Source organism: Mongoliimonas terrestris (assembly GCF_001927285.1).
In the GTDB taxonomy this organism is placed as follows: Bacteria; Pseudomonadota; Alphaproteobacteria; order Rhizobiales; family Pleomorphomonadaceae; genus Chthonobacter; species Chthonobacter terrestris.
Genome location: NZ_MSIG01000004.1, coordinates 1 through 54,469, shown reverse-complemented (window position 1 = coordinate 54,469; position 54,469 = coordinate 1). Strand labels below are relative to the sequence as shown.

53 protein-coding genes (1 of these 53 cut by a window edge) are annotated in these 54,469 nt (G+C 70.2%); 25 read left to right on the top strand and 28 right to left on the bottom strand.

What is annotated here, in order from left to right:
- The 5 genes from BUQ68_RS06740 to BUQ68_RS06720 all read left to right on the top strand — a co-directional run.
- Nucleotides 1–1,093, top strand: the 3' portion of a protein-coding gene (locus BUQ68_RS06740; RefSeq protein ID WP_075215194.1) for a sugar ABC transporter ATP-binding protein. Its footprint begins 440 nt before the window's first position; 1,093 of the gene's 1,533 nt are visible here — the last part of the coding sequence; its start codon lies beyond the left edge, outside the window; its stop codon occupies nt 1,091–1,093.
- Between the two features lie 10 nt (nt 1,094–1,103).
- The gene (locus tag BUQ68_RS06735) at nt 1,104–2,072 is read left to right on the top strand and encodes an ABC transporter permease (RefSeq protein WP_075215193.1); all 969 of its coding nucleotides are present in this window, start codon (nt 1,104–1,106) and stop codon (nt 2,070–2,072) included.
- Nucleotides 2,073–2,081: 9 nt separating this feature from the next.
- Nucleotides 2,082–2,990 (top strand): SMP-30/gluconolactonase/LRE family protein, encoded by a 909-nt coding sequence (locus tag BUQ68_RS06730; protein WP_075215192.1) that lies wholly within the window; start codon nt 2,082–2,084, stop codon nt 2,988–2,990.
- Nucleotides 2,991–3,143: 153 nt separating this feature from the next.
- The gene (locus tag BUQ68_RS06725; protein WP_075215191.1) at nt 3,144–3,935 is read left to right on the top strand and encodes an SDR family NAD(P)-dependent oxidoreductase; all 792 of its coding nucleotides are present in this window, start codon (nt 3,144–3,146) and stop codon (nt 3,933–3,935) included.
- Nucleotides 3,936–3,983: 48 nt separating this feature from the next.
- Nucleotides 3,984–4,886, top strand: coding sequence for an NAD-dependent epimerase/dehydratase family protein (locus tag BUQ68_RS06720; protein ID WP_075215190.1), 903 nt, complete (start codon nt 3,984–3,986; stop codon nt 4,884–4,886).
- A 6-nt stretch (nt 4,887–4,892) separates the two neighbouring features.
- Here BUQ68_RS06720 and BUQ68_RS06715 read toward each other — a convergent pair whose 3' ends face one another.
- Nucleotides 4,893–5,735 (bottom strand): SHOCT domain-containing protein, encoded by an 843-nt coding sequence (locus BUQ68_RS06715; RefSeq protein ID WP_075215189.1) that lies wholly within the window; start codon nt 5,733–5,735, stop codon nt 4,893–4,895.
- A 273-nt stretch (nt 5,736–6,008) separates the two neighbouring features.
- On the opposite strand from BUQ68_RS06715, the gene BUQ68_RS06710 reads away from it, so the two are divergent.
- Both BUQ68_RS06710 and BUQ68_RS06705 read left to right on the top strand, forming a co-directional pair.
- Nucleotides 6,009–6,644 (top strand): nucleoside triphosphate hydrolase, encoded by a 636-nt coding sequence (locus BUQ68_RS06710; protein WP_075215188.1) that lies wholly within the window; start codon nt 6,009–6,011, stop codon nt 6,642–6,644.
- A 194-nt stretch (nt 6,645–6,838) separates the two neighbouring features.
- Complete coding sequence (locus BUQ68_RS06705; protein ID WP_075215187.1) at nt 6,839–7,774, top strand: DMT family transporter; 936 nt, start codon at nt 6,839–6,841, stop codon at nt 7,772–7,774.
- Between the two features lie 28 nt (nt 7,775–7,802).
- On the opposite strand, the gene BUQ68_RS06700 is transcribed toward BUQ68_RS06705, so the two are convergent.
- The 5 genes from BUQ68_RS06700 to BUQ68_RS06680 form a co-directional block, all read right to left on the bottom strand.
- A complete protein-coding gene (locus tag BUQ68_RS06700) occupies nt 7,803–8,762 on the bottom strand; it encodes an ABC transporter permease (protein ID WP_075215186.1) in 960 nt (319 codons plus the stop codon).
- The gene (locus tag BUQ68_RS06695; protein ID WP_075215185.1) at nt 8,755–9,762 is read right to left on the bottom strand and encodes an ABC transporter permease; all 1,008 of its coding nucleotides are present in this window, start codon (nt 9,760–9,762) and stop codon (nt 8,755–8,757) included. Before BUQ68_RS06695 ends, BUQ68_RS06700 begins: the two co-directional genes overlap by 8 nt.
- 113 nt (nt 9,763–9,875) lie before the next feature.
- Nucleotides 9,876–11,576, bottom strand: coding sequence for a peptide ABC transporter substrate-binding protein (locus BUQ68_RS06690; RefSeq protein ID WP_075215184.1), 1,701 nt, complete (start codon nt 11,574–11,576; stop codon nt 9,876–9,878).
- 42 nt (nt 11,577–11,618) lie between these two features.
- On the bottom strand, nt 11,619–12,650 hold the full coding sequence (locus BUQ68_RS06685; protein ID WP_075215183.1) for an ABC transporter ATP-binding protein: 1,032 nt from the start codon (nt 12,648–12,650) through the stop codon (nt 11,619–11,621).
- Nucleotides 12,643–13,662, bottom strand: coding sequence for an ABC transporter ATP-binding protein (locus BUQ68_RS06680; protein ID WP_075215182.1), 1,020 nt, complete (start codon nt 13,660–13,662; stop codon nt 12,643–12,645). Before BUQ68_RS06680 ends, BUQ68_RS06685 begins: the two co-directional genes overlap by 8 nt.
- Nucleotides 13,663–14,182: 520 nt before the next feature.
- On the opposite strand from BUQ68_RS06680, the gene BUQ68_RS06675 reads away from it, so the two are divergent.
- On the top strand, nt 14,183–15,478 hold the full coding sequence (locus BUQ68_RS06675) for a vWA domain-containing protein (RefSeq protein WP_075215181.1): 1,296 nt from the start codon (nt 14,183–14,185) through the stop codon (nt 15,476–15,478).
- Nucleotides 15,479–15,551: 73 nt separating this feature from the next.
- On the opposite strand, the gene BUQ68_RS06670 is transcribed toward BUQ68_RS06675, so the two are convergent.
- The 5 genes from BUQ68_RS06670 to BUQ68_RS06650 all read right to left on the bottom strand — a co-directional run bounded on the left by BUQ68_RS06670 (nt 15,552) and on the right by BUQ68_RS06650 (nt 20,638).
- Complete coding sequence (locus tag BUQ68_RS06670) at nt 15,552–15,767, bottom strand: YMGG-like glycine zipper-containing protein (protein ID WP_075215180.1); 216 nt, start codon at nt 15,765–15,767, stop codon at nt 15,552–15,554.
- Between the two features lie 104 nt (nt 15,768–15,871).
- Nucleotides 15,872–16,246: a DUF1850 domain-containing protein gene (locus BUQ68_RS06665; protein ID WP_075215179.1), complete on the bottom strand. Its 375-nt coding sequence runs from the start codon at nt 16,244–16,246 to the stop codon at nt 15,872–15,874.
- Nucleotides 16,243–18,384, bottom strand: a complete 2,142-nt coding sequence (locus BUQ68_RS06660) for a TRAP transporter permease (protein WP_075215178.1) — start codon at nt 18,382–18,384, stop codon at nt 16,243–16,245. Before BUQ68_RS06660 ends, BUQ68_RS06665 begins: the two co-directional genes overlap by 4 nt.
- Nucleotides 18,385–18,492: 108 nt before the next feature.
- Complete coding sequence (locus tag BUQ68_RS06655; RefSeq protein WP_175577751.1) at nt 18,493–19,440, bottom strand: TAXI family TRAP transporter solute-binding subunit; 948 nt, start codon at nt 19,438–19,440, stop codon at nt 18,493–18,495.
- A gap of 64 nt (nt 19,441–19,504) precedes the next feature.
- Nucleotides 19,505–20,638, bottom strand: a complete 1,134-nt coding sequence (locus BUQ68_RS06650) for a LacI family DNA-binding transcriptional regulator (protein ID WP_083656352.1) — start codon at nt 20,636–20,638, stop codon at nt 19,505–19,507.
- Nucleotides 20,639–20,860: 222 nt separating this feature from the next.
- Here BUQ68_RS06650 and BUQ68_RS06645 point away from each other — a divergent pair, with 222 nt between their 5' ends.
- The 7 genes from BUQ68_RS06645 to BUQ68_RS06615 all read left to right on the top strand — a co-directional run bounded on the left by BUQ68_RS06645 (nt 20,861) and on the right by BUQ68_RS06615 (nt 28,577).
- The gene (locus BUQ68_RS06645) at nt 20,861–21,850 is read left to right on the top strand and encodes an autoinducer 2 ABC transporter substrate-binding protein (protein WP_075215177.1); all 990 of its coding nucleotides are present in this window, start codon (nt 20,861–20,863) and stop codon (nt 21,848–21,850) included.
- Between the two features lie 77 nt (nt 21,851–21,927).
- Entirely contained in the window at nt 21,928–23,442 is a 1,515-nt protein-coding gene (locus BUQ68_RS06640; RefSeq protein WP_075215176.1) for a sugar ABC transporter ATP-binding protein, read from the top strand.
- Nucleotides 23,435–24,436 (top strand): ABC transporter permease, encoded by a 1,002-nt coding sequence (locus tag BUQ68_RS06635; protein ID WP_075215175.1) that lies wholly within the window; start codon nt 23,435–23,437, stop codon nt 24,434–24,436. The genes BUQ68_RS06640 and BUQ68_RS06635 overlap by 8 nt, the downstream gene beginning before the upstream one ends.
- Nucleotides 24,433–25,452 (top strand): ABC transporter permease, encoded by a 1,020-nt coding sequence (locus BUQ68_RS06630; RefSeq protein WP_075215174.1) that lies wholly within the window; start codon nt 24,433–24,435, stop codon nt 25,450–25,452. Before BUQ68_RS06635 ends, BUQ68_RS06630 begins: the two co-directional genes overlap by 4 nt.
- Before the next feature lie 5 nt (nt 25,453–25,457).
- Nucleotides 25,458–26,306: a sugar phosphate isomerase/epimerase family protein gene (locus BUQ68_RS06625; RefSeq protein ID WP_075215173.1), complete on the top strand. Its 849-nt coding sequence runs from the start codon at nt 25,458–25,460 to the stop codon at nt 26,304–26,306.
- Nucleotides 26,307–26,388: 82 nt separating this feature from the next.
- A complete protein-coding gene (locus BUQ68_RS06620; protein ID WP_075215172.1) occupies nt 26,389–27,849 on the top strand; it encodes an FGGY family carbohydrate kinase in 1,461 nt (486 codons plus the stop codon).
- Between the two features lie 68 nt (nt 27,850–27,917).
- Complete coding sequence (locus BUQ68_RS06615) at nt 27,918–28,577, top strand: class II aldolase/adducin family protein (RefSeq protein ID WP_075215470.1); 660 nt, start codon at nt 27,918–27,920, stop codon at nt 28,575–28,577.
- Between the two features lie 20 nt (nt 28,578–28,597).
- Here the strand turns inward: BUQ68_RS06615 and BUQ68_RS06610 are convergent, their stop codons facing one another.
- The 3 genes from BUQ68_RS06610 to BUQ68_RS06600 form a co-directional block, all read right to left on the bottom strand.
- Nucleotides 28,598–29,134 carry a MarR family winged helix-turn-helix transcriptional regulator gene (locus BUQ68_RS06610; RefSeq protein ID WP_083656351.1) on the bottom strand — a complete coding sequence of 179 codons (537 nt, stop codon included), beginning with the start codon at nt 29,132–29,134 and terminating at the stop codon, nt 28,598–28,600.
- Entirely contained in the window at nt 29,131–30,282 is a 1,152-nt protein-coding gene (locus tag BUQ68_RS06605; RefSeq protein WP_075215468.1) for an Acg family FMN-binding oxidoreductase, read from the bottom strand. The genes BUQ68_RS06610 and BUQ68_RS06605 overlap by 4 nt, the downstream gene beginning before the upstream one ends.
- A 180-nt stretch (nt 30,283–30,462) precedes the next feature.
- Nucleotides 30,463–31,509: an aldo/keto reductase gene (locus tag BUQ68_RS06600; RefSeq protein WP_075215171.1), complete on the bottom strand. Its 1,047-nt coding sequence runs from the start codon at nt 31,507–31,509 to the stop codon at nt 30,463–30,465.
- A 285-nt stretch (nt 31,510–31,794) separates the two neighbouring features.
- Between BUQ68_RS06600 and BUQ68_RS06595 the strand changes: the two genes are divergently transcribed.
- Nucleotides 31,795–32,703 (top strand): AraC family transcriptional regulator, encoded by a 909-nt coding sequence (locus tag BUQ68_RS06595; protein ID WP_075215170.1) that lies wholly within the window; start codon nt 31,795–31,797, stop codon nt 32,701–32,703.
- A gap of 43 nt (nt 32,704–32,746) precedes the next feature.
- Here BUQ68_RS06595 and BUQ68_RS06590 read toward each other — a convergent pair whose 3' ends face one another.
- From BUQ68_RS06590 to BUQ68_RS06580, 3 genes are all read right to left on the bottom strand, one after another.
- On the bottom strand, nt 32,747–33,001 hold the full coding sequence (locus tag BUQ68_RS06590; protein WP_075215169.1) for a DUF2312 domain-containing protein: 255 nt from the start codon (nt 32,999–33,001) through the stop codon (nt 32,747–32,749).
- 282 nt (nt 33,002–33,283) lie between these two features.
- A complete protein-coding gene (locus tag BUQ68_RS06585; protein WP_075215168.1) occupies nt 33,284–33,589 on the bottom strand; it encodes a DUF1244 domain-containing protein in 306 nt (101 codons plus the stop codon).
- A complete protein-coding gene (locus BUQ68_RS06580; protein ID WP_083656395.1) occupies nt 33,586–34,386 on the bottom strand; it encodes an N-formylglutamate amidohydrolase in 801 nt (266 codons plus the stop codon). Before BUQ68_RS06580 ends, BUQ68_RS06585 begins: the two co-directional genes overlap by 4 nt.
- A gap of 179 nt (nt 34,387–34,565) precedes the next feature.
- On the opposite strand from BUQ68_RS06580, the gene BUQ68_RS06575 reads away from it, so the two are divergent.
- From BUQ68_RS06575 to pyk, 3 genes are all read left to right on the top strand, one after another.
- On the top strand, nt 34,566–35,456 hold the full coding sequence (locus BUQ68_RS06575) for a DMT family transporter (RefSeq protein ID WP_075215166.1): 891 nt from the start codon (nt 34,566–34,568) through the stop codon (nt 35,454–35,456).
- A 358-nt stretch (nt 35,457–35,814) separates the two neighbouring features.
- On the top strand, nt 35,815–36,237 hold the full coding sequence (locus tag BUQ68_RS06570) for a DUF1036 domain-containing protein (RefSeq protein ID WP_075215165.1): 423 nt from the start codon (nt 35,815–35,817) through the stop codon (nt 36,235–36,237).
- Entirely contained in the window at nt 36,234–37,670 is a 1,437-nt protein-coding gene (gene pyk, locus BUQ68_RS06565; protein ID WP_075215164.1) for a pyruvate kinase, read from the top strand. The genes BUQ68_RS06570 and pyk overlap by 4 nt, the downstream gene beginning before the upstream one ends.
- A gap of 144 nt (nt 37,671–37,814) precedes the next feature.
- Here pyk and BUQ68_RS06560 read toward each other — a convergent pair whose 3' ends face one another.
- Nucleotides 37,815–39,209 (bottom strand): aminotransferase-like domain-containing protein, encoded by a 1,395-nt coding sequence (locus BUQ68_RS06560; RefSeq protein ID WP_075215163.1) that lies wholly within the window; start codon nt 39,207–39,209, stop codon nt 37,815–37,817.
- An 84-nt stretch (nt 39,210–39,293) separates the two neighbouring features.
- On the opposite strand from BUQ68_RS06560, the gene BUQ68_RS06555 reads away from it, so the two are divergent.
- Nucleotides 39,294–40,157: a DMT family transporter gene (locus tag BUQ68_RS06555; protein WP_075215162.1), complete on the top strand. Its 864-nt coding sequence runs from the start codon at nt 39,294–39,296 to the stop codon at nt 40,155–40,157.
- 127 nt (nt 40,158–40,284) lie between these two features.
- Here BUQ68_RS06555 and BUQ68_RS06550 read toward each other — a convergent pair whose 3' ends face one another.
- The 5 genes from BUQ68_RS06550 to BUQ68_RS06530 all read right to left on the bottom strand — a co-directional run bounded on the left by BUQ68_RS06550 (nt 40,285) and on the right by BUQ68_RS06530 (nt 45,210).
- Nucleotides 40,285–41,247: an alpha/beta fold hydrolase gene (locus BUQ68_RS06550; protein WP_210215594.1), complete on the bottom strand. Its 963-nt coding sequence runs from the start codon at nt 41,245–41,247 to the stop codon at nt 40,285–40,287.
- Nucleotides 41,248–41,293: 46 nt separating this feature from the next.
- Nucleotides 41,294–42,016, bottom strand: coding sequence for a tetratricopeptide repeat protein (locus BUQ68_RS06545; RefSeq protein WP_075215161.1), 723 nt, complete (start codon nt 42,014–42,016; stop codon nt 41,294–41,296).
- Between the two features lie 92 nt (nt 42,017–42,108).
- A complete protein-coding gene (gene ykgO / locus BUQ68_RS06540) occupies nt 42,109–42,234 on the bottom strand; it encodes a type B 50S ribosomal protein L36 (protein ID WP_075215160.1) in 126 nt (41 codons plus the stop codon).
- Between the two features lie 328 nt (nt 42,235–42,562).
- Nucleotides 42,563–44,131, bottom strand: a complete 1,569-nt coding sequence (locus BUQ68_RS06535; RefSeq protein WP_175577750.1) for a methyl-accepting chemotaxis protein — start codon at nt 44,129–44,131, stop codon at nt 42,563–42,565.
- Between the two features lie 251 nt (nt 44,132–44,382).
- Complete coding sequence (locus BUQ68_RS06530) at nt 44,383–45,210, bottom strand: aldo/keto reductase (protein ID WP_075215158.1); 828 nt, start codon at nt 45,208–45,210, stop codon at nt 44,383–44,385.
- A 284-nt stretch (nt 45,211–45,494) separates the two neighbouring features.
- On the opposite strand from BUQ68_RS06530, the gene BUQ68_RS06525 reads away from it, so the two are divergent.
- Nucleotides 45,495–46,703 (top strand): hypothetical protein, encoded by a 1,209-nt coding sequence (locus tag BUQ68_RS06525; RefSeq protein WP_075215157.1) that lies wholly within the window; start codon nt 45,495–45,497, stop codon nt 46,701–46,703.
- Between the two features lie 51 nt (nt 46,704–46,754).
- Here the strand turns inward: BUQ68_RS06525 and BUQ68_RS06520 are convergent, their stop codons facing one another.
- Both BUQ68_RS06520 and BUQ68_RS06515 read right to left on the bottom strand, forming a co-directional pair.
- A complete protein-coding gene (locus BUQ68_RS06520) occupies nt 46,755–47,408 on the bottom strand; it encodes a helix-turn-helix transcriptional regulator (RefSeq protein ID WP_075215156.1) in 654 nt (217 codons plus the stop codon).
- 161 nt (nt 47,409–47,569) lie between these two features.
- The gene (locus tag BUQ68_RS06515) at nt 47,570–48,550 is read right to left on the bottom strand and encodes a PfkB family carbohydrate kinase (protein ID WP_245293182.1); all 981 of its coding nucleotides are present in this window, start codon (nt 48,548–48,550) and stop codon (nt 47,570–47,572) included.
- Nucleotides 48,551–48,587: 37 nt separating this feature from the next.
- Here BUQ68_RS06515 and BUQ68_RS06510 point away from each other — a divergent pair, with 37 nt between their 5' ends.
- Both BUQ68_RS06510 and BUQ68_RS06505 read left to right on the top strand, forming a co-directional pair.
- Nucleotides 48,588–49,472 carry a GntR family transcriptional regulator gene (locus BUQ68_RS06510; RefSeq protein WP_342586986.1) on the top strand — a complete coding sequence of 295 codons (885 nt, stop codon included), beginning with the start codon at nt 48,588–48,590 and terminating at the stop codon, nt 49,470–49,472.
- A 13-nt stretch (nt 49,473–49,485) separates the two neighbouring features.
- Nucleotides 49,486–49,929 carry a winged helix-turn-helix domain-containing protein gene (locus BUQ68_RS06505; protein ID WP_083656348.1) on the top strand — a complete coding sequence of 148 codons (444 nt, stop codon included), beginning with the start codon at nt 49,486–49,488 and terminating at the stop codon, nt 49,927–49,929.
- A gap of 64 nt (nt 49,930–49,993) precedes the next feature.
- Here BUQ68_RS06505 and modC read toward each other — a convergent pair whose 3' ends face one another.
- The gene (gene modC, locus BUQ68_RS06500; RefSeq protein WP_075215154.1) at nt 49,994–51,121 is read right to left on the bottom strand and encodes a molybdenum ABC transporter ATP-binding protein; all 1,128 of its coding nucleotides are present in this window, start codon (nt 51,119–51,121) and stop codon (nt 49,994–49,996) included.
- Nucleotides 51,118–51,816, bottom strand: a complete 699-nt coding sequence (modB, locus tag BUQ68_RS06495; RefSeq protein WP_075215153.1) for a molybdate ABC transporter permease subunit — start codon at nt 51,814–51,816, stop codon at nt 51,118–51,120. Before modB ends, modC begins: the two co-directional genes overlap by 4 nt.
- A gap of 327 nt (nt 51,817–52,143) precedes the next feature.
- Between modB and BUQ68_RS06490 the strand changes: the two genes are divergently transcribed.
- Nucleotides 52,144–52,731 carry a GNAT family N-acetyltransferase gene (locus BUQ68_RS06490; RefSeq protein WP_075215152.1) on the top strand — a complete coding sequence of 196 codons (588 nt, stop codon included), beginning with the start codon at nt 52,144–52,146 and terminating at the stop codon, nt 52,729–52,731.
- A 350-nt stretch (nt 52,732–53,081) separates the two neighbouring features.
- Nucleotides 53,082–53,780, top strand: coding sequence for a hypothetical protein (locus BUQ68_RS06485; protein WP_075215151.1), 699 nt, complete (start codon nt 53,082–53,084; stop codon nt 53,778–53,780).
- Nucleotides 53,781–53,913: 133 nt separating this feature from the next.
- Here BUQ68_RS06485 and BUQ68_RS06480 read toward each other — a convergent pair whose 3' ends face one another.
- A complete protein-coding gene (locus BUQ68_RS06480) occupies nt 53,914–54,063 on the bottom strand; it encodes a DUF1127 domain-containing protein (protein WP_139315166.1) in 150 nt (49 codons plus the stop codon).
- Nucleotides 54,064–54,469 lie beyond the last annotated feature (406 nt).

Here is a 54,469-nt window from a genome sequence, read left to right as displayed (position 1 = left end):
CTTCGACCTGCCGGCCCATGCGGTTCTCGGCGACCTCACCATCGGCCAGCAGCAGCTGATCGCCGCCGCCCGCGCGGCCACCCGCGGCACCCGCTTCCTGATCTTCGACGAGCCGACCGCCTACCTGACCCGGCGGGAGGCGGCGCAGCTGTTCGCGCTGATCCGCCGCCTGGAGGCGCAAGGGGTGACGATCGTCTACATCAGCCACCGCATGGAGGAGGTGTTCGAGCTTGCAAGCCGGGTCTCGATCCTGCGCGACGGCACCCTGGTCGGCACCCGCGCCATCGGCGAGACCGACGAGGCGGACCTGATCTCGCTGATGATCAACCGCTCGATCGAGCAGATCTACCACAAGGACCCCTACACCCCGGGCAAAACCATCCTGGAGACGCGCGGGCTCTCCGGGCCGGGCTTCGAAAACGTGTCGGTCACCGTGCGGGAGGGCGAGATCGTGGGCCTCTACGGCCTGATCGGCGCCGGGCGGAGCGAGTTCGTCACCACCGTGTTCGGCCGGCACAAGCGGACCGCCGGGACGGTGCTGTGGGACGGCCAGGAGGTGGACATCCGCAGCGAGCATCAGGCGATCGAGCTCGGCATCGCGCTCGCCCCGGAGAGCCGGCGCGACCAGGGGCTCTGCCTCAACCTGCCGGTCGGGTTCAACATCAACCTGCCGGTCTACGAGCGCCTGTCCGCGGGCGGGCTGATCAACGGCCGGCGCGAGGCCGAGATGGCGGACGCGCAGATCGCCGGCCTTCGGATCAAGACGCCGTCGCGCGGCACGCTCGCCTCCAGCCTCTCGGGCGGCAACCAGCAGAAGATCGTGATCGGCAAGTGGCTGAACCACGGGGCGCGGCTCTTCATCTTCGACGAGCCGACCGTGGGCGTCGACGTGGGCACCAAGGCGGAGATCTACCGCCTCTTCTCCGAACTCCTGTCGCGCGGGGCCGGGATCATCCTGATCTCCTCCTACCTGCCGGAGGTGTACGAGCTGGCCGACACGCTGCACGTGTTCCGCCGCGGGGCGCTCGTCTCCAGCCATGGCTACCGACAGGCGAGCCACGAAGACATCCTGACCCGAGCGATCGGCGTTTGAGGGACATGCCATGACCGACGTGACCACCAAGTCCCGCCTCCTGCCCCAGAGCCGGCTCAACTTCCTGTTCGGCCTGACGCTGCTCGCGCTGCTGCTGCTGCTCTGGGTCGTGCTCGGCTTCGCCACCCAGAGCTTCTGGACGGGCAACAACATCTCCAACCTGCTCCGGCAGGGCTCCATGATCGCCATCCTGGCGATCGGCCAGACCTTCGTGATCATCACCGGTGGCATCGACCTGTCGGTCGGCGCCATCGTGGGCTTCACGAGCGTGATCGTGTCGCTCTTCCTGCAATGGAACCTGCCGATCCCGGTGGCGGTGATCCTGACGCTCCTGATCGGCGTCGGCATCGGGCTTTTCCACGGCTTCGGCATCGTGCGCATGGGCCTGCCGCCCTTCATCATCACGCTGGCGACGCTGACGTCGCTGCGCGGCATCGGGCTCCTGATCACCAACGGGGCCACCATCTCGATCACCAACGACACCTTCACGGCCTTCTCGCGGGCGAACTTCCTCGGCATTCCGAGCCTGTTCTGGATGGTCATCCTGGTGGCCGTCCCGGCCTACATCCTGCTCAACCACTCGCGCTGGGGCCGCTACCTGTTCGCGGTCGGCTCCAACGCGGAGGCGGCGCGGCTGTCCGGCGTGAACGTGCGGCGGATCATCTACATGGCCTATGTGCTGTCGGCGCTGTTCGCCTCGTTCGTGGGCCTGCTCCTTGCCGCGCGCATCGGCATCGGCAACGCCACCCAGGCGGAGGGCTGGGAGCTGCAGGCGATCGCCTCGTCGGTGATCGGCGGCACGTCGCTGTTCGGCGCGGTCGGCTCGGTGCACGGGCCGCTCCTCGGCGCCTTCATCCTGGCGACCATCAACAACGGCGCGAACCTTCTCAACGTGAACTCGTTCTGGCAGCGGATCATCACCGGCGGGCTGATCATCGTGATCGTCTATTTCGACCAGCTGCGGCGTCGGCGGAGCTGAGGACCGGCCATGGACAGCCCCTATCTGGTGCTCGACGCGCGCTTCGAAGCGATGATCGACGGCGACGCGCGGCCGGAGCGGATCCACACCGGCGCGACCTGGACGGAGGGGCCGGTGTGGTTCGCCGACCTCGACATGCTGCTCTTCAACGACATCCCGAACCACACCACCTTCCGCTGGACGCCGACGGGCGGCGTGTCGGTGTTCCGGGCGGACAGCCGGTTCGCCAACGGCAACACCCGCGACCGGGAGGGCCGGCTGGTGACGTGCGAGCACAGCACCCGGTCGGTGGTGCGCACGGAGCCGGACGGGCGGCGGACCGTGCTCGCCGACCGGTTCGAGGGCCGGCGGCTGAACTCGCCGAACGACGTGGTGGTGAAGGCGGACGGGTCCGTGTGGTTCACCGATCCGACCTACGGCATCATGTCGGACCGGGAGGGCTTCCAGGCCGAGCCGGAGCAGCCGGTGCGCGGCGTCTACCGCATCGACGGGGCGAGCGGGGCGGTGACGCGCGTGGTGGACGACTTCCTGCAGCCGAACGGGCTCGCCTTCTCGCCGGACGAGACGACGCTCTACGTGGCCGACAGCGGGGCGAGCCACGTGGCGGACGCGCCCCGGCACATCCGCGCCTTCCGGGTGACGGACGACGGGCGGCTTGCCGACGGGCGGGTGTTCGCCGCCATCGACATGGGCCTGCCGGACGGCCTGCGGGTGGCGACGGACGGCACCGTGTGGACGAGCGCCGGCGACGGGGTGCATGCGCTTGCGCCGGACGGCACGCTGCTCGGCAAGATCCTGATCGAGGGGCCGGTCGCCAACCTGACGTTCGGCGGGCCGGAGCGCTCGACCCTGTTCGTGACGGCGAGCGCGTCGGTGTGGCGGGTGCCGGTGCGCGCGACGGGCGTTCTGCGGCCGTGAGGGCCGGCGTCTGCGCGTCGCGATGAGGCGATCGCCTCGGGGCCGGCAGATCATCGCGGCAACTGACGACTTGGCGCCCAGGCGGGAAGCGCCCTAGGTCTGGCGGCAGGCGGCCGCCGGACCGGACGGCCGCGCCTTCTCCGGAGAGCCTTGATGACCGCCCCATCCGACACCTGGCCGACGATCCCCGATCTCGCCGGCAAGGCGGTGCTGATCACCGGCGCCTCCACGGGCATCGGGGCGGCGCTCGCCTTCGCCTTCGCGGCGACCGGCGCGCGGGTGGGGCTGCACTACAACGCCAGCCGCGCGGCGGCCGAGGCGCTCGCCGGGCGGATCGCGGAGGCGGGCGGCACGGCGCACCTCGTCCAGGGCGACGCCAGCCGGTCCGGCGCCATGGCGGCGGTGGTGGAGGAGACGGCGGCGGCCTTCGGCGGGCTCGACGGGCTCGTCAACAACGCCGGCGGCATGGTGGCCCGGGTGCCCTATGCGGAGATGACGGACGCGCACTACGACGCGGTGATGGACCTCAACGCCCGGTCCGTGCTGTCGGCCTCGCGCGCGGCCATTCCGCATCTGAAGACGGCGGGAGGCGGCTTCATCATCAACACCACGTCGATCGCCGCCCGCAACGGGGCGAGCAACGGCGCCGGCGTCTACGGCTCGTCCAAGGCCTTCGTCGCAAACGTCACGCGCGGCATGGCCAAGGAGCTGATCCCGTTCGGCATCCGGGTGAACGCTGTGGCGCCGGGCGTGATCGAGACGCCCTTCCACGAACGCTATTCCACTCGGGCGCAGCTCGATGCGGCGCTCGCCACCATTCCGGCCGGGCGGCTCGGCACGGCGGAGGAGTGCGTCGGCGCCTACCTGTTCCTCGCCTCCGAACGCCTCTCCGCCTATGTGATCGGCCAGGTGATCGAGGTGAACGGCGGCCAGCTGATGCCCTGACCGGGGCCGATCGCTCGCCCGAGACGCTCCCATTGAAAGGACCATCCCATGACCAAACGCGTCGTGTTCACCGGCGGAAGCGGCAAGGCCGGCCGGCACGTGATCCCGGAGCTCCTGCGCTACGGCCACCAGGTGCTGAACCTCGACCGGGTGCCGCTCGACTGCCCGGGCGTCAACACGCTGATCACCGACGTGACCGACAGCGGGCAGGTGTTCAACGCGCTCTCCATGCACTTCGACACGCGCGAACTGGAGAGCGGCACCGGGCCGGCCAAGGTGGACGCGGTGGTGCACTTCGCCGCCGTGCCGCGCATCCTGATCCAGCCGGACAACGAGACCTTCAAGGCCAATGTGACGAGCACCTATGCGGTGATCGAGGCGGCGGTGAAGCTCGGCATCGCTAAGGTGATCATCGCCTCCAGCGAGACCACCTACGGCGTTTGCTTCGCCGAGGGCGACAAGGACTTCCACCATTTCCCGCTGGAGGAGGACTATGACGTCGACCCGATGGACAGCTACGGGCTCTCCAAGGTGGTGAACGAGAAGACCGCCCGCGCTTTCGCGATGCGGACGGGCGCGGACATCTATGCGCTCAGGATCGGCAACGTGATCGAACCGCACGAGTACGACCGCTTCCCGGCCTTCGTGGCGGACCCCATGTCGCGCAAGCGGAACGCCTGGAGCTACATCGACGCGCGCGACCTCGGCCAGATCGTGCACCTCTGCCTGATGAAGGACGGCCTCGGCTTCGAGGTGTTCAATGCGGTGAACGACACCATTACGGCCGACCTGCCGACCGAGGCCTTCCTGAAGACCTACCAGCCGGGCGTGCCGATCCGCCGCCCCATGGGCGAGCGGGAGGCGCCGCTCTCCAACCGGAAGGCCCGCGAGGTGCTGGGCTTCCGAGAGGAGCACGACTGGCGGCGCTACGTGCCGCAGCCGGCGCGCTGAGGCAGGTCAAAGCCGCGAGAGCAGGTCGCGCTTGGCGGTGGTGAACTCGTCGTCGGAGAGGAAGCCCTTGTCCTTGAGGGCGGCGAGCCGTTCCAGGGCGGCGACGATGTCGCCCGGGCTGCCGGTGCCGGAAGGGGCTGCGGCCGGGGCCGGCGTCGCCTCGGCGGCGGCCCGCGGGGTCGCCGTTGGCGGGACGAACGCGCCCAGCGGGGGATTCGTGGGCGGCGGGGCGTAAGCCACGGCGTCGGCCGGCGGCGAGGGGACGGGCGCTTGGCCCTCAGGCTGCACGCGGGGCAGGTCGTGGACGCGGAAGCTGCCGTACTGGCTCTGGAACACGAGGTCCTGACTGTTGCCCTGCTGCTGGGAGACGCCGCCGATCTGGTGGTCGCCGGTGTCGTAGACGGTGACGATGCCGTCCACCTCCACGGCGAGCCGCCGGGTGGCGGGGAAGACCGCGTAGCGGCTGGTGTTCTGGCCGCCGGACGAGGACGGAACGCCAAGGCCCTCCGGCCACCAGTCGGCGCCGGAGAAGCCGCCGAAACCGCCGAAGCCGGCGGCGGGGCGGACCTCCACGATCGTGCCCTGGCCCATGGCGAAGGCGAGGTCTTCGGCAAGGGCGGAGACGCGGGCCTTCAGGCCGTTGTTGAACATGTCGCCGATCATGATCATGCCGCCCTGGGACCACTGGCCCATGCCGCCGAATTCCGGATGGTTGAACTGGGCCATGCCGCCGCCGCCGCGAAAGAGCGACGCCACCATGGCGCGGGCGGCGTCCGGCGAGAAGCCGTGGCGGTGGGCGATGCCGGCGAGCGCGTTTTCGCCGGCGGGGGAAAGGCTGGGGCTGCTCATCGGCAAGGGTCCGTTGCAAGGGCGACTGACCCGAGAGGTAGCGCAATCCGCCGTTTTTGGCTCCCGCAATCGGCGAGGAGCAGGTGCGCGCCAGGAACGAGCGCCTGCCCGGGGCCGCGGCGCGCCGACGGGTTTTCCCCTCCGGATTTCCAGAGTGCGAACATAATCAGTCGCCTATTCGTTGGAGCTTTGCCAGAGTGACGCCGAAGGAATCGGACACGCCTTCGCTGGAGACGTGCCCGATCCAGATGGTGCGAGGAAAAGAGGCCGGCCATGCCGACCGTGACGGAAAACGCCGAAAGCCTGGCTGGCAAGCTGTTTGCCCGCTACACGGGTGAACGCTTGGTGGTGGGAATCGCCGGGCCGCCGGGCAGCGGCAAGTCCACGCTGGCGGACGCCTTGGCCAAGGCCATCAACGCGCGGAGCGCCGGACTTGCGGCCGTGCTGCCGATGGACGGCTTTCATTTCGACGACGCGGTGCTGCGCGAACTCGGTCTCCTGCCGCGCAAGGGCGCCATCGAGACCTTCGACGTCTACGGCTTCATCCATCTCCTGAAACGCCTGAAGGAGAATGTGGACGAGGTGATCGCGGTGCCGGTGTTCGACCGGGCGATCGAGATCGCCCGCGCCGGTGGTCGGCTGATCCCCCGCGACACCGGCATCATCGTGGCGGAGGGCAACTACCTCCTGGCGCGCCGCGATCCCTGGGCGCGCATCCGGCCGCTGCTCGACCTTTCCGTGCTGGTGGCGACGCCGGAGGAGACGCTTCGTGAGCGGCTGACGGCCCGCTGGCTGCACTTCGGCCTGCCGGCGGCCGAGATCCGCCGCAAGGTGGAGGAGAACGACCTGCCGAACGGCCGGCTGGTGATGGCGGAGAGCGCCGCGCCGGACTTGGTGCTGACGGATTGAGGCGGATGCGTTGCCGGTCGCGGGCGCGCGCCGTCACACGCGATCCGGAATGGGGGTGTAGGAAGGGCGAAGGCGGGTTTTCCAAGCCGATCGCCCCGCGTTCGCCTTGATCGGATGACCGGATGGGGGCGTGATGGCTGCGGGGGCTCGCCCTTGCGAGTCGCGCTCGGCGCGGCCAACCGGAGATGGGGTTCATGGCCTTCCTGGCGGAGACGGCGTCGCGGATTCCCAGAACCTTCGCCGGACTGACGCCCAATCTCGCCGCCTCCATCCTGATGGTCCTCTCCTTCGTGACCTTCTCGGCGATGGCGGTGTTCGCCCGAACGGTGGGCGACACCATTTCGGTGATCGAGATGGTGTTCGTGCGCCAGGTGGCAGCCTTCGCCCTGATGGCGCCTTTCTACCGGCGGTTCTGGCCGGAGATCCGGGCGCCGCGCCGGCTGCATCTGCATGTGGCGCGAGGGGTGACGGCCGTCGGCGCCATGATGTGCGGGCTTTCGGCGGTGATCCTCATTCCGCTCGCCGACGCGACCGCCATCCAGATGACCGAGGCGCTGTTTGCCACCGCGCTCGCCGCGGTGCTTCTGAAGGAGCGGATCGGCTGGCGGCGCTGGCTGGCGGCGGCGGTGGGGCTTGTCGGCGTGGTCATCATGGTGCGGCCGTTCGGCGGCGGGCTGGACGTCTACGCGCTGGTGGCGCTCGCCGGCGCGGTGTTCGGCGCGCTCAGCATGATCTTCGTGCGGCTCGGCGCCGACTACGACCGCACCGAGACGGTGATGTTCTGGCAGGGCGTGGTGGTGCTGATGCTGGTGACGCCCGCCGCGCTCTGGTTCTGGGTGACGCCGACGATCTTCGACGCGGTCATCCTGTTCGTGATGAGCCTGCTCTTCACCTCCGGCCAATGGCTGTTCACCGGGGCGCTCCGCATGGGCGACACCTCGGCGCTGGCGCCGCTGCACTATCTGCGCCTCATCATGATGGGCGTGGTGGGCTGGTTCGTCTATGCGGAGGTGCCGACGGGGGCGACGGTGGTGGGGGCGGTGCTGATCCTGAGCGCGGCCACCTACACGCTTCGCCGCAACGCCATCCGCCGCAGCGGGCTGAAGCCGCCCGCGCCCGAACCGGGCTGAGGGCTCCGGGTCGGCGGGACAGCGATCGTCAGCGGCCGCGGATGCGCGGATCGAGCGCGTCGCGCAGGCCATCGCCCATGTAGTTGACGGAGAGCACGACCAGCGAAATGGCGAGCCCCGGCCACATCACCCGCTCCGGATAGTCGCGGATGTAGTCGATCGCATCGAAGAGGAGCCGGCCCCAGGTGGGGAAGTCGGGCGGGAAGCCGAGGCCGAGGAAGCTCAAGGCCGATTCGGTGATGATGGCGCTGGCGATGCCGAGGGTGGCGGACACCATGATGGGCGACATCACGTTCGGCAGCACGTGGCGGGTGATCATGCGCCGGCTGGGCGTGCCGATCGACCTTGAGGCGAGCACGAACTCCCGCTCCTTCAACACCAGCACGTCGCCGCGGACGATGCGGGCCGTCTGCATCCAGGAGGTGAGGCCGATGGCCGAGACGATGAGCACGAAGGTGCCCATCTCGGGCCCGAAGGCGCCGGCGAGCGGTTCGCGGAAGAACATCACAAGAACAAGGAGGAGCGGCAGCACCGGCAGGGCGAGGAAGAGGTCCGTCAGCCGCATCAAGGGGCCGTCGAGCCGGTGGAAGTAGCCGGCGACGACGCCGACGAAGGTGCCGACGGTGAGCGACAGCAGCATGGCGGTGACGCCGACCGCGAGCGACACCCGGCCGCCGGCGAGCACCCGGGCGAGGAGGTCGCGGCCGAGCTGGTCGGTGCCGAACGGGTGAGCCCAGGTGGGGCCGAGGTTGCGGGCGCGGATGTCGATGAGCTGGGGATCCACCGTCCAGACCAGCGGGCCGAACAGGATGGCGACGACGAGGCCGGCGAACACCGTGAGGCCGACGACGGCGCCGGTGTGGCTGCGGAACTGGCGCCAAACGGCGGCGGCCGGAGAGGCGGGCGGCTTTCGGGTCTGCCCGGCGGCGGGCGGGGACGCGCCGCCGGGGCCGGCGGCTTCGGCCGGGCGGGCGGGCGCGTCAGTCATAGCGGATCCTCGGGTCGAGAAGGCCGTAGAGCACGTCGGCCACCAGGTTGAAGAGCACGATCAGGATGGCGAAGATGAAGGTGAGCGTCTGCACCATCGGCACGTCGTTGCCGTAGATGGCGGTGATGAGGAGCTGGCCGAGACCGTTCACCTTGAACACCTGCTCGGTGATGATGGCGCCGCCGAACACCCCCGGCACCCCGAGCGCCACCACGGTGACCACCGGGATCATGGAGTTGCGCAAGACGTGGACGAACACCACCACGCGCTCGCCCATGCCCTTGGCGCGGGCGGTGCGCACATAGTCCTGGTGGAGGTTGTCCAGCATGGAGGCGCGCATGAAGCGGCTGATCTGGGCGGCGTTGTAGAGGGCGAGCACCGCCACCGGCAGCGTCATCTGGCGCACCTGGAGGAGGAAGCTGTCCCAGCTGTCGACCACGAGGGTGGTGTCGTAGATGGACGGGAACCAGCCGAGGTGGACGGAGAAGACGACGATGAGGAGCACGCCGGTGAAGAAGGTGGGCACCGAATAGCCCAGCATGGCGATGAGCGTGCCGATCTGGTCGAACCAGGAATACTGGCGGTAGGCGGAGATGATGCCGATCGGCACCGCGATGAGGACGCCGATGAGATAGGCCATGCCGACCACGGTGAGGGTCTGCGGCAGACGCTCGGCGATGATGTCGAACACCGGCGAGCGGGACTGGAAGGAGAGGATGCGCTGGGAGCCGGCGGCGAAATCGGTGCCGAGGAGCGCGTCGAGGGCGTGCAGCGGCTCGGTGACGAAGAAGGCCTTCAGCCAGAGAAGATAGCGCACATGGAAGGGCGCCCCGAGGCCGAGGGATTCGCGGATCTTCTCGCGCACTTCCGGCGGGATGGTGAGCGGCATGGAGGCGACCGGGTCGCCGGGCGCGAGCTCCAGGATCAGGAAGATGACGAGGCTGATCGCCAGGAGCGTCGGGATCGACAGGAGGAGACGGCGCAGCGTGAAGGTGAGCATCGGCGGCGGGGAACTCCTGGCGGTCGCCCCGTCCGGACGGGGCGTGGCGCATGGGGCGGCGCGGGCGGCCGTGGCGGCCCGCGCCGAGATCAGGCGTTCAGGAGATCAAGGGATCACTTGATGCGGTACCAGTCGGCGGCGTTCCAGAGCTCGGTGTCCCAGGTGTTCAGCACCACGCCGCCGAGCGAGTTGGAGCGGGCGGAGACGCGGCCGCGGTCGACCAGCGGCACGATGGTGTAGGTCTCCTTGGTCAGCATCTCGTTGAGCTTCTTGGCGATCTCGGTGCGCTTGGTCAGGTCCGCGGTCTTGCCGAGTTCCGCCACCAGGGCGTCGTAGGCCGGGTCGCAGTAGCGGTTGATGTTCTCGCCCTGCCACTGGGTCTCCGGCTTCGGCGCCTTCTCGCAGGTGTAGGAGGCGAGATAGGCCTGCGGGTCGGTGCCGTTGAAGTTGTTCGCGTACATCTCCACGTCGGCATAGAAGCGCTGGAAGGTGTCGGGCGAGCCCGGGTCTGCGCCGAAGTAGACCGAGGCGTCGATGCTCTTCAGCTCGGTCTCCACGCCGATCTCCGACCACCACTGCTTGATGAGGGCCTGGAAGTCCTGGCGGACGGCGTTGACGGAGGTCTGGTAGAGAAGCTTCAGGCGCATGCCGTCCTTGACGCGCACGCCGTCCGGACCCGGCACCCAGCCGGCTTCCGTCAGAAGGGCCTTGGCGCCCTCGATGTCCTGCTTCAGGCAGTCCGTGTTGTCGGAGGCGAACATGGCCGGCGCCGGCACGATGTTGCAGGTGGGCCGCCCGGCCTGGCCGTAGCCGACTTCGACGAGGAGCGCCCGGTCGATCGCCATGGAGAGCGCCTTGCGGACCTTGAGGTCGGAGAGGATGGGGTGCGGGTGCTTGGCCGTGGAGCGCTCGCCCTCCGGCAGGCTCGGCGACGGATCGGTGAGGTTCATCTCGATGCGCTCGACGAGGGTGCCGAAGGCCGACATGGCCTCGCCCTTGCCGGCGGCGGCCATGCCCTTCAGCACGTCCGGGGCGAGTTGCAGGTTCCAGGCGTAGTCGAACTCGCCGGTCTCCAGCACGGCGCGGCCGGCCGCCGCGGCGTCGCCGCCGCCCTTGAAGGTCATGGTGGCAAAGGCCGGCTTGGCCGGGTCGCGGTAGTGCGGGTTGGCTTCCAGCTGGATGACGTCGTTGGTCTTGAAGTCGACCACCTTGAACGGGCCGGTGCCGATCGGCCCGAAGTTGGCAGCGGTGCACTCCGGCGCCTTGGTGCCGAGGCAGTCGGCGAACTGCGCCTTCTGGATGATGGGCGACTGGCCGCCGACGAACGGGCCGTAGGGCACGGGCTTCTGGGCGTCGAAGGTCACCTTCACGGTGAGGTCGTCGACCGCCTCGACGGTCTTGACGCCCTCGAAGGCGCCAAGCTGGGCGCAGCCGCCTTCCGGATGGGTGCAGTATTCCCAGGAGAAGACCACGTCGGCGCTGGTCACCGGCGTGCCGTCGGACCACAGGAGGCCCGGCTTCAGTTTCCAGGTGATGGTGGTGAGGTCGGCGGAGACGCCGCCGTTCTCCACGGTCGGGATGGATTCGGCGAGGCGGGGGAAGAGGACGCCCTTTTCGTCGTAGCCGGCGAGCGGCTCGATGACGAGGGACGCGGACTCGATGTCCTTGGTGCCGCCGGAGAGGAAGGGGTTCAGGATCGAGGGAGCCTGCCAGTAGATGACGTTGACGTGGCCGTCGGCGCCCCGCTCGGCATGGGCCGGCCCGGCGCCGGCAAGGGCCGCCGCGGTGGCGAGGAGAATGAGTTTCAAGCGCATGGAAGTCCCCCTGGTGTGGTCCGGTGATTGTTGTGGATGGTTTCAGCTCGCGCCGACGGACCCGGCGGCGGCCGGACCGGCGACGAGATGGCAGGCGACGGCGCGGCCGGGCGCCGTCACGACCGTGGCGGGCGCGGTGGTGCGGCAGACGGGCTGGACCTTCGGGCAGCGGGTGGAGAAGGCGCAGCCGGCCGGCGGCCGGGCGGGCGACGGCACGTCGCCGGTGAGGATGATGCGCTGGCGGGTCGCCTCGGCGGCCGGGTCGTGCTCCGGCACGGCGGAGAGCAGCGCCTCCGTGTAGGGATGGAGCGGCGCGGCGAAGAGGTCGTCGCGCGGGGCGATCTCCACGATGTGGCCGAGATACATGACGGCCACCCGGTCGGCGATGTGCCGGACCATGGAGAGATCGTGGCTGATGAAGAGGTAGGTGAGGCCGAAGCGGGCCTGCAGGTCCTCCAGGAGGTTGACCACCTGCGCCTGGATGGAGACGTCGAGGGCGGCGATCGGCTCGTCGCAGACGATGAAGCGCGGGTTGAGGGCGAGCGCCCGGGCGATGCCGATGCGCTGGCGCTGGCCGCCGGAGAAGGCATGCGGATAGCGGCCGGCGAAATCCGCCGAGAGCCCGACCGCGTCCATCAGGTCGAGCACCTTGTCGCGCTTTTCCGCGCGGGAGAGGCGGGTGTGCTCGTCGAGCGGCTCGGCGATGATGTCCATGACGGTCATGCGCGGGTTGAGGCTCGCCTGCGGATCCTGGAAGACCATCTGCATGGCCGGCCGCAAGCGGCGCAGATGTCCCGGCGGCGCGGTGGTGATGTCGTCGTCGCCGATGCGCACGGTGCCGGCGGTCGGCTCCACGAGCCGCAGCATGGCGCGGCCGGTGGTGGACTTGCCGCAGCCGGATTCGCCGACGAGGCCGAGGGTCTCGCCGGCCGCGATGTCGAAGCTGACGCCGTCGACGGCGCGGACGGCCCCGGTGCGGCGGCGGAACACGCCGGAGAGGATCGGGAAGTGGACCTTGAGGTCGCGGACGGAGACGAGCGGCGCGGCGGCCGGGGCGGCGCTCGGCTCAGCCATGGGCGACGTCCAGAACCGGGGCCGGGCGGGCACGGGCCATGTCGAACACGCAGGCGACCTCGTGGGCGGGCATCACCGGACGGCGCGGCGGGTTGGCGACCGCGCAGGAGCCCGCCGCATGGGCGCAGCGGGGGGCGAACGAGCAGGCGGCCGGATGGGCGAGGAGGAGCGGCGGCTGGCCGTCGATCGCCTGCAGCTTGTCGGCCCGCGGACCGCGCACGGACGGCACGGTGGCGAGCAGCGCGCGGGTGTAGGGATGGCGCGGGTCGGCGAAGAGGTCGCGCACGGGCGCCATCTCCACCACCTGGCCGGCGTACATGACCATCACCCGGTCGGCGATGCCGGCGATCACCCCGAGGTCGTGGGTGATCCACACGATGGCCATGCCGAGGGAGCGGCGAAGATCCCGGACGAGTTCCAGGATCTGCGCCTGGATGGTGACGTCGAGGGCGGTGGTGGGCTCGTCGGCGATGAGGAGCCGCGGCTCGCAGGCGAGCGCGATGGCGATCATCACCCGCTGGCGCATGCCGCCGGAGAACTGGTGCGGGTAGTCGCCGAGGCGGCGGGACGCGTCCGGGATGCCGACGAGGTCGAGGAGTTCGGCGGCGCGGCGGCGCGCGCGCGCCTTGTCGAGACCGAGGTGCCGGCGAAGCGGCTCCATGATCTGGAAGCCGACCGTGAACACCGGGTTGAGCGAGGTCATCGGATCCTGGAAGACGAAGCCGATCCGATGGCCGCGGATGGCCTTCAGCCGGCGGGCCCCGCAGGTGACCAGATCCTCGCCCTCGAACAGCACCTGGCCGGAGCGGATCTCCGCCGGCGGCGACGGCAAGAGGCCGAGGAGCGCCATCATGGTCACGGACTTGCCGGACCCGCTCTCGCCCACGACCCCGAGGAGTTCGCCGGCCTTCAGGTCGAAGCTGACGCGGTTGACGGCGTGGATCTCGCCGGCCCTGGTCGCGAACACGACCTTGAGGTCTCTGACATCGAGAACAGTCGGCCCGTCCGCCATGCGGCACTCCGAACAGGAGCTTCAGAACAAGGCCGGGCGCGGCGGTCGCCGGTCCGGTGCCTTGCGAGTGACATCCGGATTAAAACTGACAGTTCATGTGCGGCGCCGCAAGACAGGATTCACCAATCACCAACACTGATCGTCAGCGTGCGTCCGCAACGCCTTCTTATTCGGGTGCCGGAGGACAGGGCGGATCCTTGCCGGCAGAGGGTGGCCCCAGCTGACCCGGAACGGGAGAAGCGACCCGTCCCGAAAGGGGACGGACGGGAAACCGGCGGGTGACGAGGCCCCGTCGGTGTCGCGAGACCGTCAACCCATCGTAAAAAATCTATGAATGGACGGTGCGGGAGGCCGCGCGACGGTAAGGTTTCCGAAGGATTGAGCCGTTTCGTTTCAAGGGCTTAGGTCTGGCGTTCGGCGGCCGGGAGGCGCTTCGGGGGCCTTCGGCACGCGGGATGCGCTGGGACCGGCAGACAAACCCGCCGGAGGCCCGGCGGACGTCCTCGCCGGAGGCTCCCAGATGCGCACCCCCTGTTCCAAGCTCTCGTCCCTCAGACTGTCGGCCGAACGGCTCTCGGACCGCGTTTCCGCCACGGCGGCGGCGTTCCGGGCGGACCGGCGCGGCTCCATGGCGAGCCTCTTCGCCATTGCGAGCGCGGGCGTCTTCCTCAGCATCGGCGCCAGCATCGACTACGGCCAGGCGCTTTCGGTGCGCTCCACCATGACCGGGGCGGTGGACGCGGCCTCGCTGGCGGCGGCCCGCCTGGTGGCGGCCGGCGAGACCGATCTCGCCAAGATCGAGAAGGCGGCCCGCCATGCCTATGACGCGAACTTCACCGCCAACGGCACCTTCGGCTTCCAGGTGGAGAGCTTCGTCACCACGGCCGACATCAAGACCAGCACGGTGACGGTGGCGGCGACCGGCGCCATGCCGACCAGCTTCATGGGCCTAGCCGGGTTCGACGAACTGCCGATCGGCATCACCTCCACGTCGACCATCGACGGGACCGAGATCGAGGTCGCCATGATGCTCGACCTGACGGGCTCCATGGGCGAGAAGACCTCCGACGGCACCGGCCGCAAGATCGACGTGCTGGAGAAGGCGGCCAAGTCGCTGGTGGAGACGCTGCTGCCGACGACGGGCGCCAAGAACGAGGTGCGGATCGGCCTCGCGCCCTTCTCCGGCGCGGTGAACGCCGGAACGCTCGCGACGGCGGTTTCCGCAGGCAAGAGCACCAAGTGCGTGCTCGAACGCGTGTCCGGCACCATGGCGACGGATGCCTCGCCGGTGGCGGTGCCGTTCAAGAAAAGCTCCCACTGCCCGGGCCGCGCGGTGCTGCCGTTGACCGGCGACCGGACGACGCTGCTGACGCAGCTGAACAAGCTGCCGGTCGACTCGGTGACGGCCGGCCATCTCGGCACCGCCTGGAGCTACGGCCTCCTGTCGCCGACCTGGAGCCCGGTGCTGCCGGCCGCAGCGCAGCCGAAGCCCTATGGCGCCACGAGCGTGAAGAAGATCGCCATCCTGATGACCGACGGGCTCTACAACACCTGGGGCGGCGACATCAGCAGCGGCGACGACATCAAGTCCCAGGCGGCGGCGGTGGAGACCTGCCAGGCGATGCGCTCGTCCGGCATCACGGTCTACACGGTCGGCTTCGAGCTGACGGACGCGGCGGCCAAGAAGACGCTGATGGACTGCGCCTCCACGGAGAACGGCAAGCCGCTCTTCTTCGACGCCAAGAACGGCGCCGAACTGCTGGCCGCCTACAAGGCCATCGCCGAGCGCATCCTGACCCTGCGCCTGTCGGTGTGAGGGCGATCATCCCGGCAGGACCTGGATTGAGCGCCGCCCGGAAGCCATCCGGACGGCGCTTCCACGCGTTGGCTCACATCTGGTTGCCGACGACGGCGCCCGCGGTGCCGCCGGCCACGCCGCCGACGATGGCGCCGCCGGTGCCGCCGATCGCGTTGCCGGCCACCGCGCCGCCCGCGCCGCCGATGAGGGCGCCGGTGGCGGTCCGCTGGCCTTGCGTGTTGCCGCAGGCGGCAAGGCTGGTCGCCAGGAGAAGGGCGGCGGTCAGGCGCAGGGTGGTCGACATCATCGGAACTCCTCGAAGAACGGGTTGCCCCACCTTGCTGTCTGAATGAGCGAGGCGTTCGATCGTTCCCGCAACCGGCGCGCCCGGCGGGGGGCGGCGCCGGGGCCTCAGGGGCAGGCGGTGAGCGTCACCGGGTCGGCGCCTTGCGGCAGGAGGGCGCCGAGCGGGCGGCAGGCGCCGTTCGCGCAAAGGGTCCAGTCGCCGGTGCCGGAAACGCCGGAGCGGCGGAGGACGAGCGCGTCGCGATGGCCGTCCGCAGGCGTCCAGACGTACCAGCCGTCTTGAAGGCGGGCGTCGGGGGCGGGCTCGGTGCCGGCCCCGGAGCCCTTGATGCGGCTCTCCACCAGCGTGAGGCCGTCCGCCGCGACGACGAAGGCGTCGACGATCGGGATCTTCTCGATGCTGTGGACGAAGCCGAGCGTGAAGGCGGTGGCGGCGATCTTGACGAGAGCGCCGCCGCCGGCAAGGCAAAGAGCGCTCACCCGACCGCCTCGGCGCCGCCGGCCGGCCGCCGGCCGCGCCACCAGCGCCAGAGCAGGAAGGCGCCCGAGGCGGCGAAGCCGATCTCGTCGGTGATCGGCAGGGCGGCGATCAGCATGGAGGCGGCGGCGAAGGCGAACAGCCGTTCCCACCAGGCAAGGCGCGCGCCCATCCAGCCGATGGCGGCGGCGCCCCAGAGCCCGATGGCGAGCACCGCCTTGGCGACCGTGTAGACCACCGCAGGCCAGAAGCCGATGGCGGTGGCGAGGGGGCCGCCGTCCTGCAGCATGATGGTGGGGGCGTAGACCGCCATGAAGGGCACCACGAAGCCCGCGATGGCGACGCGGACGGCCTGGATGCCGATCTTCATGCCGCTCTCCTTGGCGATGGGCGCCGCCGCGAAGGCGGCGAGCGCCACCGGCGGCGTCAGGTCCGCCATGATGCCGAAGTAGAAGACGAACATGTGGCTGACGATCAGCGGCACGCCGAGTTCCAGAAGCGCCGGGCCGGCGATCGACGAGGTGATGATGTAGTTCGGGATCGTCGGGATGCCCATGCCGAGGATCAGGCAGGCCAGCATGGTGAGCACGAGCGACAGGAAGAGCGAGTTCTCGCCGACCGAGACGATCAGCCGGGCGAAGGTGGTGGCCGAGCCGGTGAGCACCAGGATGCCGATGATGATGCCGACGAGGGCGCAGGCGATGCCGACCGGCAGCGCGTTGCGGGCGCCCTCCCCAAGGCTGTCGAGGCAGAGGCGCAAGGTGGCCCGGCCGCCGCGGAAGGCCAGGTTGGCGGCGACGAGGATGGCGACGAGGAGGAAGACCGCCGTGATGCCCTGGATGCCGGTGCCGAACACCGACCCGCCGCCCCGGAAGGCGGAGGCGGCCAGAAGCCCGAGCGCCAGCCAGAAGAGCACGCGGAGCGGCATCGCCATCGGCCCGGTGAGCGGCACGCCGAGGATGATGAGCACCGTGAGCGCAAGGCCCGCGGTGCCGGCGAAGAGCGGCGTGTAGCCGGAAAAGAGCAGCCAGACGAGGGCGATCAGCGGCAGGATCAGGTACCAGCGCTTGCGGAGCGCGCCGAGCGGGCTCGGCAGCTGGTCGCGCGGCAGGCCGGCAAGGCCGAGGCGGCCGGCCTCCAGGTGCACCATCCAGAACACGGTGACGAAGTAGAGGATGGCCGGCACGATGGCCGCCTGGACGATCGTGAGATAGGGGACGCCGAGGGTCTCGGCCATGATGAAGGCGACGGCGCCCATCACCGGCGGCATGATCTGGCCGCCCATGGAGGCGGTCGCCTCCACGCCGCCGGCGAAGGCCGACTTGAAGCCGAAACGCTTCATCAGCGGGATGGTGAAGGCGCCGGTGGTGACCACGTTGGCGACGCCGGAGCCGTTGATGGTGCCCATGAGGGCCGACGACACCACCGACACCTTGGCCGGACCGCCGCGCGCGTGGCCGACGGTGCCCATGGCGACGTCGGTGAAGAGCTGGATCATGCCGGCCCGCTCCAGGAAGGAGCCGAACAGGATGAAGAGGAAGATGTAGCTCGACGACACGTAGATGGGGGTGCCGTAGATGCCCTCCGTGCCGAGGAAGAGGATGTCGATCACCTGGTCGGCGCCGTAGGGCCGGTGGTTCCAGGGGCTCGGCAGCAGGTGGCCGTAGAGGCCGTAGAGGAGGAAGGCGCCGCAGATCAGCGGCAGCGCCCAGCCGATCATCCGCTGGCCGGCGACGAAGACGAGGGCGATCGCCACGACGCCGACCACGAGGTCCTGGGTGAGCGGCATGCCGGAGCGCAGGATCAGGGCGTCGTGGTAGACGAAGTGGTAGAAGCCGATGGCAAAGCCGAGGACGGCGAGCGACCACCAGACGACCCGGCGCGGACCGGTGGCGGCGTTTCCCAGGAGGCCGAAGAAGAGCAGCATCAGGAAGCCGACGTGGAACGAGCGGATCACCTGGCTCGGCAGCGGCGAATAGGCGGCGGTCCACAGCTGGAAGGCCGAGAAGGCGACCGCGATGGCAAAGAGCACGCGGCCGGCGGGGCCGAGGCCCCAGTGGGGGATGTGCTCGGCGTCCTCCAGGGCGTCCCGGTCGGCGGCATTCTGGGCTTCAAGGGCCGTGTTCGGCTGATCCGCCATCGGTCTCTTCCTCCATCAACGACGCGCGCGACCGGCGCCCTTCCCTTGTCCAAAGGGCGCGGCGCCGGACGCGAGGACGGGGCGAACGCCCCGCCGCGGACGGTGGAATCAGAGGAGGCCCTGTTCCTTGAAGTAGCGCTCGGCGCCCGGATGCAGCGGCGCGGGGCCCTCGGTGGCGGCCTTGTCGAGGTTGATGGCCTTGGCGGCGTTGTGGGCGGCGACCATGGCGTCGAGGTTGTCGAAGATGCCCTTGGTCATCTGGTAGACCACGTCGTCCTCAAGGTCGGCCCGGGTGACGAGGTAGTTGATCACCGCCGTGGTGGGCACGTCCGCGTCCTGGCCCTGATAGGTGCCGGCCGGGATGGTGGCGGTCTGGTAGGGCGCGCCGAGCGAGGCGACCACGTCGGCGGGGACTTCCACCACCGTGATGGCGACCGCGTTGGCAAGGTCGCGCAGCGACGCGACACCGAGGCCGGCCGACTGCAGGGTGGCGTCGAGCTGGCGGTTCTTCATCAGGTCGACACTCTCGGCGAACGGCAGGTATTCCACCTTGCCGAGGTCGTCGTAGCTGATGCCGGCGGCCTTCAGGATGGCGCGGGCGTTGAGCTCGGTGCCGGACTTCGGCGCGCCGACGGAGAGGCGCTTGCCCTTCAGGTCGGCGAGCGTCTTGATGCCGGATTCGGCCGAGGCGACGATCTGGATATAGTTGGGATAGATGGCCGTGACGGTGCGGAGATTCTCCAGCTTGTTCGGAAAGCCCGCCTCCGCGTCGCCGGCCCAGGCGGCCTGGAGCGAATCGCCGAGCGTGAAGGCGATCTCGCCGCGCCCCGCCTGCAGGAGGTTGAGGTTCTCCACCGACGCCTTGGTGGCCTGCACGGAGGGCCGCGCCTCCGGCACCGCCTCGGCGAAGATCTTCTCCAGGGCGACGCCCATCGGGTAGTAGACCCCGGCCTGCCCGCCCGTGAGGATGCCGATGAAGGTCTCGGCCGATGCGGTGGTGGCCATGACGGCGGCGCAGGCCATGGCGGCAAGCTTCAGTCCTTGGCGACGGATCATGTGGTTGTCCTCCCTTTTGTTTTCCCCCTCCCGGACTATAAGGCCCCGGCCCTGAAACGGAACCTCAAACTGTCGCCGTCCGCCCGTCCGACAGAGACGGGGCGGCGGCGCGCGGGCGTGGGGCGGCCTGGGGCTCCGCCGGAGCCTCGTCCTTCAGGGCGTCGAGCGGGCCGCGAAGGGCGGTGCGCGGCGGCACCAGATCCGGGCGGATCAGGTGGATGCGTGGCGCCGGCCGGGGCTCCTCCAGGAGTTCGAAGGCGCGGGCGATCATGGCCTCCACGTCCTGGCGGATCATGATCACCGGGAAGGGCAGGAAGGAGCCGAACGGGTCGTAGTCGTAGCAGCCGACCACGAGGTCGGCGAAGGCGTCGTCCGGGTGGTGGGCCATGAAGCGGATGAGGCCTTCAAGGTTGATGGACGAGTTGACGAAGAGCGCCCGCGGCAGCCGCCCGTCGCGGGCAAACACCGCCTCGAACGCCCGCTGGCTGGTGCCCGGCGAATAGCCGGTGGCGGTGATGCAGCCGTCCGGGTCGGCGCCGAGGAGGTCGACCCGGGCGTCGCGGAAGCCGCGGATGCGCTCCCGGCTGGCGTGGTCGTCGCGGCCGCCGAAGAGGTGGAGGTCGCCGGCGTCGAGCGGCCGGCTGCTGCCGGCGCGGCGGACGACGGCCTCGGTGAGAAGGCGGGCGCCGGTGTAGTTGTCGCTGACGACGGACGCCGCCTTGGTACCGGGCAGGTCGATGTTGACGTGGCGCACGCCCGCCGCCTCCAGCACCTGGTGCACCCCGTCCGGGTCGGTGGCGCCGGCGACGATCAGCGCCTCGATGGAATAGGACAGGAGCGTCTCCACCACGGCGCGCTCCTCCTGCGGGTCGCGGCAGGCGCTGACCACGACCGGGCACTGGCCGCGGCTGCGCACATGGGCCTCGAAGGTCTGAGCCATGGAGGAGAAGTAGCGGGTGTCGTGCACCGGAAGGAGAAGGCCGACGAGGCCGGACCGGGACCGGCGCAGGCCCCGCGCCTGGAGGTTGGCCGTGTACTGGTGCTTCTCGGCGAGTTCCTGAATCAGCTCGGCGGTGGCCTCGGCGATCCGGCGCTTGCGCCAGGTGCCGTTGAGGACCGCGCTCACCGTCGAGGGCGATGAGCCGGAGAGCACCGACAGGTCGTAGATCGTGGCTTTCTTCTTGGCGTTTCGGTCCATGGCCCCTCCTGCCGCTTCCATACAGTCGCGATGCCCTTGACGACAGAAGCCACCTGCAGGATAGTGGATGCACCATCGATTGTGCAATGCGAACTGCGATGGTTCGCAGCAGCCTTCGGGGGCGTCGCTTGAGGAAGCGGCGGGATCGCATGCGAACGCCGACCTGCCCGGCAAGGGCGCGGCGACGAGTCCCCGAACGGGACCACCAGGGAGGAGCCAGATATGAAGAAGCTGCTGATTGCGGCCGTGGCCGCGACGTTGTCCATGGGTGCGTCGTTTGCCGCCTTCGCCCAGGACGCCGCCAAGGTGGGCGTCGTCGTCAAGATCGGCGGCATTCCGTGGTTCAACGCCATGGAGGCCGGCATCAAGGAGCGCGGCCAGGAGCTCGGGCTCGACGCCTTCATGGTTGGCCCGACCAGCGCCGACCCGGCGCTGCAGGTGCGCGCCATCGAGGACCTGATCGCCCAGGGCGTGAAGGTGATCGGCGTGGTGCCGAACGACGCCAAGGTGCTGGAGCCGGTGCTGACCAAGGCCCGCGACGCCGGCATCATCGTGATCACCCACGAGAGCCCCGGCCAAAAGGGCGCCGACTGGAACTTCGAGCTCGCCTCCGCCACCGGCTTCGGCGAGGCGCACGGCAAGCTGCTCGCCGAGAAGATGGGCGGCACGGGCGAGTATGCGGTGTTCGTCGGCTCGCTGACCGTGCCGCTGCACAACGCCTGGGCCGACGCGGCGATCGCCTACATCAAGGCCAACCATCCGGAGATGACGCTGGTCGGCGACCGCTACGGCGTTGCCGAGGACGTGGACGAGAGCCGGTCCACCGCGCTCGACCTGATGTCCGCCAACCCGAACCTGAAGGGCTTCCTCGCCTTCGGCAGCCAGGGCCCGATCGGCGCCGGCCGCGCCGTGGAAGAGCGCCGCAAGGTGGGCGAGGTCTTCGTGCTCGGCCCGTTCTCGCCCGGCCAGGGCCAGAAGCTGGTGACGTCCGACGCCATCTCGGGCGGCTTCATGTGGAACCCCAAGCAGGCCGGCGAGGTGTTCGTCACCATGGCGGACCGGCTGATGAAGGGCGGCGAGCTGAAGGCCGGCGAGGAGATCGAGGGTCTCGGCACCATCGAGCCCGACTTCGAGGCCCGCAACATCATCGTCGACCAGATCGTGCCGATCAACAAGGACACGGTCGCCGACCTCGCCGCCATGGGTCTCTGACCGGCGCGCGCCTCACCGACCGGGCCGGCCTCGCGCCGGCCCGGCTCCCCCGCCGTCCGATCGATGAGCCTTTCGCCATGACCGATGCCCTCGACAGGGGCGCGGCCCGACGGCCGCTGTTGTCCCTTCGCACCATCACCATGACCTTCGGCGGCGTCAGGGCCCTGAAGGGCGTGCGCTTCGAGGTCATGCCCGGCGAGGTGCATTGCCTGGCCGGCGAGAACGGCTCCGGCAAGAGCACGCTGATCAAGATCATCACCGGCGTCTACCGGCCGGAGCCCGGCGCGGAGATCGAATACGACGGCGAGACCTACAGCCACATGTCGCCGGTGACCGCGCAAGCGGCCGGCATCCAGGTGATCTGGCAGGACCTCGCCCTCTTTCCCGAGATGTCGGTGGCCGAGAACATCGCCTTCCAGACCATGGTGGGCCGCCGGCCGCGCCTCGTTGACTACGGCGCCATGAGGAAGGCCGCGGCCGCGGCGCTGAAGCGCCTCGGCGTGACGCTCGACGTGGACCGGCCGCTGAAGGACTTCCCGATCGCGCAGCGGCAGATCGTGGCCATCGCCCGCGCCCTCGTCGGCGAGGCGAAGATCGTCTTCATGGACGAGCCGACCGCCTCGCTCACCCAGTCGGAGACCGACTATCTGCTCGACATCGTGCGCACCCTGTCGGCCTCCGGCGTGGCGGTGGTGTTCGTCAGCCACCGGCTGGCGGAGGTGCTGGAGATCTCCGACCGGCTGACCGTGCTGCGCGACGGCGCGCTCGTCGGCGTCTACCCGACCGAGGGCATGACCCAGTCGCGCATCACCGAGCTGATGACCGGCAAGGTGTTCGACCAGACCGTCCGGGCCAAGCCCGTGGCGGGCCGGCCGGTGGTGCTGGAGGTGGAGGGGCTTTCCCGCCAGGGCCTCTTCGAGGATGTGTCGCTGACCGTCCGCCAGGGCGAGACGCTCGCCATCACGGGGCTGCTCGGCGCCGGGCGGACGGAGTTGGCGCTCGCGCTCTTCGGCATGCTGCGGCCGACGGCGGGCACGGTGACGCTGGAGGGCCGGCCGGTGCGCTTCGCCTCCAACCGGGACGCCATCGCGGCCGGCATCGCCTATCTGTCGGAGGACCGGCTGTCGCTCGGCCTGATCCAGCCGCAGTCCATCGCCGACAACCTGGTGATGGCCTCCTACGACCGGTTGCTCACCGGCGGGCTCCTGTCGGAGCGGCGCAAGCGCACGGTGGTGGCGGACTGGATCCGCCGGCTCGCCGTGAAGATCGGCCGGCAGGAGGACCCGATCTCCACGCTCTCCGGCGGCAACCAGCAGCGCGTGGCCATCGCCAAGTGGCTGGCCACCAACCCGAAGCTCCTGATCCTCGACAGCCCCACCGTCGGCGTCGACGTCGGCGCGCGGGCAGGCATCTTCGAGATCGTGGCGTCGCTCGCCGCGGACGGCCTTGCCATCATCCTGATCACCGACGAGGTGCCGGAGGCCTACTTCAACGCGGACCGGGTGCTGCACATGGCGAACGGCCGCATCGTCAACCGGTTCGACCCGCGCGTGACCGCGCTCTCCGAGATCGAGGCGGCCGTCTATGCCTAAGGCGCTCCACACCCACGGGACGGAGATCGTCCTCCTCGCGGTGATCGCGGTCATGTGCGTGGGGCTCGGGCTCACCACCGAGCGTTTCGCCACCCTCGGCAACGCGTTCGACCTCCTCAACATCAGCGCGGTCAACATCATCTTCGCGGTGGGACTGCTGGTGGTGCTGATCGCCGGCGGGATCGACATCTCCTTCGCGGTCGCCGCCTCGGTGGTGCAGTACGTGACGGCCACCATCCTCGGCGCCATCGGTGGCGGCGAGTGGATCTCCGGCTTCCTGATCGCCGGCTCTGTCGGCATCCTCCTCGGCGTCTTCAACGCCTTCCTGATCCACACCTTCCGGATCATCTCGATCGTGGCGACCATCGCCACCTTCAATATCTACTTCGGCCTCCTGATGTTCTTCACCCGGGGGGTGTCGATCTACAACCTCCCCGACTGGCTGACCACGCGGGTGATCCTCTACGAGCGGGAGTTGGCGGACGGGTCGTGGGTGGAGATCACCCTGCCGGTGCTGGTGATGCTCGTCTGCGTCGCCGCCACATGGTTCCTGATCGGGCGCACCACCACCGGCCGCCAGCTCTACGCCTTCGGCGACAATCCGGAGGGCGCGCGCCGCTTCGGCATCGACATCGGCGCCATGCAGTACATCGCCTTCGGCTGGCTCGGCCTGATGGCCGGCATCGGCGGCCTGGTGCAGGCGCACTATGCCCAGGAGGTGGTGCCGAACGCGCTCTACGGCCGCGAACTCGACGTGCTGGCCGCGGTGGTGCTCGGCGGCGCGCGGCTCGGCGGCGGCAAGGGTTCGGTGATCGGCTGCGTGCTCGGCGTGCTGTTGATCGCCATCACGCAGAACGGGCTTAACCTCCTCGGCGTCTCGCCCTACGCGTTCAAGATGATCGTCGGCGCCATCATCCTCGTCGCCATCGCCCTCTCCAACAGCCGCCTCGAGACGCTGTTCGGCTCATCCCGCAAAGAGGGAGCGCGCCCATGAGCTCCGCCGCCGCCCCGCCCCGCGCCTCGCTCGGCGCGCGCCTGAAAGCCCTCATCGGTCCCGAGATGGCCGGCCCGGCCTTCGCCTTCGTGGCGGTCGTGGTGGTGTTCAGCCTCGTCTCGCCGCAGTTCCTGAGCCCGGCCACCTTCGGCGCCGTCGGCTTCCAGCTGCCGGAACTGGGGCTGTTGACGCTCGCCATGCTGCTGCCGGTGCTGACCGGCGGGCTGAACCTTGCCATCACCTTCACGGCCAACATCTCCGGCCTGACGGTCGCCTGGATCCTCCACGCCAACGGCGGGCTGGAGGCCTCCGGGACGGTGTTCGCCCTCGCCTGCCTCGCCGCGGTGGCGGTCGGCGCCTCGACCGGCGTGGTGATGGGGCTCGTGATCGCCTACACCCGGGCGCACCCGATCCTCGTCTCGCTCTCCATGATGATCTTCCTGCGCGGGCTCGGCGAGTTCCTGACCCGCGGCGGCGACGTGTCGGGCTTTCCGTCCTACGTGCAGCCGATCGGCCACGGGACCCTTTTCGGCCTGCCGGTGCCGCTCCTCATCTTCATCGGCTGCGTGCTCGGCTGGCACGTGCTCCTGACGCGCACCAAGCTCGGCTTCAACACCTTCATGATCGGTTCGAACATGGAGGCGGCGCGCTATTCGGGCGTCAACACCCGCAAGGTGCTGGTGCTGGTCTACACCCTCTCCGGGGCCATGTGCGCCATCGCGGGCATCATCATGCTGGCCCGCTTCAACTCCGTGCGCGTCGGCCACGGGGAGAGCTACCTGCTCATCACGGTGCTCGCCTGCTTCCTCGGCGGGGTGAACCCGTTCGGCGGCTTCGGCCGGGTGATCCCGGTGTTCGTCGCCCTGGTGGTGCTGCAGCTCCTGTCGTCCGGCCTCAACCTCGTCGGCGCCAACCAGCATCTGGCGACGGCGCTCTGGGGCATCCTCCTCGTCACCGTGATGGTGCTGCGCTGGGTCGTGGGGCGGATCGGTTCCTACAAACCAAGAAAAGGATGAGAGCCATGCAAGGCTTTGGCGTGCACACCAGCATGTGGACCATGAACTGGGACCGGCCGAGCGCCGAGAAGGCGATCGCGGCGGCCGTCCACTACAAGATGGATTTCATCGAGATCGCGCTCCTCAACGCGCCGGCGGTGGACGCGGCGCACACCCGCGCGCTTCTGGAGAAGAACAATCTCCGCGCCATCTGCTCGCTCGGCCTGCCGGAGCACGCCTGGGCCTCGGTCCGGCCGGACGCGGCGGTGGCATATCTGAAGGTCGCCATCGACAAGACCGCCGAGATGGGCTGCGAGGCGCTCTCCGGTGTGATCTTCGGCGGCATCGGCGAGCGCACCGGCGTGCCGCCGACGGAGGGCGAATACGACAACATCGCCCGCGCCCTGACGGAGGCCGCCAAGCACGCCAAGGCGAAGAACATCCTCCTCGGCGTGGAGGCGGTGAACCGCTACGAGAACCACCTGATCAACACCGGCCGGCAGGCGGTGGACATGGTGGAGCGCGTCGGCATGGACAACGTGTTCGTGCACCTCGACACCTACCACATGAACATCGAGGAGAAGGGCGCCGCCAACGGCATCCTCGCCGCCCGCGAGCACCTGCGCTACATCCACCTCTCCGAGAGCGACCGGGGCGCGCCCGGCGCGGGCAACGTGCCGTGGGACGAGATCTACGCGACGCTCGCGGCCATCGGCTTCAAGGGCGGGCTCGCCATGGAGAGCTTCATCAACATGCCGCCGGAGGTGGCCTACGGCCTTGCCGTGTGGCGCCCGGTCGCCAAGGACGAGGCGGAGGTGATGGGCAACGGCCTGCCCTTCCTGCGCAACAAGGCCCGCCAGTACGGGCTGATCTGACGCAAGACCGAAGAGCCGGCCCGCCGTCTGCGGCGGGCCTTTTCGCCCGCGCGGGGGCCACTCGCCCGCCAGGAGAGCCGTCATGGTCGCCACCCTCCCCCGGGACGCGCCCGCCACCGTCGCCGTCATCGACGTGGGCAAGACCAACGTGAAGCTCGCCGTCGCCACGGTGGACGGGCGGGTGGTGGAGGCGGTGAGCGTGCCGAACCCGGTGCGGCCCGGCCCGCCCTGGCGCCAACACGACCTCGCCGGCCTCGGCGGGTGGGTGATGGAAACGCTGGCCGCGCTCTGCCGGCGCCATCCGGTGGCGACGGTGGTGGCGGCCGGCCACGGCTCCGGCGGCATGCTGACCGGCGAGGACCCGGACGCGGGCGACGGCCTCGCCCTGCCGATGATCGACTACGAGCAGCCGCTGCCGGCCGCCGTGGACGCCGCCTACCGGCCGCTCGCCGGCAGCTTCTACGACCGGGGCAGCGCCATCATGATGGCGGCGACCCACCAGGCGCGGCAGATGCTGTGGATGGAGATGGCCGAGCCGGAGGCCTTCGCCGCCGCCCGCTGGTGCCTCGGCATCCCCCAATACTGGGCCTGGCGGCTGACCGGCCGGGCGGTTTCGGAGGCGACCTGCCTCGGCGCCCAGTCGCACCTCTGGAACGTGCCGGAACGCCGCTTCGCGCCGATCGTCGCCGCCCGCGGCTGGTCGCGGCTGATGCCGCCGTTCGCGCCCGCCTGGGGCGAGGTCGGGCGGATCCGGCCCGCGCTCGCGGCCCGGCACGGCCTGCCGGCAAACCTTTCGGTGCTCGCCGGCATCCACGATTCGAGCGCCAACTACTACCGCTACCAGTCGGCGGGGCTTGCCGGCTTCACGGTGCTGTCGACCGGCACCTGGATCGTCGGGCTTTCCGGCGATACGCCCCTGGAGCGGCTCGCCCGGACGCCCGGCATGACGCTCAACAGCGACGTGCACGGCCGGCCCGTCGGCGGCGCGCTCACCATGGGCGGCCGGGAGTTCACCCACGTGGCCGGCCCGGACCCCGCGCCGGCACCGGTCGCGGCCGCCACCCTCGCCCGGATCGTGGAACGGGGCTCGATGGCGCTGCCCTCGTTCGGCAGCGACGACGGGATGTTTCCCGGAAGCGCCTGCAGCGGCCGCATCGAAGGTCCGCCGCCGGCCGATCCGGACGAGCGGAAGGCACTCGCCGTGCTCTACACGGCGCTTCTTGCCGCCGAATGCCTGAGCGCGCTGGAGAGCCGCGGCGAGGTGGTGCTCGACGGCAATTTCCTGCGCGATCCGGCCTTCGCGGCGCTGGTGGCGGCGCTTCGGCCGGACCAGAGCGTGGTCTACACCCTGGAGACCGACGGGGTGGCGGCCGGCGCCGCGCTGCTGGCCACCCACACGAGCCGGACCGGACCGGCGCCCCTCTCCCTGGCGACGCCGGACCGGCTCGCCCTTTCGCCCGACACCCTGTCCGCCTACGCGGCGGCCTGGCGCGCCCGTGCCCGCCAGCCTGCCGCGACGGCGACACGACCCGAAGAAGGATGACTGCCTTGGCCCATACCGACCCCTCCCCCGCGGGTTCCGCCGCCGACGTGACGCTTCTCCGCCGCCAGATGGTGGAGACCTGCCGGCGCATGAATTCCAGCGGCATCAACCAGGGCACCGCCGGCAACCTTTCGGTGCGCACGCCGACCGGATTCCTGATCACCCCGTCGTCCCTGCCCTACGACACCATGATGCCGGAGGACCTCGTGGAGATGGACTTCGACGGGACCTATGTGGGCCGGCGCCCGTCGTCCGAATGGCGCTTCCACCGGGACATCCTGAAGAACCGGACGGACATCGACGTGGTGCTGCACTGCCACTCCGTCTACGCGACCACGCTCGCCTGCCACCACAAGACCATCCCGAGCTTCCACTACATGACCGGCATCGCCGGCGGCACCACGATCCGCTGCGCCGAATACGCCACCTTCGGCACCCAGGCGCTGTCCGACAACGCCCTGAAGGCGCTGGAGGGCCGCACCGCCTGCCTGCTCGGCCAGCACGGCCAGATCTCGCTCGGCAAGACGCTGGAAAGCGCCCTCTGGCTCGCCATCGAGGTGGAGACCCTGTCGCGCATGTATGTGCAGGCGCTGACCCTCGGCGAGCCGCCGGTGCTGCCGGACGACGAGATGGAGCGGGTGATCGGCCAGATGAAGCGCATGAGCTACGGCCTCGCGCCCGACCCGGACGGCACCAACGACGTGGCGCGCCCGCGCCCGGCGCTCTGACGGACGCCGGAACACGGCGGTCAAACCTCGTCGCGGCGCCGGTCGAGCAGGGCGCGCAGGCGCTCCAGGAACGGCAGGGCCGCGGCGATGGGCTCCGGCCCGATCTCGCCGACGAGGAAGGCCAGTTCCGGCTGGAGCTGGCGGATCGCGTCGCCATGGGCGGCGCGGCCGGCGCCGGTGATGTCCACGCGCTTGGACCGGCCGTCCTTCGGGTCCGGCCGGACCGCGATCCAGCCGGCGCGCTCCAGGTGGCCGAGGGTGTTCGTCATGGCGCCCTTGGTGACCTGCATGGCATTGGCGATCTGCAGCGGCGTGCGGTCGCCGCCGAGGCGGGTCAGGTGGTTGAGCACCACGAACTGCGGCAGCGTCATGGTGCCGGGCATGGCCCGCTCGAAGGACGTGCCGGACAGCTGGGCGATGATGGCGATCTCGTTGAGGAGCCGGAAGGCGAGCGCATGGTCCCCTGCGGCGGCGGAGGGCTCGCCGCCCTCATCGCCGCGCTCGGTGCCGGCCGCAGCGGCCGTTGCGCTCTCGCCGCCCAGATCCTCGTCCGTCATGCCGCCCTGATCCGCGTTTCATAGGGCCAGCGGGGGCCAGCCTTCACCGAGGGACCATAGCCGAGCCGGGCAAACATTTGCAGCGTATGCTCCGGCGGAATGCCGAGCGCCTGTCGCAGGCCGTCGAAGTGCGGGCGCATCTCGGCGAACTCCTGCAGGGCCTGGCTGAACGGATGCATGGCGACGCCGAGGCGCGTGGCCGCAAGGTTGAGGCGGACCCAGTCACGCCCTGCCTCGATCTGCTCCGCGCGGCTGTTGCCCGGGGTGATCGTCCAGACAAACGCCATGGCGGTGTCGAACGGGACCTTCATGGCGGCGAGCTGCTGGGCGAAGACGTCGGACGTGGTGTCCAACATGGCGTCGCGCGGCATCATGCCGGCAAGCTGAAGCGCCTCGAAGACGGGGCCCGGGAGGTCGATGCCGTCCGGGTTCGCCTCGATCTCCCGTTTGCCGATGCGCAACAGGTCGACGCTCTCCTTGGCGGTCGCGTAGGTGGTCATCTCCGTGCGGAGCGCATCGAAGGCTTGGCCGCGGAGAGCGGCCACCCGGGCCGGGTCGTTGGTGAAGGCGACCGGATGGACGCGTGCTGCGGCCGCGATCGCGGCAAGGCTCTCCGTCGCCACCGGCCGGGTCGTGTCGTAGGCCTCCTTGTTGGAACGGCGGTCGAGCACGGCAGCGAACAGCGGATCGCGGGCGACCGCCTCGTCCCGAATGAAGCGGACCCGCGCGACAGGCCGGCCGTCGAGGCGCGGCTGCGGCGCGCCGTCGGGGAAGACGGCGATGTCCGTGCGGTAGCCGTCCTCGGCCGCCGCAAGGGCGAGAAGCTCCAGGAAGCAGCCGAGGCCGATGGTGATCTGCCGGTCGAACGGATCCGTGTGCGGCAACCGCCGGTCCGGATCGCAGAAGAGGGTCAGGACCTCCGGCACCGAGAGATCCGCCACCCAGGGCTGGCGGTTGTGCGGGTTGGGGGCGAGCACCGCGAAGGAGAGCGCCCGCCGGCGCGGATCCGCCTCGCCGCCCTGCCCCGCCGTCTCCCACGGGCGGCGGGCGCCGGCCGGGTCACGGGTGGTGGCCCAGAGCGTCGCGCTCGTGGCGGCGAGCACCACGCCGCCGCCGAAAAGGGTGAGGAATACACGCCGGTTCGTCATCGTCGCCTCCATTGGTTCAATATCAAACTATATAGTTCAACATCAAACCAGATGCAAGCGGCGATCGGTCGGATCGACCGAAATGGCCTCGTCGCGGCGGAGCGGCGGTCCGGTCGCCCGGTGCGCCGGGCCGACTCCCGAACGCGGGAGTCGGCCCGATCAACGAGCGTTCGGAACGCCTTAGCGGGTGGTCATGGCCGCCGGCATCAAGCCCTTGCGGTAGGCGCCCTGGCGCTCGATCATCCAGCCGGGATATTCCGGCGCGAGCGCGCTGACGGCGTTGAGCGCCTCAAGGTCGGCGTCGGTGAGGCGGACGCCGGTGGCGCCGATGTTGTCGACCAGCTGGTCGACCCGCTTGGCGCCGACGATCACGCTGGTGACGACCGGCTGGTGCAGGAGCCAGGCGAGCGCCACCTGGGCCACCGTCGCCCCGTGGGCGGCCGCGATCGGGCGCATGGCCTCGACGGCGGCGAAGCCCCGGTCCTTGTCGATGGGCGGGAAGTCGAAGGTGGCCCGCCGGCCCTCGGTGGTGCTGCCGTCGCGGTCGTACTTGCCGGAGAGGAAGCCACCGGCGAGCGGGCTCCACACCATCAGGCCGACGCCTTCGGACGCGAGCATCGGCACGATCTCCCGTTCCAGGTCGCGGCCGGCGAGCGTGTAGTAGGCCTGCAGCGAGCGCGGCGGGGCGAGGTTGCGCCGCTGCGCGATGCCGAGCGCCTTGGCGACCTGCCAGGCCGCCCAGTTGGAGACGCCCACGTAGCGCACGAGCCCCTGGCGGACGAGCGTGTCGAGCGCCTCCAGCGTCTCCTCGATCGGGGTCGCGGCGTCGAAGCCGTGCAGCTGGTAGAGGTCGATGTGGTCGAGCTGCAGCCGCTTCAGGCTGTTGCGCGCCTCGGCGAGAATGTGGGCGCGCGAGGCGCCGGTGCCGTTCGGGCCCGGTCCGACGCGGCCGAACACCTTGGTGGCGATCACCAGTTCGTCGCGGGGCAGGCGGAGGTCGCGGATCGCCTGGCCGGTGATCGTCTCCGACCGGCCTTCGGCGTAGACGTTGGCGGTGTCGATGAAGGTGATGCCGGCGTCGAAGGCGGTCTTCACCAGGGCGTTGGCCTCGCTCTGGCCGAGCTGGCCGATCTGGCCCCAGAGGCCCTCCTGGCCGCCGAAGGTCATGGTGCCGAGGCAGAGTTCGGACACGAAGAGGCCGGTGCGGCCGAGCATGGTGTAGCGCATGGGATGGTCTCCGGTGGCGGACGGGACAACGGCGGGGCCGCGTTAGGACTAGACGGCGGCAAGGCCGCGTTGAGACAAGACGGCGGCAGGGCCGCGTTTAGACAAGAAGGCGGCAGCGCCGCCAGGGGGGACGAGACGGCGGCGGGGCCGCAGGGGGAGAGATCGCACCAAGGGCCGTGCCTCCGGTAGCGCGATGCTCTCCGATCCTTGCACGATCCTCTCGGACATGCCGGCGCGTGGCCTGCCCCCCTTGCCGAACGCCGCGGCGACGGCGAGGATCCGGCCATGCATGCTTCCATCACCCTCCTCAAGGACCTGATCGACCGGCACAGCGCCGAAGGACGGCGCCAGACCGCCGTTCCCCGGCTCGCGCTCATGCGCTCCACCACGCCGACGCTGCCCATGGGCACGCTCTACAATCCGGTCGTCTCCTTCGTCGCCCAGGGCTCCAAGCGGCTGATGCTGGGCGAGGAGAGCTACGAGTATGACGCGGCGAAATACCTGATCGTCTCGGTCGACCTGCCGGTGACCGGCGGCATCCATCGCGCCAGCCCGGAGGCGCCCTACCTGGCGGCGAGTCTGGCGCTGGAGCCGAAGCTGCTCGCCGACGTGCTGATCGACATGGGGGACGGCGGGATGGACGCCGACTGTTCGGCGGGGCTCGCCGTGTGCGCGGTGAGCGACGAACTGCTCGACGCCGCCGCCCGGCTCGTCGGCCTCCTGGACCGGCCGGAGGACATTCCGGTAGTGGCGCCGCTGATCGAGCGGGAGATCCTCTACCGGCTGCTCTGCGGCAAGCAGGGCCGGCTCCTGCGCCAGATCGCCCGCGCCGACAGCCGGCTGTCGCGGGTCGGCCGGGCGATCGCCTGGATCCGGGCCCACTATGCGGACGCCTTCGCGGTCGACCGGGTGGCCGAGGTGGCGGGCATGAGCCCGGCCTCGCTGCACCGGCATTTCAAGGCGGTGACGACGCTGAGCCCGCTGCAGTACCAGAAGCAGATCCGCCTGCAGGAGGCGCGGCGGATGCTGATGGCGCAGTCGGCCGACGCCGCCTCCATCGGCTTTGCGGTCGGCTACGAGAGCCCGAGCCAGTTCAGCCGCGAGTACGCCCGCCTGTTCGGCGCCCCGCCCGGCCGCGACGCGGCTCGGCTGCGCGCCGCCACGCTGCCGCCGGACGGCGCGATGGCCGGATAGGGATCACGGGCGCGCGGCGCCGGATGGCCCGGCGCGCCGGGCCTCACGCCATCCCGAGCGCGCTCTTGTAGAGCTCCAGGATCGCCTCTTCCTCTTCGCGCTCGTGCGGCTCCTTGGCGCGCAGGCGGACGATGGCGCGGATGGCCTTCACGTCGTAGCCCCGGCCCTTCGCCTCGGCATAGACGTCGCGGACGTCGTCGGCGATCGCCTTCTTTTCTTCCTCGAGGCGCTCGATGCGCTCGATGAACTGCTTCAACTCGTCGGCGGCGACGCCGGTATCCGCGACTTCTGCGACCATGGTGATCGACCTCTCGTCAGTCTCTTCGACAGTCTCTGGGCCGGCCCGGTCTTGAACGACCGGCCGGACGGGTGGGCGTGTGTTTAGCGCACCGGGGCCGGGTCGATCACGCGGAAACTGCGGTTGACCACAGCCGATCCGACCCGAAGGACCGCGGCGGCCCTCGGGGCCGCGGCGGCCTCGGCCAAGCAAGTGGAGCCGGCTTGGTTAAGATTGCGTGACCGGCGGATGCCGAAGAGTGCATCCGTCGATCGGCTCACGCGCGGACGGCGTGGGACGCGGTCAGTGCTGCGGGCGATTCTTCTCGAAGGCGGCGAGGCTGTCGGCGGTCGTCTCGCGCTGGTTCTTCGCCTGCCATTCGGCGTAGGGCATGCCGTAGACGAGCGCGCGGCTCTCCTCCTTGGTGAGGGGGAGACCCTTGGCGTCGGCGGCGTCCTTGTACCAGTTGGCGAGGCAGTTGCGGCAGAAGCCGGCCAGATTCATGAGGTCGATGTTCTGCACGTCGGAGCGCTCCGACAGGTGCTGCAAGAGGCGGCGGAAGGCAGCAGCCTCCAGTTCAATGCGGGTCTTCTCGTCGAAGTCGGTCATGACGGCGGGTCCTCGGTCAGATGACGGGCGGGTGTCTTGCCGAGCGGAACGGCAGGACGGCCGGCCCGGTGGTCGGCACGCGAGCCGTAGTGGCGGACAGTATGGAGCGTCGGGTCGGCCAGAATGGGGCGGAGGAGCCGCCACAGGAGGTCGCCCCAGGCGTCGGCGTCCGCCGCGGCCTCGATCAGGTCCTGGCGGATCTCCACCAGACCGTGGGCAAGGCCGCGCAGCGTGCCGTGGCGGTAGAGCGTGTCCTTCTTCAAGGCCCCGTCGTAGGGCTCGTTGTCGCCGACGACGAGGCCGGGCTCGCGCTGGAGCGCCGCGACCAGCGGATGGGCGAGGCGGTCGTCCAGGTCCCAGAGGAGACCCACGTGCCAGGGCCGCGGCACGCTCTTCCAGGCGGGCGTGAAGGAATGGATGGAGACGATGACCGGCGCCGCGCCGACGGCCGACGCCGCGTCGAGGTGCGCGGCGATCGCGTCGTGGTAGGGCCGGTGGAAGCGCTCCAGGCGGCGGGTGCGCTCGGCGCCGTCCGAGCGGGCGTTGCCGGGGATGATGGCGCCGTCGGAGAGGCGCATCAGGAGGGTCGGGTCGTCCTCGCCCCGGTTCGGGTCGATCAGGAGGCGCGAATAGGTGGTCATCAGGGCCGGCGCACCCGACAGGGCGGCGAGCCGGCGGGTGACCGCGGCGGCGCCGATGTCGTAGGCGATGTGGCGGCGGAATTCGGGCGCCGGGAGGCCGAGGTCGCCGTAGTCCGGCGGCAAGGCGTTGGAGGCGTGATCGCAGAGGAGGAGCATGCCGGCCGACCAATCGCCCGCGATGGTCTCGACCGGCTGAAAAGATGACGTCACGCCTGTCCCAAACCCCCGATCCCGTTTACAACGCCCAGACAATAGGCAGTCTTGCCCGCGCTTGCCAGACCTCGCCACCCCCGCGCGCCCGCTCCATCATCAGACCCGATCGACGCAACCCCTCCATGTCCGTCTCCAAGTCCGCCGCTCCGCCGGTCTCGCCGTTCGCCACCGCCTTCGCGGCGCTCGTCCTCGGCGCCATGGCGATGGGCGTCTCGCCCGTGATGGTCCGCCTCGCGGACGTGGGTCCGTTCGCCAGCGCCTTCTGGCGGGTCGCCCTGGCGCTGCCCATCCTCTACGTCTGGGCCCGGTCGGAAGCCGGGTCGGCGGCGATGGCGGCGGCCTTCCGTACGCCCGCCGTGCTGATGGCGGGGGCGCTGTTCGCCGGCGACCTCGTGTTCTGGCACCTCGCCATCATGAACACCACGGTCGCCAACGCGACCTTCCTCGCCACGATGGCGCCGCTCTGGGTCGTGCTCGGCTCGTGGGCGGTGATCGGCGAGCGGGTGGACCGGTCCACGCTCCTCGGCCTCGCCCTTTGCGTGGCGGGCGGCGGGGTGCTGCTCGGCGGCTCCTATGCGCTGGCGCCCGACCGGATCCTCGGCGACGTCTACGGCATCATCACATCCCTGTTCTTCGGCGGCTATTTCCTGGCGCTCCGGGTGGCGCGGCGGACGGTGGCGACCGGCGCGGCCACGTTCGCGTCGAGCGTCGTCACGGCGGTGGCGCTTCTTGGCGTCGCGGCGGTGCTGGAGCCGACGCTGCTGCCGGCATCGCTTGGCGGCGTCGCGGCGCTCTTCGGGCTCGCCTTCATCAGCCACGCGGGCGGCCAGGGGCTGCTCGCCTTCGCGCTCGGGACCTTGCCGGCGGCCTTCTCGTCGCTGGTGATCTTCCTAGAGGCGGTGGCGGCGGCGCTGATCGCCTGGGCGGTGCTCGGCGAAGCCATCGGCCTGGAGCAGGGACTTGGGGGCATGTTGATCCTGGCGGGCATTTTCATCGCCCGCCCAAGGTCTTGAATGGCGTAATCAGAATACGAACACCCGGCCGCGATTCGCGCGGGCGTCCGGCGCCGAGGGGCCCGGCGGCGGACGGAACCGGGAGAGCAGCAATCCATGCAAAAACCGCATGGGTCAAGGGAAACGGGCGGGCCGTCATGCCGTTCCGGCAGTTGACACCGCGCGACCCCTCACGCGATAAGACGGGCGCCAGCGGATGACGTCGTTAAGGATCACGATGGGAGCGGGACGTAACGAGCGCGGTGCGCGCACCACGCTCGGCCGGTTCGGCGGACGCCCTTCATGCCCGGTCACCCTCGATGGAGACCTTGGGCGGGAACCGGCGGCGCCGAAGCGGGCGCGACGGCTGAAGCGGGCGATGTTCGCCATGGCCGGTGCCACGGCTTTCCTTTTATTCGGTGCATCCGGCGCTCGCGCCGACCTCAGACTTTGCAACAAGACGCAATCCACAGTCTCGGTGGCCATCGGCTACAAGGCCACGGACGGATGGCGCACGGAAGGGTGGTGGAACATCCCGGGCGACAGTTGCGGCACCTTGCTGCCGGGCGCCCTCGGATCGCGCTACTACTACCTCTACGCCGTCGACAGCCAGCGCGGCGGCGAATGGGGCGGCAAGTCATTCATGTGCACGCGACGCAAGATGTTCACCATCCTCGGGGTGGAGGACTGCGTGGCCAGGGGATACGAGCGGACGGGCTTCTTCGAAATCGATACCGCCGAACAGCGCAGTTGGACGATCCACCTCTACCAACCCACCAGAGAGGGAAACGGGTCTCGATGAGACGCAATCGCAAGGTCAAGATCCTCGCCACGCTTGGCCCGTCTTCCTCCGACGAGGAGGCCATCGGCCGCCTCCATGTGGCCGGTGCGGACGTGTTCCGCATCAACATGAGCCACACCACCCACGAGAAACTGCGCGACCTGGTCACCAAGATCCGCGCGGTCGAGGTCTCGCACGGCCGCCCGATCGGCATCCTGGCCGACCTGCAGGGGCCGAAGCTTCGGCTCGGCACCTTCGCCGGCGGGCCGCAGATGCTGACGATCGGTCAGGAGTTCCGTCTGACCAACGCCCGCATCGAGGGCGACGCCACCGGTGTCCACCTGCCCCACCCGGAGATCCTGGAGGCGCTGCGCCCCGGCCACCGGCTGCTGATAGACGATGGCAAGCTGCGTCTGCGGGTGACGCGCTGCGACGGCGAGGTGGCGGTAACCGAGGTGGAGATCGGCGGCAAGGTGTCGGACCGCAAGGGCGTCAGCCTGCCGGACACCATCCTCTCCACCGGCGCGCTCACCGACAAGGACCATGCCGACCTTCTCGCCGCCCTCGACGCGGACGTGGACTGGATCGCCCTTTCCTTCGTGCAGCGGCCGGAGGATGTGGCCGACGTGCGCAAGGTGGTACGCGGCAAGTGCGGGATCATGTCGAAGATCGAGAAGCCCCAGGCGGTGGAGCGGCTCGACGAGATCATGGAGCTGTCCGACGCCATCATGGTGGCGCGCGGTGACCTCGGCGTGGAGATGCCGCTGGAGGCGGTGCCGGGCATCCAGAAGCGCATCACCCGCGCCTGCCGCAAGGCCGGCAAGCCAGTGGTGGTGGCGACCCAGATGCTGGAGAGCATGATCCAGTCGCCGGTGCCGACCCGCGCGGAGGTGTCCGACGTGGCGACCGCCGTGTTCGAGGGCGCGGACGCGGTGATGCTGTCGGCCGAATCGGCCGCCGGCGCCTATCCGGTGGAGGCGGTCACCACCATGAGCCGGGTGGCCGAGGAGGTGGAGAAGAACGAGTATTTCCTCTCCATCCTGAACGCCCAGCGGCCGGACCCGCAGCAGACCGGCGCGGACGTGATCTCGTCGGCGGCCCGACAGATCGCCGAGACGCTGGGGCTTGCCGCCATCGTGTGCTTCACCTCGTCGGGCGCCACCGGCGTGCGCGCCTCCCGCGAGCGGCCGAACACGCCGATCATCGCGCTCTCGCCCAACCGCGCCATGGCGCGGCGGCTGGCGGTGGTGTGGGGCCTCCACTGCGTGGTGAGTGACGACGCGCGCAACCTCGACGACCTCGTCGACCGCTCGTGCCGGATCGCCTACCAGGAGGGCTTCGGCCGGCCGGGCCAGCGGGTGATCATCACCGCCGGCGTGCCGTTCGGCACCCCGGGCGCCACCAACCTGATCCGCATCGCCTTCATCGGCGCCGACGGGCTCGGGGGGATCTGAGTGCCGTCCGGCCGCTGGAGCGTTCTCCGATCGAGTTGAGCGACTTGATCGACGCGAGAGTGCTCCAGCGCGACGACGCCGCGTCCGACAGCGTTGCCCGTCGACGGCGTCGCCGACAGGCCGCAAGAAGGGCCTCCCCGCCCTTCAGACGAGCGTCCGCAGCACCTCGAACGTCCGGCTGTCCTGCATTTGCGCGACGTTGAAGCGCATGAAGGCTCCGGCCGTCTGCGACACGCTGAAGACGTTGCCCGGGGCCAGAACCATATCGCTCCGCAGGGCCGCGCGAGCCAGGTCTCCCGCATCGCAGCCGCCGGGCACGCGGCACCACAGGAACATGCCGGCCCTCGGCTCGATCCAAGGTTCGAAACCGAGTTCCTTGAGGCGCGCTCCGACCTCGCGGCGCGCCCGTTCGAGGCGGCCGCGCAGCCGCTCCGCGTGCTTGCGGTAGCCGCCGTCAGCAAGAACGGTGTGGACGAGGTCCTCATTCAGGCGTCCGCCGCCGAACGTGGTGGCGATTTTGAGATCCACGAGACCGTCGATCAGCGCCGGCTTGGCGGCGATGAAGCCGCAGCGGACCGCCGCCGACAGCGTCTTCGAAAAGCTGCCGATGGCAATGACCCGATCCAACCCGTCGAACCCCGCGAGGCGCGGCGCCGGCTGGTGCTCGAAGTCCGCGAAAATGTCGTCCTCCACGATCACCAGCCCATGCTGGTCCGCAAGCTTGAGGATCTTGTGGGCGACCACTGGCGAAAGGGTCGCGCCGGTCGGATTGTGCACGGCCGAATTCGTGATGTAGAGGCGCGGCCGGTGCGCGGCCAGAACGGCCGCGAACGCATCCAGGTCCGGACCCACGGGCGTGTAGGGAACGCCGACCATCCGAACGCGATGGGCCCGCAGCAGGGCCTGGAAGTTGAAGTAGCACGGGTCGTCGACGAGGACGGTGCTGCCGGGTTCGAGCAGGGTTCGGCACAGGAGGTCGATCGCCTGGGTTCCGCTCTCGGTCAGGATGATCTGATCCGGTGCCGCTTCGACGCCGCGCTCGCCGAGCCGCCTGCCGATCAGCTGTCTGAGCGGCGGCAGGCCGAGGGGAGACGCATAGTTGGCAAGGGCGTCCGCTCCCCCGCGAGAGGCGGCGCGCAAGCCGGCCCTGATCCTCGCCTCCGGCAACCACGACGCCGGCAGCCATCCACATCCGGGCTTGGGTACGGCATCGTCCGTCTCCAGCGATTGCCGCGACACCCAGAGCGGATCGATGGCGCGGTCGCGTTTCGGTCCGATCGCCGACAGGGTCATCGGGGTCGCCTGGGCGGCGACATAGAAGCCGGATCCAGGCCGCGATGCGATCACGCCATCGGCGACGAGGCGGTTGTAGGCCTCCACGACGGTCGAGACGGAGACCTGCAGGGAGCGAGCCATCGATCGCACGGACGGCAGCTTGGAGCCAGCCGACAGGCACCGTGAGGCGATTCGCTGATGGATGGTCGCCATGACAAGGCCGCTGCGACTCGGGCGTTCCATTCGTACTGCTTCAACGGCCATAACAGTTCGCTCCATCCGTACTGGACTGTAGCTGGCGGAGTGATCTGAACCAAGCGACAAGACCGCCCGACGATGGAGGGTGTGATGAACCGGGCGACAAGCGGATGGATCAACGGGTTGATCGGGGTGATCATTTTCAGCGGGTCGCTGCCGGCCACACGTGTGGCAGTCCAGTCGTTCGATCCGGTGTTCCTGACGGTCGCACGCGGCGCGATCGCCGGCGTTCTGGGGTGCGCCCTGCTGCTCGTCTTCAAGGAGCGCCGTCCGTCCCGCACCGAGCTGCCATCGCTGGTGATCGTGGCGCTTGGCGTCGTGGTCGGCTTCCCTCTCCTGACGGCCTTCGCCCTGAAGCACGTCACGGCCGCCCACTCCATCCTGTTCATCGGCCTGCTGCCGTTGAGCACGGCCATCTTCGGCGTCATCCGAGGCGGCGAACGCCCGAAGGCGGCGTTCTGGGCGTTTTCGCTCCTCGGCAGCGCTCTCGTCGCCGGCTTTACCGTGTCGCAAGGGCTCTCCGCGTCACCGATCGGCGACAGCCTCATGCTGGCGGCCATCATCGTCTGCGGCTTCGGCTACGCGGAAGGGGCCGTCTTGTCTCGGGTGCTCGGCGGGTGGCAGGTCATATCCTGGGCCCTGGTCCTGGCGCTGCCGCCGCTGCTGGTGCTGACCCTTCTTCAATGGCCGGCCTCTCTCGCCAGCGTCTCGGCACCGGCGTGGCTCAGCCTCGGCTATGTCTCCCTGTTCAGCATGCTCATCGGGTTCGTGTTCTGGTATCGGGGCCTCACACAAGGCGGCATCGCCACGGTCGGACAGTTGCAACTGCTGCAGCCCTTCTTCGGACTGGCACTCGCCGCCGCGCTTCTGGGGGAATCGGTCACGCCGACGGCGATGCTCGTCACCGTGGCCGTTGTCGGTTGCGTCGCGGGCGCGCGAAGGTTCGCGAACTAGGCCGGCGAGGCAGGCATGAGCCGCCGTTCATGCGGCTTTTCGCGTGCCTCTGTCCGATCGATCGCGGCGGCCTGCAGTGACCCCGACATCGATCGGTGGATTCCACCCGATCGGGACATGCTCTCGATCAGGCGGCGGCGGTGGCGTTCGAGGCGCGCGCGGTCACGCGGGCGATGGCCTCCGCCACAACGTCCGGCCGGGTGTGGTGGGGCATGTGGCCGACGCCCGGCAGGACGATCAGCTCGGCGCCGGGGATGTCGCGCTTCAGACCGTCCGAGTGGATCGACGGCAGGACGATGCCGTCCGTGTCGCCGGTAACGATGACGGTGGGCGCGGTGATCTCGGCATAGCGCGGCGCGAGGGCGGTGACGTTGGCCTTCAGGTCCGTCACGTCCTCGGCGTTGGCGATGAAGGACCGGGGCCGCAGCACCAGCTCCACATGGGCGTCTTCCGTGTAGCGGGCCGGTACCGGTTCCGGTGCGAAGACGCCGGCCGCCGCCTTGTCGAGGGCGAGCCGGCCGAGCGGATAAACGAGCGTCCAGGCGAACAGGCGGCCGATCACCGGATGGGCGGCGATCGGATAGTACCAGGTGACGCCGCCCGGCCAGGGATGCGTCGCCGGCGCCACGAAGACGAGCCCGGCCACCTTGTCCGGATGGAGCACGGCGAGTGCCGCGGCGACCGATCCGCCCCACGAATGGCCGACCACCACCACCTTGCCGGTGCCGAGCGTCTCCAGCAGGCCGGCGATCACGCGCGCCTGCGCGGCCGGAGCGGAGAAGCTGCGGTCGGGCCGGGCTGAATGGCCGTGGCCGGGGCGGTCCACGAAGATCACCCGCCGGTCCGTCAGGCGGCCCGCCATGGCGGCGCGTGGCTCGTTGAGATTGCCGCTGGCGCCGTGGAGGAAGAGCACCGGGGGGCCGGCGGCAGAATCGGTGGCCGGCTGGTCGAGATAGTGGAGGCGTACGCCTTCGACGGTCGCGTAGGCGCCGACGGCGGCAAGCCGCGCGGCGAGGCGCCGGGTGGCGAGCGCCGTCCAGGCAGCAAGACCGCCGAGGATCAGCACGATGGCGCCGAGGACGGTCAGCATGCCGCCCGGCCGTGTCGGCCCGCGAGGACGCCGTCCGGCATGGGGCTCAGATGCCCCGTCCGGCGGCCCGCTCGTCCAGCTTGTCGAGCGCCTCCTGGACGGACTTCAGCTGCGGCGCGATGGCGAGCGCCCGCCGGTAGATGTCGCGCGCCCGCTCCGTCTCCTCGATCTCGGCCAGGATGGCGCCAAGGCCGGTGAGAGCGCCGAAGTGGCGCGGCTCGAGCGCCAGGGTGCGGCGGATGTCGCCGATCGAGCGGGTGTAGTCGTCGATGAGGTAGTAGACCGTGGCGCGGCGGTTGTAGGCCTCGGCGAAGTCCGGCTTGAGGGCGACCGCGTCGTCCAGGAGATCGAGGGCGGCCGGATAGTTCTTGGCGGCGATGGCCCGGTCGGCCCACTCCATCAAAAGGTCGACGGTGGCGCTGCCGCTGGTGGTGATGATCCGCAGGATCCGCTGCTCCAGCGGATGGGACTCCATCGGCGTCTTCGCCGTGGCGAGTTGCTCAAAGAGCGGGTCCAGCTCGGCGGCGGGGTTCTCCGGCAAGGCGGACTTGACGGCCCGGTCGGCGGACGGTGGGGCGCGGCGGGCGGCGCCCGGATCGATGCTGTCGAGGCTCGGCTCGGACGGGGCGACACCCTGGTCCGGCGCGGCGGGTGGCGGCGGCGGGACGATCGTCTGCGCGCCGGCAGAAACACCGGCGAGCGAAAGGCCTGCCGCCAGCATCAGGACGGCGGCGCGGCGAGCGGAGCGGAAGCGATCAAACGAAGACATGCCGGGAAGATAGACCTCCCGGCATGCCGCGTCGAGCCGTTCGACAAGATGTGAACACGGGGCGGCCGCCTGAGGCGACGCCCGCCGGGGCTTCAGCCCTGGCGCGCCTTGTAGCGCGGGTTCTTCTTGTTGATGATGAAGATGCGGCCCTTGCGGCGCACCAGGCGGTTGTTCCGGTCGCGGCCGAGGAGGGACCGCAGCGAGTTCTTGATCTTCATGGGTACGTTCCCTTCCGAACCCACGAACCGCCGGCGGAGCCGCGCGCGCCCCACGGGGGAAGCGGCGGGCCTCTCAGCCACGATTCGACCGGATCCGATCTTTTGTGCTGAAACGGACTGGCGGAAAACCCCCTGTCCGAGGTCGCGCGGACCATAAGGATGGCGCCCGCGGATGTCAACGGCGCGCCGGCCGGGAGACGCGGCGACGGCGCTGGCCCACCGACAGTGGCCCCCGATGCTGACACCGATCACCAGGAGCCTTCGTGCGGCCAGGAAAACGGAACCGGGCGGTCCGAAGCCCGCCCGGTCGAGGTCTTGCAGGCTGGCCTCAGGCGGCCTTCATGCTGGAGAGGAAGCGGTCGAGCTTGGACTGCAGCTCGTTCGCCTGGGTGCCGAGGCGGGTCGCCGCGGCGAGAACCTCGCGGGAGGCGGTGCCGCTCTTCACCGCCGTCTTCTGCACGTCCTCGATCACCGCCGCCACGTGGCCGGCGCCGTTCGCCGCCTCGGTGATGCGCGAAGCGATCTCGCCGGTGGCGGCGTTCTGCTGCTCCGCCGCGGCCGCGACCGCGCCGGTGATGGTGTCGAGGGTGCTGATGCGCCCGGAGATGTCGGCGATGCGGCTGACCGTGCGGGCGGTGGAGGACTGGATGGCGCCCATCTGCGCCTCGATGTCCTGGGTCGCCTTGGCGGTCTGGTTGGCGAGCGCCTTCACCTCGGAGGCCACGACGGCGAAGCCGCGGCCCGCGTCACCGGCCCGGGCCGCCTCGATGGTGGCGTTGAGGGCGAGAAGGTTGGTCTGCTCGGCGATCGCCTGGATCATGGCGACGATGACGCCGATCCGGCTGGTGCCATCCGCCAGCGCCTTCACCTCCTCGTCCGTGGCATGGGCTTCGCCCACCGCCTGGTTGATGAGCTGCGAGGCGTCGCTGATCTGGCGGCCGATCTCCGCGATGGAAGCGGACAGCTCCTGCGAGGCGCTGGCGACCGCCTGGACGCTGCCGGAGGTTTCGTTGGAGGCGCGGGCCACGCTGGCCGAGCGCTCGGAGGTGGCGGCGGCGTCGCCGGCCAGGACCTCGGCGGCGCCGATCAGGGTGCGCGAGGCGGACGCCACCTCGTCGATCAGGCCGCCCACTTCCGAGCGGAACCGGTTGGTGAGTGCTTCCGTCTCGGCAAGCCGCTCGGCCACCATGTCGGCGTCGCGCTGGCGCTGCGCGGCGCGGGTGTCCTCCGCGGCCTTGAGCGCCGTGGTCAGACGGGAGATGGTGCGCCACAGGCGGCCGATCTCGTCCCGGCCGGCGGTCTCGGCGACCTTGGCCGAGTAGTCGCCCTCGGACACGCGCTCCAGCACGGTCGTGACGGCGCGCAGCGGACGGACGATGGTGCGAAGGCCGATGAAGGTGGCGATGCCGGCACCGAGGACGATGCCGACCCCGGCGATGACGAGGATCAGCTGCGCGCGCTGGGTGTGAAAGGCTTCCAGCGACGACACCACGGCGTCCAAGGCCCCCTGGTCGGTCTCCACGAGCGCGTCGATGCTGGCCTGGAACTGCTTGCGGTTGGTCCGGTTCGCTTCGTTGTTGCCGAGGGCGTTGGCCGCCTGGGGCGACTCCTCCTCGGCAAGACGCGCCACCTCGGTCCGGAAGGCGATGAATTCCTTGGACTTGGCGAGCACCGGCTCGAACACGGCCTTCTCGTCGGCCGAAATCTTGGACTGCCAGTCGGCAAGATGGGCGTCGATGTTGCCAAGCACCTTGCGAAGGCCCGCCGCGAAAGGCTTGGCGGCTTCCTGGTCGGCAGCCGCATAGATGCCACGGGATTCCATCACGGCCGCGGTCACCAGGCGATTGAGCCGCTCGCCCTTGAACGCCCGTTCCGAGGCGACCCGGTACTGTTCCATTTGTTGGTCATATGCATTCATCGACTGCAGGGCGAGGCCGGCGATGGCGGCGGCCAGCAGGCCCAATACGGCAACGATGGCATAGATTCTTGTTTGTATTGGCATTTTGTATGCTCCTATGCGGTCCATGCACAAGAGAAATACTCGCCTCTCCTAAAAGAACTCATAACTGTCAATGCATGCGATCTCCTGCGCCGCGATGCACAAATGCGCATCGGCGCAGGAAATCAGTGACGATGACCGGTTCGCCCTCAGGCGGTCCAGTCCGGCGCGAGATCGGCGGGGGAGACCAGGCGGCCCGTCGGCGCGCCGATGCGGTTGATGGCATGCATTTCCTCGTCGCTGAGCTCGAACGAGAAAATGTCGAAGTTCGCCCGCATGCGCTCGGGGTTGGAGGCCTTCGGGATGGCGATGACGCCGGGCTGTTGGATCAGCCAGCGCAGCGCCACCTGGGCCGGATCGCGCTTCTTCAGGTCGGCCATGCTGGAGACCGTCGGCTCGTCGATGACCCGCCCCTGGGCGAGCGGCGAATAGGCGACGAGGGCCATCTTGTGGCGCGCGAGCGTCTCCTTCAGCGCGGACTGGTCCAGGAAGGGGTGGTACTCCACCTGGTTGACCGCGAGGGTCCCACCGGACACCGCGGCGGCCCGGTCGGTCTGCTCCCGGTTGAAGTTGGAGATGCCGATGGCGCGGGTGTAGCCTTTCTCCCGGGCGGCGACGAGCTGTTCGATGGTCTCCTCAAGCGTGGTCTCGAACTTCGGCCAGTGGATGAGCAGCAGGTCCACCCGGTCGAGGCGGAGCTTGGCAAGGCTCTCCTCCACGGACGCCAGCATGCGGTCCGGATGGGTGTTGGTCGGCCAGACCTTGGTGGTGACGAAGAGGTCGTCGCGCGGAACGCCCGACGCCGCGATGGCGGCGCCCACGTCGGCCTCGTTCTCGTAGATCTGGGCGGTGTCCAGGTGGCGGTAGCCCACCTCGAGGGCCTCTTCCACCACCCGGCTGCCGTCGGCGCCCTTCACCTTGTAGGTGCCGTAGCCGAGGACCGGGATGGAGATGCCGTTTGCGTCGACGTCGAACATGGAAAGGCTCCTAGGGTGGGCAGGCGGGGTGAGCGAGGGCTGAGGCGCGACGATGGTCGACCGGGGAACGCACGGCAGGCGGTTCGGGTTCGCACAAGCCGGCCGGCGAACAGTGGACCGAAACGGGCGCGCCGGAGGTGTTCCGCGTCGAAGCGCGCCGCCCGCTCCGCGCCATGTTTGACGCGTAGATCATTCTTGCAAGGGGCTGAGACCGCTTCAGCCGTCGATCGAAAGCGGGTGCTCATCTGGACAGGCACCCTGCCAGACCAACACCGGGAGTCCGCATGCGGTTCACCGCCACCGTCAACGTTCGGCGCGCCATCGGGCTGCTCGCCGTCCTGCCAGCCTCCGTCAGGCAGCACGGCGCGCGGTGTGTCTCGGGTGTGGCCGCGGTCGCGGCGACGCTGCTCGCGCTCTCCGGCCCGGCCGCCGCTCAGTGGTGGAACCCGTTCGACCGCGGTCCGGTCTACCTGGAGCCGCCACCGGACTATGGCGACCCGCCGCCGGTCTACCGGCCACGGTTGCCGGACGCCTACGACGCGCCGCCGCCGGGCTATGACGACCTGCCCCCCGACACCGGTTTCGTGCCGGATCCGGACTACGGCAACCGGGCACCCGGCTGGCGGGAGGGACGGCGACCGGTTCCGCCCGCCGACCTTCTCTACGAGGAGGACCTCGACCCGGGCGCGGCGCCGCGCGGCTATTCCAACCGCCGCGACCGCGACCGCCGCCTTCCGCCCGAGGGAGACTGGTACGAGGACCGCGACAGCGCGGCCGTTCCGGACCCCTACGGGATGGACGCCTACGAGGATCCCTACGCACGAGGCCCCGCCAGCGACCCCTACGGGCAGGATCCCTACGGGCGAGACCCGTATGGCCAGGATCCCTATGCGGCCGATCCCTATGGGCCGCCGCCCGGCACCCGGAGCGGACCGCCGGCGGACGACGGCTGGGGCGCGCCCACGCGCAGGCGGCAGGCCTATTCGGTCGAGGCGCTGGAGGCGCTTTCCGTCTACGGCCCCGCCAAGCGGAGCGCGGTGGCGGTCTCCGACGCCTTCCAGCGCACCACGGCGCTTCGCCAGGTGAACACCTGGCTGATCAGCCAGGCCGCGCGGCCGGCGACCGCGGAGAGCATCCGGGCGATCGATCGGCTGCTCGGCATCGACGTCTCCGACCCGGCCACCACGGCGCTGCCGCCGGCGGGCACGTCGGTGGAACGGCCGAAGGCCGGCAAGAGCGATCCGGCCATGGACGCCGGCATCGACAGGATCGCCGCCTATGCCAACGACAAGGCGGACGCGCTCGACCGCGGCGGGCCGGACGGCGAAGACGCCCGATCGGCCGAAACGCGCCTGGCGGACGGGCTCGACGGGGGGCTGGAGCCGAAGGCCATCGCCGGGCTCGACGCCTATCTGGGGCTCGGGGAGGACGCCGCGCTGGTGCAGGCGCCGGAGGCCGCGCCTGGCACGACGGACGGCGGCGTGGTGCGCTGAACAAGCCCGTCGCGGAAACGCCGTCCCCGAAAAGCGACCAACTGCGACGCCTCAGGGCATGTCGAAGGTCTTCAGGAGCGCCACGAGCGCGCCTTGCTGGCGGGTGTCGGTCTTGGTGAAGATGCGTGCCACGTGGGTGCGCGCCGTGTTGATCGAGATGCCGAGGTCGCCGGCGATCTCCGCCATGGAGCGACCGCGCATCAGGCCGCCCGCCACACGCGTCTCCGCCCGGGTCAGCCCGAACAGGCCGTGGACGGTGTCGAGATCCGGTTCCCGGTCGGCGGCGCGCATGAGGAGCATCACCGGTGGCCGCCCGCCGTCCGCCGCGAAAGGCCGTGGGTCGGGTGTTTCGATCGCCTTCAGGCGGAGCGCAATCGTCGGTGCGGCACCGGCGGCGGCGACGAGGACCGCGGGCCTGCGGCACGGCAGGCCGTCCTGGATCTGGCGGACGGCCAATTGCAGGTGCTGGGCAAGATCGGGCTCCTTGACGACCAGCCGGTCCTTCAGCCGGCCAATCGTTCCGCCTTCGCGGTCGAGGAGATCGCAGGCGACCCGATTGGCGTACTCGATCTCCAGGCGCCGGCCGAGGATCGCGATGCCGGTCCCCAACTGGTCGAGAACGAGGCTGGCAGCGAAGGCACCCGACGGCGTATGTCCGTCGGCCAGCCAGGGGTCGACCGGTATGGCGCCTGTGCCTGCAACCATCGGCTTGCCTCCCTCGCACAGCGGCCGGTGATCGGCGACGGCCGGCCTGACGAGACACTGGTGAAAGTAGCAAAAGGCTGCCGACGGCACAACGACCAAAAACAGTCCAAAAATTCCGCCCCTCGGGCCCAGGGCGCAGAGACCTGCATGTCGGCGCCGATTCAGGACGCCGCGGCGAGAAGAGCGGCAAGGTCGGCCGGTCGCGGCAGGCCGTCCAGGATGCCGAACCGCCGGACGATGTGGGCGCCGCAGGCCGCTCCGTGGCGGAGGGCCTCCGTGTGCGGCAGGCCCCGCGAAAGGGCAACGGCGAACCCGGCGGTGAAGGCATCCCCTGCCCCGATGGTGTCGACGGCCTCGACCGGAAAGGCGGGCTGGCGGAGCATGGCCGCGTCCGGTGTCAGGAGAAGCGCGCCGCGATCTCCGAGGGTGACCACCAGGATCTCCGGGCCGGTGCCGAACAGCCGCGCGGCGACGGCCGTGGCGAGGCCTTCCGCGCCCGCGTGCGCCGGAACAGCGAGATGGTCCGCCAGCTGGGTGAGTTCCACCGCGTTGACCACCAGGATGGACGTGTGGGCGAGGATGGCCGGCGCGATCGGCCGGAAGGGGGACGGGTTGAGAAGGGTGCGCCGGCCCGCCGCCCGGGCGAGGGCGAACGCGTGCGCCACCGGCGCGTCGGGCAGCTCGAACTGCGCGAGGGTCATGTCGGCGGCCCGCAGGCGCGCGGCGGCGCGGTCCACGTCGGCGGCGGAAAGGCAGGCATTCGCCCCCGGATAGACGGCCAGGAAGTCCCGCCCGCCGGGAGCCACGAAGCCGATGCCGGCGCCCGTCGCGGTCGGGTAGACGACCCGCATGGACGCGGGCAGGCCTTCCGCCGCCAGGGCTTCGGCGGCGAGCACGGCGTAGAGGTCGGTCCCGACGGCCATCACGCCGTCGACCGCGGCGCCGAGCCGGCGCGCCGCCACGGCAAGGTTGAAGCCCTTTCCGCCGGCTTCCAGCGAGAAGGCCTCCGCGGCCATCGATTCGCCGACGAGCGGCAGCCGGGCGACCTTGGCGACGCTCGCCGCGACGAAGCTCGCCAGCACGAAGAGCGACGGCGGCGGGCCGTCGGCAGGGGATGACGCGGGCACGGGGTCGGTGGACACGGGCGGGGAACCACAAGGCGGGGTGGACAGGAGTGGGGTGGAGACGGCTATTGTGGACGAGCGTGTGATGGGCACGCGGGCGGTGGATGCGGGCGCCCTCTCGGACGGGTGGATCATGAACGGGACCGGCACGGCCCGGCCAGCTCCGGATGCCGCGGACTATAGCGTGGAACCGCCGTCGCTTTACCGGATGATCCGGTTGCGCGAGGACACGGCCCTGCCGATCTACCAGCAGCTGGAGCGGCAGATCGCCTCGCTGATCGCCGACGGCAGCCTGGCGCCCGGATTGACGTTGCCGGCGGAGCGCCAGCTGGCGCAGCACCTCGGCCTCAGCCGCGCCACCGTGCAGCGGTGCTACCAGTCGCTGCGCCGGCGCAACCTGCTCGGCGCCAACGGCCGGCATGGCTCCACCGTCCAGGGGCCGGACCAGCGGCTGCAGAGCGGCATGGACCGGCTGAAGAGCTTCACCGAGGAGATGCGGGAGATCGGCCGCGAGCCGTCCGCGCGGGTGATCCGCTGCGAGATCGGCTGCAACGAGGCCATCGCGCCGCTGTTCGGCCTGCGCTCGACGGCGCCGCTGCTGCACCTGGTGCGGGTGCGCTACGGCGACGGCATCCCCATGTCGTTCGAGAACGCCTGGTACAATCTCACCGTCGCGCCGGGCCTTCGTGGTGCCGACCCGAGCGGCTCCATGTACGCGCAGCTCCGCGAGCGCTGCGGCATCGCGCTGACCTGGGCCGAGCAGACCGTGGAGGCCACAATGCCGGACGCCGAGGCGTCGGCCATGCTGGAGTTCGAGGCGCCCGTGCCCTGCCTGCTCCTCAAACGCCGCAGCTATTCGGCGGATGACCAGATGCTCGAATATGCGGTGGGCCTCTTTCGCGGCGACCTCTACAGCTATCGGGTTCGGATGCGGACCTGACGGAGCAAGACCCATGACGCGCGGCAGACCGGCCACCCCCATCGACACGCACCCTGCCTCCACGGATGACGAAGCCGCGCGCGCGCCGCGCCTGCGGTTGCGGGTCGAGTTTGAGAACGGCGGACGGATCGGGCCGGGCAAGATCGACCTCGTGGAGGCGGTCGCCGAGACCGGCTCGATCACGGCGGCCGGACGGCGCATGGGCATGTCCTACCGGCGGGCCTGGCTGCTCCTCGATGCGCTGAACGCCATGTTCGACGAGCCGGTGGTGACCACCTCGGTCGGCGGCGCGAACGGCGGCGGCGCGCTGGTGACGCCGTTCGGCCGGGCGCTGGTGGCGGCCTATCGCGACCTGGAGATGGAGGCGGCCGAAGCCGCGGCCCGGCGGATGGAAGCCTTCCGCCTGAAGCTGAAAGCCGGGCCGGCGCCGCAGCCGGCGGGCGATCCGGACGCATGATCACGCTCTGAAGCGACCGGCGCCAGGGAGGCGTCCGAGGCGCCCCCTCAGACGAGGGGCGCACTCAGACCCGGCGCGGCCCGCGCGGTCCCTCGCCGTCCATCCCGCCGCGGGCGGCGGTGCGCTCGTCCACGGCCACGCTCTTGATGAGAGCCCAGACCCGGTCTCCGGTGTCGAGGCCGAGGTCGTCGAGACCCATGCGGGTGGCGACCGCCGTCAGGACGCCGCCGCCGGAGAGCGCCACGTCGACACTGGCGAGCGGGCCGTCATCGCGCAGGACCCGGAGCACCGTGCCGGATAGCGCCGTGCGGATGGTCACGTTGCGCGGCAGGCTGGTGGCGAGCGCCACGTCGGTGCCGCGCACCACGAGCCGGGTTTCGCGCCCTTCCTCGCCAAGCGGGCCGGAAAGCCAGATCGTGCCCGCCGGGTGGTGGACCGGCGTCATCCCGTAGGCGGTGTCGAACGCACCCACCGTGCCGGCGAGCACCGAGGCGACCGCGAACCGGTTGCCGTCCACCTGGCGGACCGGGCGGAGCACGTCCGCCGGCGCCCCGACGGCGGTGACCTTGCCGGCCTCCAGCATCACCACCGTGGCGGCGAGGCGCGCCACCTCCTCCACCGCGTGGCTGACGTAGAGGATGGGGATGCGGAACTCGTCGCGCAGCCGCTCGATCAGCGGCAGCACCTCCGCCTTGCGGGCCTGGTCGAGGGCGGCGAGCGGCTCGTCCATCAGGAGGAGGCGCGGGCTGGCGAGGAGGGCCCGCCCGAACGCCACCCGCTGGCGCTCGCCGCCGGACAGGGTCGCGGGCCGGCGGTCCAGGAGCGCGCCGATGCCGAGGGTCTCCACCACCGGGTCCAGGCGGATGCGGCGCTCGGCGCGCGGGGTGAACAGGCGGCCGAACAGGAGATTCTGGCGCACGGTGAGGTGCGGGAAGAGCAGCGCGTCCTGGAAGACGAGGCCGATGCGGCGCCGGTTGCGGCGGACGAACACGCGCGCTTCCGTGTCGAGGAGGACCCGGTCGCCGGCGACGATCCGGCCCCGTTCCGGCCGTCTGAGGCCGGCGATGAGGGCGATGAGGGTGGACTTGCCCGAGCCCGACGGCCCGAACAGGGCGGTGATGCCGTCGCCGCCCTTGAAGGCGGCCTCAAGATGGAAGCCGCCCTGGCGATGGCTGACGTCGACCTCGATCATGCGGTCGCCCGGACGCGCGCGGTCGCCCGCCGCTGCAGGAATTCGGAGACGACAAGGGCGGAGAGCGCGATGACGACGGCGACGACCGTGAGGCGAAGCGCCTCCGCGTCTCCGTCGGGCGTCTGCGTGGCCGTGTAGATGGCGGCCGCGATGGTGCGCGTCTCGCCCGGAATATTGGACACGAAGGTGATGGTGGCGCCGAACTCGCCGAGCGCCTTGGCAAAGGCCAGCACGGATCCGACAAGCACGCCCGGCAGGGCGAGCGGCAGGGTGACGAGGAAGAAGGTGGCGATCCGCCCGGCGCCGAGGGTGCCGGCCGCCGCCTCCAGCCGCGGATCGACCGCCTCCAGGGAGAGGCGGATCGCCCGCACCATCAGCGGGAAGCTCATGACGGCGCCGGCGAGCGCCGCGCCGGTCCAGCGGAAGGAGAGGACGATGCCGAAATGATCGGCCAGGAAGGACCCGAGCGGACCACGACGACCGAAGAGGAGGAGAAGGACATAGCCGGTCACCACCGGCGGCAGCACGAGCGGCAGGTGGACGATGCCGTCGACGAGCATCTTGCCGGGAAAGCGGCCCCTGGCGAGGAGGAGCGCCACCGCGATGCCGAAGGGCAGGCTGGCCAGGGTGGCGATGCCGGCGATCCGAACGGAGAGCGCGATGGCGGTCCAGGCGTCGTCGGACAGATCCAGCATGCGCGCCCCGTTCTCCCCTCTCGACCCGCCGGATCCGAGCCCGATGGGACCGGACATGACCGATCGGCAGACTTGCCCACGGCCGCGTTCGAGGCAAGCCGCATCGCGCCGCCGCCGCCGGCCCACCGCCAAAGAGCAGCGTTCTTCCCCATCGTATACACCGGCGGGACTGCCGGCGAGCTCGGAGGTTTGCGGATCCGGCTCGTCGCGCCGCGCAATGCTGCAATGCAATATCACGCTGGACGCAAGGCGTGTTTTCAGGCAGGCAAGCACACGGGAGGACTCATGCGCCGGGAGGAGGGCGCAGGACGTCAGGTCAGGTTGGACATGTCGGACCGTTTGCGCTTCGCCGGTCGCCTCCGCAAACTGCAGAGCCGGGACGCCGCGCTCCTGGAAGGCTTCTTTCTCTCCCTCGACGCGGAGACGCGCCAGTCGCGGTTCCACGGCGCCGTCAACGACGGCTTCCTGCGCCGCCACGCCGCCATGCTGATCGGCGAGGCGGTCGTCTACGGCCTGTTTCTCGACGATGCGCTGGTCGGCGTCGGCGAACTGGTCCTGCCGACGGACCGGGCGACCGGCAAGGCCGAGGCCGCCTTCGTGGTGCTGCCGTCCGCCCGCCGGCGCGGCATCGCGGGACGGCTCCTCAACGCCGTGCTGCGCTCGGCCGCCAACCGGCGATGCCGAAGCCTGATGATCATCTCGCTTCGCGACAATTGGGCCATGCGCAAGCTGGCGGCCCGCACGGCCGCCCGGCTCTCGATCGCCTTCGACGTTCTGGAGGCGGAGATCGCCGTCCCGGCCCCGACCGCCCTCTCCTTCTTCCGGGAGACGATGGCGGACATGTCCGACACCATGGTGTCGCTCGCCACCGACCGGGTGGAGGAGAGCGTCCGCCGGACCGTGTCGCCGGCCTGAAAACGGCAGTCGCCCACCCGGCTGGAACCGAGTGGGCTGAACTGGCAGGGTCTGGTCCTGGGAGCCACGAACCGTGAGGGATCGGTCCGCCGCCAGAAGGCCCCGCGATCGAGGGAAATCGGGGGCCTGAAAGGCCGCCGCCGGAGCTAGGGATCTCCAGGCGACAGCGCGTATTGGTCTGGTTGGCAAGGGCGAGAATGCCGCCGGTTCCGGCCGAGAACCAGTTACAAATCATCCATGATGACGGGAGGATTTCCCCCGCCGCGCGTGCCGGGCGGACGGGCGCCGCCGCTTGCGAACGGCCGTTTCGGGCGTCACCATCCGGGTCGCGAATCGGGGCGGGAGCGGGTGTGTCGGATTTTCGAGCCAGACGGAATGCGGCGGCACAGGCCCGCCTGGCAAAGAGCCTTACACGCCCGCTGCCGCCGGGCGTTCTTGCCCACGGCTTGCGCCAGCCGCTGATCCCGCCGACGCCGCGCGCCATCCTGGAAAGCTACTGGCGCCGCCACCCGCTGCGGGCGGATCTCCTGGCCCGCGCCCTGGCGGCCCGGTCCGGCACGCCGCCCGGCTGGCAGTGGCGGATCGGCGACCCCGGACTGCCGTCCAGCTTCCGATTGCCGCCGGCGCCTTTCCGGGAGGCCGCGCACGCCCTCGACAAGGGCCATTGCGTGGTGTGCGGCCAGCCGGTCTACCGCTGGGGCTGGCACGCCGACCTTTGGGGCGACGGCGCGCCCAACCGGAATGCCACATGGCACGCGGCCTGCGTGACCGCCTGGAAGTTCTGGTGCGCCCCGAGCGACCACGCGATGGCGCTGAAGCGGCGGCAGGGTCACCGCTGCGCGGCGACCGGCAAGCGCCTACTGAAGACCGCCGAGGTGGACCATGCGGTGCCGCTCTACGAGGTCTGGCGCAGCCGCCGCGACCTGCCCTGGCCGGATCTCCTCGCCCACTGGGGCACGCCCAATCTTCAGGTGATCAACCGGGCCGCCCATGTGGAGAAGTGCGCCCGCGAAGCCGGCGCCCGCAGCACCGGCGCCCGCCTGGAGTGACGCCCGCCCATCGACGTCAGAACGCCGCGCCCTGCCGTGCCAGCCGGCGGACAGCAAAAAGCCCCGCACGGGCGGGGCTTTGGGCATGTGCAGGACGGCGGCAAGTCGTGCCGCCGGCTAGGCGAGAGGCAAGTCAGATCGCGCGACCGCGGGCCACGGCTTCGATGTCCATCGGGCGCAGGCCGATGTCGTCGAGTTCGCGGGGGCTGAGAACGGCGAGCTTGTCGTAGACCTTGCGATAGGTCCGATAGGCGTGAATGCGACGGGCGATGGTGCGGAACATAGGGTTCACCGACATTTTTGACCGGTTGGTGCAATTCAAATAGCGACCCTCGCTGCCTTAAAGAAGAGCAGTTTCTGCAGAACCGTTGTGCAGTGCGCGCATGGATTGCGCAATTTCAAGCCATGCCTGGGAAAACGGCGGAGCGCACGGCGCCACCGTGGCGCGCATGAAGGCGCCTTCTCCATCCCCCTCCAAACCGGCGCGACGGCCCTCAAACCACGACGGCCGGCCTGTGTGACCCTGCGCACAGTCGGCGAGGGCCGCGCCGGGCAGGATGTGTTCATCGGCGGACGGGAAACACCGAAGCCGCCGGACAGGACCCAAAGACAGACACCACGCTTCAACCCTCCACCCTCTCCAGACAAGGAAACACGCAAATGCTCTCTCCCTGGCACCTCGCGTTCGG

What these genes read in the sequence shown, in the direction of transcription:
- BUQ68_RS06735 (WP_075215193.1), top strand. Translation starts at nt 1,104, where the DNA reads ATGACCGACGTGACCACCAAGTCCCGCCTCCTGCCCCAGAGCCGGCTC.
- BUQ68_RS06730 (WP_075215192.1), top strand. Translation starts at nt 2,082, where the DNA reads ATGGACAGCCCCTATCTGGTGCTCGACGCGCGCTTCGAAGCGATGATC.
- BUQ68_RS06725 (WP_075215191.1), top strand. Translation starts at nt 3,144, where the DNA reads ATGACCGCCCCATCCGACACCTGGCCGACGATCCCCGATCTCGCCGGC.
- BUQ68_RS06720 (WP_075215190.1), top strand. Translation starts at nt 3,984, where the DNA reads ATGACCAAACGCGTCGTGTTCACCGGCGGAAGCGGCAAGGCCGGCCGG.
- BUQ68_RS06715 (WP_075215189.1), bottom strand. Translation starts at nt 5,735, where the DNA reads ATGAGCAGCCCCAGCCTTTCCCCCGCCGGCGAAAACGCGCTCGCCGGC.
- BUQ68_RS06710 (WP_075215188.1), top strand. Translation starts at nt 6,009, where the DNA reads ATGCCGACCGTGACGGAAAACGCCGAAAGCCTGGCTGGCAAGCTGTTT.
- BUQ68_RS06705 (WP_075215187.1), top strand. Translation starts at nt 6,839, where the DNA reads ATGGCCTTCCTGGCGGAGACGGCGTCGCGGATTCCCAGAACCTTCGCC.
- BUQ68_RS06700 (WP_075215186.1), bottom strand. Translation starts at nt 8,762, where the DNA reads ATGACTGACGCGCCCGCCCGCCCGGCCGAAGCCGCCGGCCCCGGCGGC.
- BUQ68_RS06695 (WP_075215185.1), bottom strand. Translation starts at nt 9,762, where the DNA reads ATGCTCACCTTCACGCTGCGCCGTCTCCTCCTGTCGATCCCGACGCTC.
- BUQ68_RS06690 (WP_075215184.1), bottom strand. Translation starts at nt 11,576, where the DNA reads ATGCGCTTGAAACTCATTCTCCTCGCCACCGCGGCGGCCCTTGCCGGC.
- BUQ68_RS06685 (WP_075215183.1), bottom strand. Translation starts at nt 12,650, where the DNA reads ATGGCTGAGCCGAGCGCCGCCCCGGCCGCCGCGCCGCTCGTCTCCGTC.
- BUQ68_RS06680 (WP_075215182.1), bottom strand. Translation starts at nt 13,662, where the DNA reads ATGGCGGACGGGCCGACTGTTCTCGATGTCAGAGACCTCAAGGTCGTG.
- BUQ68_RS06675 (WP_075215181.1), top strand. Translation starts at nt 14,183, where the DNA reads ATGCGCACCCCCTGTTCCAAGCTCTCGTCCCTCAGACTGTCGGCCGAA.
- BUQ68_RS06670 (WP_075215180.1), bottom strand. Translation starts at nt 15,767, where the DNA reads ATGATGTCGACCACCCTGCGCCTGACCGCCGCCCTTCTCCTGGCGACC.
- BUQ68_RS06660 (WP_075215178.1), bottom strand. Translation starts at nt 18,384, where the DNA reads ATGGCGGATCAGCCGAACACGGCCCTTGAAGCCCAGAATGCCGCCGAC.
- BUQ68_RS06655 (WP_175577751.1), bottom strand. Translation starts at nt 19,440, where the DNA reads ATGATCCGTCGCCAAGGACTGAAGCTTGCCGCCATGGCCTGCGCCGCC.
- BUQ68_RS06650 (WP_083656352.1), bottom strand. Translation starts at nt 20,638, where the DNA reads ATGGACCGAAACGCCAAGAAGAAAGCCACGATCTACGACCTGTCGGTG.
- BUQ68_RS06645 (WP_075215177.1), top strand. Translation starts at nt 20,861, where the DNA reads ATGAAGAAGCTGCTGATTGCGGCCGTGGCCGCGACGTTGTCCATGGGT.
- BUQ68_RS06640 (WP_075215176.1), top strand. Translation starts at nt 21,928, where the DNA reads ATGACCGATGCCCTCGACAGGGGCGCGGCCCGACGGCCGCTGTTGTCC.
- BUQ68_RS06635 (WP_075215175.1), top strand. Translation starts at nt 23,435, where the DNA reads ATGCCTAAGGCGCTCCACACCCACGGGACGGAGATCGTCCTCCTCGCG.
- BUQ68_RS06630 (WP_075215174.1), top strand. Translation starts at nt 24,433, where the DNA reads ATGAGCTCCGCCGCCGCCCCGCCCCGCGCCTCGCTCGGCGCGCGCCTG.
- BUQ68_RS06625 (WP_075215173.1), top strand. Translation starts at nt 25,458, where the DNA reads ATGCAAGGCTTTGGCGTGCACACCAGCATGTGGACCATGAACTGGGAC.
- BUQ68_RS06620 (WP_075215172.1), top strand. Translation starts at nt 26,389, where the DNA reads ATGGTCGCCACCCTCCCCCGGGACGCGCCCGCCACCGTCGCCGTCATC.
- BUQ68_RS06615 (WP_075215470.1), top strand. Translation starts at nt 27,918, where the DNA reads ATGGTGGAGACCTGCCGGCGCATGAATTCCAGCGGCATCAACCAGGGC.
- BUQ68_RS06610 (WP_083656351.1), bottom strand. Translation starts at nt 29,134, where the DNA reads ATGACGGACGAGGATCTGGGCGGCGAGAGCGCAACGGCCGCTGCGGCC.
- BUQ68_RS06605 (WP_075215468.1), bottom strand. Translation starts at nt 30,282, where the DNA reads ATGACGAACCGGCGTGTATTCCTCACCCTTTTCGGCGGCGGCGTGGTG.
- BUQ68_RS06600 (WP_075215171.1), bottom strand. Translation starts at nt 31,509, where the DNA reads ATGCGCTACACCATGCTCGGCCGCACCGGCCTCTTCGTGTCCGAACTC.
- BUQ68_RS06595 (WP_075215170.1), top strand. Translation starts at nt 31,795, where the DNA reads ATGCATGCTTCCATCACCCTCCTCAAGGACCTGATCGACCGGCACAGC.
- BUQ68_RS06590 (WP_075215169.1), bottom strand. Translation starts at nt 33,001, where the DNA reads ATGGTCGCAGAAGTCGCGGATACCGGCGTCGCCGCCGACGAGTTGAAG.
- BUQ68_RS06585 (WP_075215168.1), bottom strand. Translation starts at nt 33,589, where the DNA reads ATGACCGACTTCGACGAGAAGACCCGCATTGAACTGGAGGCTGCTGCC.
- BUQ68_RS06580 (WP_083656395.1), bottom strand. Translation starts at nt 34,386, where the DNA reads ATGCTCCTCCTCTGCGATCACGCCTCCAACGCCTTGCCGCCGGACTAC.
- BUQ68_RS06575 (WP_075215166.1), top strand. Translation starts at nt 34,566, where the DNA reads ATGTCCGTCTCCAAGTCCGCCGCTCCGCCGGTCTCGCCGTTCGCCACC.
- BUQ68_RS06570 (WP_075215165.1), top strand. Translation starts at nt 35,815, where the DNA reads ATGTTCGCCATGGCCGGTGCCACGGCTTTCCTTTTATTCGGTGCATCC.
- pyk (WP_075215164.1), top strand. Translation starts at nt 36,234, where the DNA reads ATGAGACGCAATCGCAAGGTCAAGATCCTCGCCACGCTTGGCCCGTCT.
- BUQ68_RS06560 (WP_075215163.1), bottom strand. Translation starts at nt 39,209, where the DNA reads ATGGCCGTTGAAGCAGTACGAATGGAACGCCCGAGTCGCAGCGGCCTT.
- BUQ68_RS06555 (WP_075215162.1), top strand. Translation starts at nt 39,294, where the DNA reads ATGAACCGGGCGACAAGCGGATGGATCAACGGGTTGATCGGGGTGATC.
- BUQ68_RS06550 (WP_210215594.1), bottom strand. Translation starts at nt 41,247, where the DNA reads ATGCTGACCGTCCTCGGCGCCATCGTGCTGATCCTCGGCGGTCTTGCT.
- BUQ68_RS06545 (WP_075215161.1), bottom strand. Translation starts at nt 42,016, where the DNA reads ATGTCTTCGTTTGATCGCTTCCGCTCCGCTCGCCGCGCCGCCGTCCTG.
- ykgO (WP_075215160.1), bottom strand. Translation starts at nt 42,234, where the DNA reads ATGAAGATCAAGAACTCGCTGCGGTCCCTCCTCGGCCGCGACCGGAAC.
- BUQ68_RS06535 (WP_175577750.1), bottom strand. Translation starts at nt 44,131, where the DNA reads ATGGAACAGTACCGGGTCGCCTCGGAACGGGCGTTCAAGGGCGAGCGG.
- BUQ68_RS06530 (WP_075215158.1), bottom strand. Translation starts at nt 45,210, where the DNA reads ATGTTCGACGTCGACGCAAACGGCATCTCCATCCCGGTCCTCGGCTAC.
- BUQ68_RS06525 (WP_075215157.1), top strand. Translation starts at nt 45,495, where the DNA reads ATGCGGTTCACCGCCACCGTCAACGTTCGGCGCGCCATCGGGCTGCTC.
- BUQ68_RS06520 (WP_075215156.1), bottom strand. Translation starts at nt 47,408, where the DNA reads ATGGTTGCAGGCACAGGCGCCATACCGGTCGACCCCTGGCTGGCCGAC.
- BUQ68_RS06505 (WP_083656348.1), top strand. Translation starts at nt 49,486, where the DNA reads ATGACGCGCGGCAGACCGGCCACCCCCATCGACACGCACCCTGCCTCC.
- modC (WP_075215154.1), bottom strand. Translation starts at nt 51,121, where the DNA reads ATGATCGAGGTCGACGTCAGCCATCGCCAGGGCGGCTTCCATCTTGAG.
- modB (WP_075215153.1), bottom strand. Translation starts at nt 51,816, where the DNA reads ATGCTGGATCTGTCCGACGACGCCTGGACCGCCATCGCGCTCTCCGTT.
- BUQ68_RS06490 (WP_075215152.1), top strand. Translation starts at nt 52,144, where the DNA reads ATGTCGGACCGTTTGCGCTTCGCCGGTCGCCTCCGCAAACTGCAGAGC.
- BUQ68_RS06480 (WP_139315166.1), bottom strand. Translation starts at nt 54,063, where the DNA reads ATGTTCCGCACCATCGCCCGTCGCATTCACGCCTATCGGACCTATCGC.